This window comes from Lactobacillus sp. M0396, from assembly GCF_016101625.1.
GTDB classification, from domain to species: Bacteria; Bacillota; Bacilli; order Lactobacillales; family Lactobacillaceae; genus Lactobacillus; species Lactobacillus huangpiensis.
Window position 1 is genome coordinate 173,015 of sequence record NZ_JACFQE010000003.1, and the last position, 56,246, is coordinate 229,260.

The 56,246-nt window shown below is 35.9% G+C and carries 71 protein-coding genes (2 of these 71 running past the window's edge); 64 read left to right on the forward strand and 7 right to left on the reverse strand.

Features of this window, described 5'->3' with window-relative positions; genetic code table 11:
• The 3 genes from rpoB to H3T43_RS04910 all read left to right on the forward strand — a co-directional run.
• Positions 1–1,814 carry the end of a DNA-directed RNA polymerase subunit beta gene (rpoB, locus tag H3T43_RS04900; protein WP_034980491.1) on the forward strand. Its footprint begins 1,825 nt before the window's first position, so 1,814 of the gene's 3,639 nt are visible here — the last part of the coding sequence; the start codon falls outside the window, past its left edge; the stop codon is at positions 1,812–1,814.
• Positions 1,815–1,830: 16 nt separating this feature from the next.
• Positions 1,831–5,490: a DNA-directed RNA polymerase subunit beta' gene (gene rpoC, locus H3T43_RS04905; protein ID WP_198213042.1), complete on the forward strand. Its 3,660-nt coding sequence runs from the start codon at positions 1,831–1,833 to the stop codon at positions 5,488–5,490.
• A gap of 136 nt (positions 5,491–5,626) precedes the next feature.
• Complete coding sequence (locus H3T43_RS04910; RefSeq protein WP_198213044.1) at positions 5,627–6,139, forward strand: ECF transporter S component; 513 nt, start codon at positions 5,627–5,629, stop codon at positions 6,137–6,139.
• 71 nt (positions 6,140–6,210) lie between these two features.
• On the opposite strand, the gene H3T43_RS04915 is transcribed toward H3T43_RS04910, so the two are convergent.
• Entirely contained in the window at positions 6,211–6,900 is a 690-nt protein-coding gene (locus tag H3T43_RS04915) for an A24 family peptidase (RefSeq protein ID WP_198213046.1), read from the reverse strand.
• Between the two features lie 186 nt (positions 6,901–7,086).
• Here H3T43_RS04915 and rpsL point away from each other — a divergent pair, with 186 nt between their 5' ends.
• From rpsL to H3T43_RS05125, 42 genes are all read left to right on the forward strand, one after another.
• Positions 7,087–7,494, forward strand: a complete 408-nt coding sequence (rpsL, locus tag H3T43_RS04920; protein WP_034980479.1) for a 30S ribosomal protein S12 — start codon at positions 7,087–7,089, stop codon at positions 7,492–7,494.
• Positions 7,495–7,508: 14 nt separating this feature from the next.
• Positions 7,509–7,979 (forward strand): 30S ribosomal protein S7, encoded by a 471-nt coding sequence (rpsG, locus tag H3T43_RS04925; RefSeq protein ID WP_034980476.1) that lies wholly within the window; start codon positions 7,509–7,511, stop codon positions 7,977–7,979.
• A gap of 24 nt (positions 7,980–8,003) precedes the next feature.
• Positions 8,004–10,097, forward strand: coding sequence for an elongation factor G (fusA, locus tag H3T43_RS04930; RefSeq protein ID WP_034980473.1), 2,094 nt, complete (start codon positions 8,004–8,006; stop codon positions 10,095–10,097).
• Between the two features lie 483 nt (positions 10,098–10,580).
• Positions 10,581–10,889, forward strand: a complete 309-nt coding sequence (gene rpsJ, locus H3T43_RS04935; RefSeq protein WP_045928455.1) for a 30S ribosomal protein S10 — start codon at positions 10,581–10,583, stop codon at positions 10,887–10,889.
• A gap of 24 nt (positions 10,890–10,913) precedes the next feature.
• Complete coding sequence (rplC, locus tag H3T43_RS04940) at positions 10,914–11,543, forward strand: 50S ribosomal protein L3 (protein ID WP_034980468.1); 630 nt, start codon at positions 10,914–10,916, stop codon at positions 11,541–11,543.
• A 14-nt stretch (positions 11,544–11,557) separates the two neighbouring features.
• The gene (gene rplD / locus H3T43_RS04945) at positions 11,558–12,190 is read left to right on the forward strand and encodes a 50S ribosomal protein L4 (RefSeq protein ID WP_198213048.1); all 633 of its coding nucleotides are present in this window, start codon (positions 11,558–11,560) and stop codon (positions 12,188–12,190) included.
• Positions 12,187–12,498, forward strand: a complete 312-nt coding sequence (gene rplW / locus H3T43_RS04950; protein WP_034980462.1) for a 50S ribosomal protein L23 — start codon at positions 12,187–12,189, stop codon at positions 12,496–12,498. Before rplD ends, rplW begins: the two co-directional genes overlap by 4 nt.
• Positions 12,499–12,513: 15 nt before the next feature.
• On the forward strand, positions 12,514–13,350 hold the full coding sequence (rplB, locus tag H3T43_RS04955) for a 50S ribosomal protein L2 (protein WP_034980459.1): 837 nt from the start codon (positions 12,514–12,516) through the stop codon (positions 13,348–13,350).
• An 18-nt stretch (positions 13,351–13,368) separates the two neighbouring features.
• Positions 13,369–13,650 carry a 30S ribosomal protein S19 gene (gene rpsS / locus H3T43_RS04960; protein WP_034980456.1) on the forward strand — a complete coding sequence of 94 codons (282 nt, stop codon included), beginning with the start codon at positions 13,369–13,371 and terminating at the stop codon, positions 13,648–13,650.
• Between the two features lie 19 nt (positions 13,651–13,669).
• Positions 13,670–14,023: a 50S ribosomal protein L22 gene (gene rplV, locus H3T43_RS04965; protein WP_034980453.1), complete on the forward strand. Its 354-nt coding sequence runs from the start codon at positions 13,670–13,672 to the stop codon at positions 14,021–14,023.
• 13 nt (positions 14,024–14,036) lie between these two features.
• Entirely contained in the window at positions 14,037–14,708 is a 672-nt protein-coding gene (rpsC, locus tag H3T43_RS04970) for a 30S ribosomal protein S3 (RefSeq protein WP_034980450.1), read from the forward strand.
• Positions 14,708–15,148, forward strand: a complete 441-nt coding sequence (gene rplP, locus H3T43_RS04975) for a 50S ribosomal protein L16 (protein ID WP_034980447.1) — start codon at positions 14,708–14,710, stop codon at positions 15,146–15,148. The genes rpsC and rplP overlap by 1 nt, the downstream gene beginning before the upstream one ends.
• Positions 15,138–15,335: a 50S ribosomal protein L29 gene (gene rpmC, locus H3T43_RS04980; protein WP_034980443.1), complete on the forward strand. Its 198-nt coding sequence runs from the start codon at positions 15,138–15,140 to the stop codon at positions 15,333–15,335. The genes rplP and rpmC overlap by 11 nt, the downstream gene beginning before the upstream one ends.
• Before the next feature lie 18 nt (positions 15,336–15,353).
• Positions 15,354–15,620, forward strand: coding sequence for a 30S ribosomal protein S17 (gene rpsQ, locus H3T43_RS04985; protein WP_034980439.1), 267 nt, complete (start codon positions 15,354–15,356; stop codon positions 15,618–15,620).
• A 32-nt stretch (positions 15,621–15,652) separates the two neighbouring features.
• Positions 15,653–16,021 carry a 50S ribosomal protein L14 gene (gene rplN, locus H3T43_RS04990; protein WP_034980437.1) on the forward strand — a complete coding sequence of 123 codons (369 nt, stop codon included), beginning with the start codon at positions 15,653–15,655 and terminating at the stop codon, positions 16,019–16,021.
• Positions 16,022–16,037: 16 nt separating this feature from the next.
• Positions 16,038–16,298 carry a 50S ribosomal protein L24 gene (gene rplX / locus H3T43_RS04995; RefSeq protein WP_034980434.1) on the forward strand — a complete coding sequence of 87 codons (261 nt, stop codon included), beginning with the start codon at positions 16,038–16,040 and terminating at the stop codon, positions 16,296–16,298.
• Between the two features lie 17 nt (positions 16,299–16,315).
• Complete coding sequence (rplE, locus tag H3T43_RS05000; RefSeq protein WP_034980431.1) at positions 16,316–16,858, forward strand: 50S ribosomal protein L5; 543 nt, start codon at positions 16,316–16,318, stop codon at positions 16,856–16,858.
• 12 nt (positions 16,859–16,870) lie between these two features.
• A complete protein-coding gene (locus H3T43_RS05005) occupies positions 16,871–17,056 on the forward strand; it encodes a type Z 30S ribosomal protein S14 (protein WP_034980430.1) in 186 nt (61 codons plus the stop codon).
• Between the two features lie 22 nt (positions 17,057–17,078).
• Positions 17,079–17,477 carry a 30S ribosomal protein S8 gene (rpsH, locus tag H3T43_RS05010; RefSeq protein WP_034980428.1) on the forward strand — a complete coding sequence of 133 codons (399 nt, stop codon included), beginning with the start codon at positions 17,079–17,081 and terminating at the stop codon, positions 17,475–17,477.
• A 24-nt stretch (positions 17,478–17,501) separates the two neighbouring features.
• Complete coding sequence (gene rplF, locus H3T43_RS05015; protein ID WP_198213050.1) at positions 17,502–18,032, forward strand: 50S ribosomal protein L6; 531 nt, start codon at positions 17,502–17,504, stop codon at positions 18,030–18,032.
• Between the two features lie 24 nt (positions 18,033–18,056).
• Complete coding sequence (gene rplR / locus H3T43_RS05020) at positions 18,057–18,416, forward strand: 50S ribosomal protein L18 (RefSeq protein WP_034980422.1); 360 nt, start codon at positions 18,057–18,059, stop codon at positions 18,414–18,416.
• Between the two features lie 16 nt (positions 18,417–18,432).
• Positions 18,433–18,939: a 30S ribosomal protein S5 gene (gene rpsE, locus H3T43_RS05025; protein WP_034980420.1), complete on the forward strand. Its 507-nt coding sequence runs from the start codon at positions 18,433–18,435 to the stop codon at positions 18,937–18,939.
• A gap of 13 nt (positions 18,940–18,952) precedes the next feature.
• The gene (rpmD, locus tag H3T43_RS05030; protein ID WP_034980417.1) at positions 18,953–19,138 is read left to right on the forward strand and encodes a 50S ribosomal protein L30; all 186 of its coding nucleotides are present in this window, start codon (positions 18,953–18,955) and stop codon (positions 19,136–19,138) included.
• Positions 19,139–19,161: 23 nt separating this feature from the next.
• Positions 19,162–19,602: a 50S ribosomal protein L15 gene (gene rplO / locus H3T43_RS05035; protein WP_198213052.1), complete on the forward strand. Its 441-nt coding sequence runs from the start codon at positions 19,162–19,164 to the stop codon at positions 19,600–19,602.
• The gene (secY, locus tag H3T43_RS05040; protein ID WP_198213054.1) at positions 19,602–20,897 is read left to right on the forward strand and encodes a preprotein translocase subunit SecY; all 1,296 of its coding nucleotides are present in this window, start codon (positions 19,602–19,604) and stop codon (positions 20,895–20,897) included. The genes rplO and secY overlap by 1 nt, the downstream gene beginning before the upstream one ends.
• Positions 20,898–20,907: 10 nt before the next feature.
• Positions 20,908–21,564, forward strand: coding sequence for an adenylate kinase (locus tag H3T43_RS05045; RefSeq protein ID WP_045928448.1), 657 nt, complete (start codon positions 20,908–20,910; stop codon positions 21,562–21,564).
• A gap of 65 nt (positions 21,565–21,629) precedes the next feature.
• The gene (infA, locus tag H3T43_RS05050; RefSeq protein WP_034980408.1) at positions 21,630–21,851 is read left to right on the forward strand and encodes a translation initiation factor IF-1; all 222 of its coding nucleotides are present in this window, start codon (positions 21,630–21,632) and stop codon (positions 21,849–21,851) included.
• A gap of 14 nt (positions 21,852–21,865) precedes the next feature.
• Entirely contained in the window at positions 21,866–21,982 is a 117-nt protein-coding gene (gene rpmJ / locus H3T43_RS05055; RefSeq protein WP_006729432.1) for a 50S ribosomal protein L36, read from the forward strand.
• A gap of 20 nt (positions 21,983–22,002) precedes the next feature.
• Positions 22,003–22,353: a 30S ribosomal protein S13 gene (gene rpsM, locus H3T43_RS05060; RefSeq protein ID WP_034980405.1), complete on the forward strand. Its 351-nt coding sequence runs from the start codon at positions 22,003–22,005 to the stop codon at positions 22,351–22,353.
• 22 nt (positions 22,354–22,375) lie between these two features.
• Positions 22,376–22,759, forward strand: coding sequence for a 30S ribosomal protein S11 (gene rpsK / locus H3T43_RS05065; protein WP_034980403.1), 384 nt, complete (start codon positions 22,376–22,378; stop codon positions 22,757–22,759).
• A 45-nt stretch (positions 22,760–22,804) separates the two neighbouring features.
• Complete coding sequence (locus H3T43_RS05070; RefSeq protein WP_198213056.1) at positions 22,805–23,743, forward strand: DNA-directed RNA polymerase subunit alpha; 939 nt, start codon at positions 22,805–22,807, stop codon at positions 23,741–23,743.
• A gap of 25 nt (positions 23,744–23,768) precedes the next feature.
• Positions 23,769–24,152: a 50S ribosomal protein L17 gene (gene rplQ / locus H3T43_RS05075; RefSeq protein ID WP_034980401.1), complete on the forward strand. Its 384-nt coding sequence runs from the start codon at positions 23,769–23,771 to the stop codon at positions 24,150–24,152.
• A 317-nt stretch (positions 24,153–24,469) separates the two neighbouring features.
• The gene (locus H3T43_RS05080) at positions 24,470–25,321 is read left to right on the forward strand and encodes an energy-coupling factor ABC transporter ATP-binding protein (RefSeq protein WP_198213058.1); all 852 of its coding nucleotides are present in this window, start codon (positions 24,470–24,472) and stop codon (positions 25,319–25,321) included.
• A complete protein-coding gene (locus H3T43_RS05085; RefSeq protein WP_198213060.1) occupies positions 25,297–26,142 on the forward strand; it encodes an energy-coupling factor transporter ATPase in 846 nt (281 codons plus the stop codon). Before H3T43_RS05080 ends, H3T43_RS05085 begins: the two co-directional genes overlap by 25 nt.
• 4 nt (positions 26,143–26,146) lie before the next feature.
• A complete protein-coding gene (locus H3T43_RS05090; protein WP_198213062.1) occupies positions 26,147–26,944 on the forward strand; it encodes an energy-coupling factor transporter transmembrane component T in 798 nt (265 codons plus the stop codon).
• Positions 26,944–27,729 carry a tRNA pseudouridine(38-40) synthase TruA gene (gene truA, locus H3T43_RS05095; RefSeq protein WP_198213065.1) on the forward strand — a complete coding sequence of 262 codons (786 nt, stop codon included), beginning with the start codon at positions 26,944–26,946 and terminating at the stop codon, positions 27,727–27,729. The genes H3T43_RS05090 and truA overlap by 1 nt, the downstream gene beginning before the upstream one ends.
• A gap of 106 nt (positions 27,730–27,835) precedes the next feature.
• Positions 27,836–28,279, forward strand: coding sequence for a 50S ribosomal protein L13 (rplM, locus tag H3T43_RS05100; protein ID WP_045928442.1), 444 nt, complete (start codon positions 27,836–27,838; stop codon positions 28,277–28,279).
• An 11-nt stretch (positions 28,280–28,290) separates the two neighbouring features.
• On the forward strand, positions 28,291–28,686 hold the full coding sequence (gene rpsI / locus H3T43_RS05105; RefSeq protein ID WP_034980394.1) for a 30S ribosomal protein S9: 396 nt from the start codon (positions 28,291–28,293) through the stop codon (positions 28,684–28,686).
• A 456-nt stretch (positions 28,687–29,142) separates the two neighbouring features.
• Entirely contained in the window at positions 29,143–30,000 is an 858-nt protein-coding gene (locus H3T43_RS05110; RefSeq protein WP_198213067.1) for an ABC transporter ATP-binding protein, read from the forward strand.
• Positions 29,981–30,631, forward strand: coding sequence for an ABC-2 transporter permease (locus H3T43_RS05115; protein WP_198213069.1), 651 nt, complete (start codon positions 29,981–29,983; stop codon positions 30,629–30,631). Before H3T43_RS05110 ends, H3T43_RS05115 begins: the two co-directional genes overlap by 20 nt.
• An 18-nt stretch (positions 30,632–30,649) precedes the next feature.
• Entirely contained in the window at positions 30,650–30,814 is a 165-nt protein-coding gene (locus H3T43_RS05120; RefSeq protein ID WP_156962766.1) for a hypothetical protein, read from the forward strand.
• Between the two features lie 419 nt (positions 30,815–31,233).
• Positions 31,234–31,590 carry a DUF6176 family protein gene (locus H3T43_RS05125; protein WP_198213071.1) on the forward strand — a complete coding sequence of 119 codons (357 nt, stop codon included), beginning with the start codon at positions 31,234–31,236 and terminating at the stop codon, positions 31,588–31,590.
• Between the two features lie 77 nt (positions 31,591–31,667).
• Here the strand turns inward: H3T43_RS05125 and H3T43_RS05130 are convergent, their stop codons facing one another.
• From H3T43_RS05130 to H3T43_RS05140, 3 genes are all read right to left on the reverse strand, one after another.
• Positions 31,668–32,933 (reverse strand): ABC transporter permease, encoded by a 1,266-nt coding sequence (locus H3T43_RS05130; RefSeq protein ID WP_198213073.1) that lies wholly within the window; start codon positions 32,931–32,933, stop codon positions 31,668–31,670.
• Entirely contained in the window at positions 32,930–33,613 is a 684-nt protein-coding gene (locus H3T43_RS05135) for an ABC transporter ATP-binding protein (RefSeq protein ID WP_198213075.1), read from the reverse strand. The genes H3T43_RS05130 and H3T43_RS05135 overlap by 4 nt, the downstream gene beginning before the upstream one ends.
• 88 nt (positions 33,614–33,701) lie before the next feature.
• Positions 33,702–34,775, reverse strand: a complete 1,074-nt coding sequence (locus tag H3T43_RS05140; protein ID WP_198213077.1) for a S66 peptidase family protein — start codon at positions 34,773–34,775, stop codon at positions 33,702–33,704.
• Between the two features lie 215 nt (positions 34,776–34,990).
• Here H3T43_RS05140 and H3T43_RS05145 point away from each other — a divergent pair, with 215 nt between their 5' ends.
• From H3T43_RS05145 to H3T43_RS05175, 7 genes are all read left to right on the forward strand, one after another.
• Complete coding sequence (locus H3T43_RS05145) at positions 34,991–35,305, forward strand: PadR family transcriptional regulator (RefSeq protein ID WP_034980386.1); 315 nt, start codon at positions 34,991–34,993, stop codon at positions 35,303–35,305.
• Complete coding sequence (locus H3T43_RS05150; protein ID WP_198213079.1) at positions 35,298–35,924, forward strand: DUF1700 domain-containing protein; 627 nt, start codon at positions 35,298–35,300, stop codon at positions 35,922–35,924. The genes H3T43_RS05145 and H3T43_RS05150 overlap by 8 nt, the downstream gene beginning before the upstream one ends.
• Positions 35,925–35,944: 20 nt before the next feature.
• The gene (locus H3T43_RS05155; RefSeq protein ID WP_198213081.1) at positions 35,945–36,811 is read left to right on the forward strand and encodes a DUF4097 family beta strand repeat-containing protein; all 867 of its coding nucleotides are present in this window, start codon (positions 35,945–35,947) and stop codon (positions 36,809–36,811) included.
• 237 nt (positions 36,812–37,048) lie between these two features.
• On the forward strand, positions 37,049–37,309 hold the full coding sequence (locus H3T43_RS05160) for a SemiSWEET family transporter (protein ID WP_045928434.1): 261 nt from the start codon (positions 37,049–37,051) through the stop codon (positions 37,307–37,309).
• 27 nt (positions 37,310–37,336) lie between these two features.
• The gene (locus H3T43_RS05165) at positions 37,337–38,686 is read left to right on the forward strand and encodes a hypothetical protein (protein ID WP_198213083.1); all 1,350 of its coding nucleotides are present in this window, start codon (positions 37,337–37,339) and stop codon (positions 38,684–38,686) included.
• A gap of 525 nt (positions 38,687–39,211) precedes the next feature.
• Positions 39,212–41,815, forward strand: a complete 2,604-nt coding sequence (locus H3T43_RS05170; protein WP_198213085.1) for a cation-translocating P-type ATPase — start codon at positions 39,212–39,214, stop codon at positions 41,813–41,815.
• Between the two features lie 178 nt (positions 41,816–41,993).
• On the forward strand, positions 41,994–42,641 hold the full coding sequence (locus H3T43_RS05175; RefSeq protein ID WP_198213087.1) for a hypothetical protein: 648 nt from the start codon (positions 41,994–41,996) through the stop codon (positions 42,639–42,641).
• Positions 42,642–43,012: 371 nt separating this feature from the next.
• Here H3T43_RS05175 and H3T43_RS05180 read toward each other — a convergent pair whose 3' ends face one another.
• The 3 genes from H3T43_RS05180 to H3T43_RS05190 all read right to left on the reverse strand — a co-directional run bounded on the left by H3T43_RS05180 (position 43,013) and on the right by H3T43_RS05190 (position 45,753).
• Positions 43,013–44,047 carry a linear amide C-N hydrolase gene (locus tag H3T43_RS05180; RefSeq protein ID WP_198213089.1) on the reverse strand — a complete coding sequence of 345 codons (1,035 nt, stop codon included), beginning with the start codon at positions 44,045–44,047 and terminating at the stop codon, positions 43,013–43,015.
• A gap of 428 nt (positions 44,048–44,475) precedes the next feature.
• A complete protein-coding gene (locus tag H3T43_RS05185) occupies positions 44,476–45,060 on the reverse strand; it encodes a DJ-1 family glyoxalase III (RefSeq protein ID WP_198213091.1) in 585 nt (194 codons plus the stop codon).
• 36 nt (positions 45,061–45,096) lie between these two features.
• Positions 45,097–45,753 (reverse strand): HAD family hydrolase, encoded by a 657-nt coding sequence (locus H3T43_RS05190; protein WP_198213206.1) that lies wholly within the window; start codon positions 45,751–45,753, stop codon positions 45,097–45,099.
• Between the two features lie 262 nt (positions 45,754–46,015).
• Here H3T43_RS05190 and H3T43_RS05195 point away from each other — a divergent pair, with 262 nt between their 5' ends.
• The 12 genes from H3T43_RS05195 to H3T43_RS05250 all read left to right on the forward strand — a co-directional run.
• Positions 46,016–46,294 carry an autorepressor SdpR family transcription factor gene (locus tag H3T43_RS05195; RefSeq protein ID WP_034980372.1) on the forward strand — a complete coding sequence of 93 codons (279 nt, stop codon included), beginning with the start codon at positions 46,016–46,018 and terminating at the stop codon, positions 46,292–46,294.
• Entirely contained in the window at positions 46,281–46,916 is a 636-nt protein-coding gene (locus H3T43_RS05200; RefSeq protein WP_198213093.1) for an SdpI family protein, read from the forward strand. The genes H3T43_RS05195 and H3T43_RS05200 overlap by 14 nt, the downstream gene beginning before the upstream one ends.
• Before the next feature lie 254 nt (positions 46,917–47,170).
• Positions 47,171–47,932 (forward strand): sulfite exporter TauE/SafE family protein, encoded by a 762-nt coding sequence (locus tag H3T43_RS05205; protein WP_198213095.1) that lies wholly within the window; start codon positions 47,171–47,173, stop codon positions 47,930–47,932.
• A gap of 33 nt (positions 47,933–47,965) precedes the next feature.
• Positions 47,966–48,646, forward strand: coding sequence for a histidine phosphatase family protein (locus H3T43_RS05210; protein WP_198213097.1), 681 nt, complete (start codon positions 47,966–47,968; stop codon positions 48,644–48,646).
• 54 nt (positions 48,647–48,700) lie between these two features.
• Complete coding sequence (locus H3T43_RS05215) at positions 48,701–49,588, forward strand: cation diffusion facilitator family transporter (protein ID WP_034980365.1); 888 nt, start codon at positions 48,701–48,703, stop codon at positions 49,586–49,588.
• Positions 49,589–49,605: 17 nt separating this feature from the next.
• Positions 49,606–49,782: a hypothetical protein gene (locus tag H3T43_RS05220; RefSeq protein ID WP_198213099.1), complete on the forward strand. Its 177-nt coding sequence runs from the start codon at positions 49,606–49,608 to the stop codon at positions 49,780–49,782.
• A 1-nt stretch (position 49,783) separates the two neighbouring features.
• Entirely contained in the window at positions 49,784–50,464 is a 681-nt protein-coding gene (locus H3T43_RS05225; protein WP_198213101.1) for a 2,3-diphosphoglycerate-dependent phosphoglycerate mutase, read from the forward strand.
• An 84-nt stretch (positions 50,465–50,548) separates the two neighbouring features.
• Entirely contained in the window at positions 50,549–51,484 is a 936-nt protein-coding gene (locus H3T43_RS05230) for an AAA family ATPase (protein ID WP_034980362.1), read from the forward strand.
• 137 nt (positions 51,485–51,621) lie between these two features.
• Entirely contained in the window at positions 51,622–52,788 is a 1,167-nt protein-coding gene (locus H3T43_RS05235; protein ID WP_198213103.1) for a galactokinase, read from the forward strand.
• Between the two features lie 13 nt (positions 52,789–52,801).
• A complete protein-coding gene (gene galT, locus H3T43_RS05240; RefSeq protein ID WP_198213105.1) occupies positions 52,802–54,280 on the forward strand; it encodes a UDP-glucose--hexose-1-phosphate uridylyltransferase in 1,479 nt (492 codons plus the stop codon).
• A 171-nt stretch (positions 54,281–54,451) separates the two neighbouring features.
• Complete coding sequence (locus H3T43_RS05245) at positions 54,452–55,279, forward strand: hypothetical protein (RefSeq protein ID WP_198213107.1); 828 nt, start codon at positions 54,452–54,454, stop codon at positions 55,277–55,279.
• A gap of 596 nt (positions 55,280–55,875) precedes the next feature.
• A protein-coding gene (locus H3T43_RS05250; protein WP_198213109.1) for an ATP-binding cassette domain-containing protein crosses the window boundary here: on the forward strand, positions 55,876–56,246 show its 5' portion. 229 nt of this gene lie beyond the right edge of the window; only the first 371 of its 600 coding nucleotides appear in the window; its start codon is at positions 55,876–55,878; the stop codon falls past the right edge of the window.

Below are 56,246 nucleotides of genomic sequence, written 5' to 3' on the forward strand. Positions count from 1 at the left end.
TCAGTCCAGATAAAATTGATTACATGGACGTTATTCCTAAGCAGGTTGTTTCAGTTGCCTCTGCATGTATTCCGTTTTTGGAAAACGATGACTCTAACCGTGCTTTGATGGGAGCTAACCAGCAAAGACAAGCTGCACCTTTGATTAATCCTCATAGTTCACTTGTTGGCACTGGTATGGAATATCGTGCGGCTCATGATTCAGGAGCTGCTGTTTTGGCAAAAGCTGCTGGTACCGTTGAATACGTTGATGCCAATACAATCAGAGTTAGACGTGATGACAGCACATTAGATAAATATACACTTGAAAAATATCGTCGTTCAAATAACTCGAAATCATATAACCAGACTCCTAACGTTAACTTGGGTGATAAAGTTGTAGAAGGTGAAGTTATTGCTAATGGTCCGACAATGGATCATGGTGAGCTGGCTCTTGGTCAAAACCCTGTTATAGCATTTATGACATGGAACATGTATAACTACGAAGATGCCATCATGCTTTCTGAAAGGCTTGTTAAAGATGATGTTTATACTTCAATAAGTATTGAAGATTATGAATCAGAAGCTAGAGACACTAAGCTTGGGCCTGAAGAAATCACCCGTGAATTGCCAAATGTTGGTGAAGATGCACTTAAAGATCTTGATGGTCAAGGTATTGTTCGTGTAGGTGCCGAAGTACATGACGGAGATATTTTGGTTGGTAAAGTGACACCTAAAGGTGTTACTGAACTATCAGCAGAAGAAAGACTTCTTCATGCTATCTTTGGTGAAAAAGCCCGTGAAGTTCGTGATACATCACTGCGTGTTCCTCACGGTGGTGGCGGTATTGTCCGCGATGTCAAAGTTTATACCAGAGAAAATGGTGACGAACTATCTCCAGGTGTCAATACATTGGTTCGTGTATATATTGCACAAAAGAGAAAAATCCAAGTCGGTGATAAGATGTCTGGTCGACACGGTAACAAAGGTACTGTTGCTGCAGTTGTTCCCGAAGAGGATATGCCATACTTGCCAGATGGTACACCAGTAGACATTTGTTTGAACCCAATGGGTGTTCCTTCACGTATGAATATTGGTCAGCTTTTGGAATTGCACCTTGGTCGTGCTGCAGCTAACTTAGGTATTCATGTAGCAACACCAGTATTTGATGGTGCTAGCGAAGACGATGTTTGGGACACAGTTCATAAGGCTGGTATTGATAAAGATGGTAAAACTGTTCTTTATGATGGACGCACAGGTGAGCCATTCCATAACCGTGTTTCTGTCGGTATAATGCATTATCTGAAATTAACTCACATGGTTGATGATAAGATTCATGCACGATCAATTGGGCCTTACTCATTAGTTACTCAACAACCTCTTGGAGGTAAAGCACAATTTGGTGGTCAGCGTTTCGGTGAAATGGAAGTTTGGGCACTCGAAGCATATGGTGCAGCTTATACTCTGCAGGAAATATTGACTTACAAATCAGACGATGTTGTTGGTCGTGTAAAAGCATATGAGGCAATTGTTAAAGGAGAAAGAATTCCTAAACCTGGTGTCCCAGAATCATTCCGCGTTCTTGTTAAAGAACTGCAATCATTAGGACTGGATATACGTGTTCTTGATATGAATCATAAAGAAATTGAATTGCGTGACATGGATGATGATTCAAATGAGCATTTGAATATCGACACCCTGTCCAAGATGGCGGAAGAGCAACAACGGAAGAAGTTAGCCGAAGAAACCGCTGATTCCGAAGATGATGAAACGGAGACAGAGGAATCTAATGTACCTATAGATCAATCAGACGATGATAATAAGATTTCTCAATAAGTAGGAGGTTAAACTTTTGATCGACGTAAATAAATTTGAAAGCATGCAAATTGGTCTTGCCTCTCCGAATAAAATTCGTAGCTGGTCATACGGTGAAGTCAAAAAGCCAGAAACTATTAATTACCGTACTTTAAAACCAGAAAAAGACGGTTTGTTTGACGAACGAATTTTTGGACCGACTAAAGATTGGTCATGTGCATGTGGTAAATATAAGGGTGTGAGATACCGTGGCATTGTTTGTGATCGCTGTGGTGTTGAAGTTACCTCCTCTAAAGTTAGAAGAGAGCGAATGGGTCATATTGAATTGGCTGCCCCAGTTACTCATATTTGGTACTTTAAAGGTATTCCATCAAGAATGGGACTTATTTTGGATATTTCTCCCAGGCTTCTTGAAGAAGTTATCTATTTTGCGGCTTATATTGTAATTGATCCAGGCGATACTGACCTTGAATTTAAACAGCTTTTGACTGAAGCTGAATATCGTGAGCAAAAAGCAAAATATGGCAATCGTTTTACTGCAAAAATGGGTGCTGAGGCAATTCGTGATTTGCTCCGTAAGGTAGATTTAAATAAAGAAGTTACCGATTTAAAGAAAGAATTAGAAACTGCAACAGGTCAAAAACGGACTCGGGCAATCAGAAGACTTGATATTCTTGATGCCTTTAAAGATTCCGGTAACAAGCCAGAATGGATGGTTATTGATGCTGTTCCGGTTATACCACCAGATTTAAGACCAATGGTCCAACTAGAAGGTGGTCGGTTTGCAACCTCTGATTTAAACGACTTATACCGGCGTGTTATAAACCGTAACAACAGGTTAAAGAGATTACTTGACTTAAATGCTCCTAATATCATTGTGCAAAATGAAAAACGGATGTTGCAAGAAGCCGTTGATGCATTGATTGATAATGGTCGTCGTGGTCGTTCTGTAGTTGGACCAGGTAATCGTCCACTTAAATCTTTATCACACATGCTTAAAGGTAAGCAGGGACGTTTCCGTCAAAACTTATTAGGTAAGCGTGTTGACTATTCAGGTCGTTCAGTTATTGACGTTTCACCAAAGCTTAAGTTCTATCAATGTGGTGTTCCTCGTCCGATGGCTCTCGAATTGTTCAAACCATTTGTAATGCACGAACTGGTTAAACGTAAGATAGCTACAAATATTAAGAGCGCTAAGCGTAAAATTGATCGTGAAGATGATGATGTCTGGGATGTACTTGAAGACGTGATTAAGGAAAGAACGGTATTATTAAACCGGGCTCCTACTTTACACCGATTGAGTATCCAAGCTTTTGAACCTGTTTTAGTGCCGGGCAAATCTATTCGTCTGCACCCTCTTGCCTGTGAGGCTTACAATGCCGACTTTGATGGTGATCAGATGGCTATCCACGTGCCACTGTCTGACGAAGCTGTTGCTGAATCACGGATGCTAATGCTGGCCGCTCACCATATTTTGGCTCCTAAGGACGGCAAGCCAATTGTTACTCCATCTCAAGATATAGTTTTGGGTAATTATTGGTTAACTCAAGCTGAAAAGGGTCGTGAAGGTGAAGGAATGATTTTCAACTCACCTGATGAAGCAACCGTTGCATATAATAATGGTGACATTCATTATCACACCATTATTGGAATGTCAGCTGACTCGATGCCAGAAAAGGCATGGCCAAAAGGTTATGAACATGGTATTTTTGTCACTACTTATGGTCGAATCATCTTCAATCAGATTTTCCCAGACGATTATTTCTATGTTAATGAGCCAACTGAGGAAAATTTAAATAACCCACTTGCTTCCAAGTATTTCTTGGAACCGGGCGAAGATATTCATGAAAAAATTGATAGTGTCGCAAGTGATTTGATTTCTACACCTTTTAAGAAATCATTCCTGTCTGATTCAATTGCTACAATTTATAAATATTATAAGGTTCAAAGAACGTCTGAATATCTTGATGACTTAAAGACTTTAGGTTATACCAGTTCAACTACTTCTGGTATTACAATCGGCATGACTGATGTTCCTGAAATTCAAGATAAAGATGAAAAAGTTGCTAAAGCCCATAAACAAGTTGATGTTGTGTCTAAACAGTTTAGACGTGGTTTAATCACTGAAGATGAGAGACACGACCGGGTAATTAGCATTTGGAATGATTGTAAAGATCAGGTTCAAGATGAAATTGCCCAGATTTATGACCCACGTAATCCTATTACTATCATGGCCGATTCAGGAGCTCGTGGTAACATTTCCAACTTTACACAACTTGCCGGTATGCGTGGCTTGATGGCTACACCAAACGGTGGATTGTTCGAAATTCCAGTTACTTCTAACTTTAAGGAAGGTTTGTCAGTTCTAGAATTATTCATGTCTACTCATGGTGCTCGTAAGGGAATGACCGATACCGCCTTGAAGACTGCTCAGTCTGGCTACTTGACTCGTCGTCTAGTAGACGTTGCACAGGATGTTATTATTCGTGATGATGACTGTGGGACTGACCGTGGCATTAATGTTCATGCAATTATGGAGGGTGACGAATTAATTGAACCGCTCTATGATCGTTTACTTGGTCGCTTTACTGCCGAAACAGTGAAGGATCCAAAGACTGGTGCTACAATTGTTGGTCGCAATGTCATGATGGATGAAAACTTAGCACACCAGATTTGTGATGCTGGTGTAACTAACGTGAAGATCCGTTCGATCCTAACTTGTGATACACCACATGGAGTTTGTCGCAAGTGTTACGGTATGAACCTTGCCACTGGAGAAGAAGTCGAAGTTGGTGAAGCAGTTGGTACAGTTGCTGCTCAATCTATTGGTGAGCCTGGTACTCAGCTTACTTTACGTACTTTCCACAATGGTGGTGTTGCCGGTGCTGAAGATATTACGCAAGGTCTTCCTCGTGTGCAGGAATTGTTTGAAGCTCGTAATCCTAAGGGTCGTGCGATAATTTCTGAAGTAGATGGAGTAATTGATTCAATTCAGGAAAATCCTGCTGAACATACTCGTGAAATTACTGTTAAGGGTAAGATCGATACTAGAAGTTACAGCGTGCCTTATACTGCTTCGGTAGCTGTTGCTGAGGGTGACGAAGTTCATCGCGGTGACAAGTTGACTCTTGGATCTATTGATCCGAAAGAATTAATTCAGGTTACTGATACATTAACTACTGAAGAGTATATTTTGGTCGAAGTCCAAAAAGCATACAGGATGCAAGGTGTTGATATTTCTGATAAGCACGTTGAAGTATTAACTAGACAAATGTTGCAAAAAGTTCGTGTACTCGATCCTGGAGAAACTGATCTTTTACCTGGTGAGGTAATGGATATCAATCAGTTTAAGGAACGTAACAAGGCTGTGATTATTTCTGGTGGTATTCCTGCAACTGCACAAAGTGTAATTTTGGGTATTACTAAAGCCGCTCTTGAAACCAACAGTTTCTTGTCAGCCGCTTCCTTCCAGGAAACAACTCGTGTTCTAACTGATGCTTCTATCAGAGGAAAGAATGATCCGCTACTTGGATTAAAAGAAAATGTTATTATTGGTAAGATAATTCCAGCTGGTACTGGTCTTCCGATTTATCGTGATATGGAACCTGAGTCAGATGTAAAGAAACCTAAATCTGTTTATTCAATTGCTGATATTGAGAAAAAGATGAAGGAAGCAGACCAAGCTAAGGAATCATAATCTAATTTAATTAAAAAACTGTTCCGTTAGAAATTTCTAACGGGACAGTTTTTTTGCTTGAAATTTTATGAATTATTAGTGATATTTTTATTAGAAAATGTTATAATCAGAAAAATTATGAGGGGGGATGTAGAAGTTGAGAGAAAATGATTTTTCTTTAAAAAGACTTGTATTATTGGCATTACTAACAGCGATTAACGTCGTGGTTAGTCGAATTTTTATTATTCCTATGCCCTTGACTCATGGAAATATTAATTTATGTGATGCAATTATTTATATAGTGGCGCTTTTATACGGTCCAATGGCCGGAGGTATAGTTGGAGGTCTTTCTGGATTTTTACTTGATCTTCTTGGTGGATATGGGCAGTTCATGTTATTTTCTCTTGTTGTCCATGGTTTAGAAGGTTTTTTTGTTGGTTTAGTCTTTAAATACTGGAATTTAAAAAATCAATTAGTCAAAGGTGCTGTCGCCGGAGCTATAGGAGTATTCTTTATGGTAGGTGGCTATTTTATCACTAATACAGTTCTTTATACTTGGGCTGCAGGACTTGCCAGTCTTTTTACCAATACAATTCAAGGAGTAGTCGGAGTTGTTATAGCCATAGTACTGCTGCCTAGTTTTCAAAACCTGATGGCAAGATACAACTAATACTTACATGATAAAATTATTTTTACTAGTTTATAAAAGCTGCTATCTCATTTTCTATGGATCCCAGCTTTTTATTTGCACAAAAGTTGAATGATTAATCCAATATAAATAAAAGGAATAAAAGCAACTGGCTCCTTTTTGCTCATTTTACTGCCTAAAAAAACAATAAGCAGAGCTATTGAAGCAGTTAAAAAAGTTAAATTGGCGAATTGGGAGTTAAAGTAGAAAGATAAGATTAGGTAGACTATTAAGTCTCCACTACCACATTTTTTTCTAACTGTCTCAAAAAGAAAAAACAAAAAAATAGGTAAAAATTCTATGAGATCAGTAGTGCTAATTCTATAAAAATTATTCATTATATGTTGAAGCGAAATAATAAGTGCAGGCAGTACCAGTGTAATATCGAATTCCTGGACCTGATAATCGCTGATAGCAGCTAGTAGAAGACTAAACAAAACAATCGCCGTACAAATATCATGTATGCTGCTAAAATCAATTTTATAAAAAGCGAAACCGCCTAAAAATTCTGTTAAAAAATATTCACAGGGGATGTGAATTTTACAATAACGGCAACGACCTTTAAGTATTAAATAGGAAATTAAAGGTATTTCATCTAACAAGCACAGTTGTTGATTACAATTAGTGCATTTTGAGCGGCTGAAGATAAAGTCTTCTTTGCCGAGTCTTTCGATAATTACACATGCATGAGAAGCTAGGCATGTACCAATCAAAAAATTGCTGATTCCAAAAATCCATTTCATATGTTTACCTCGCTTAAATCAAATACGCAAAAAATATCATCTGCTTTTCAATTAGTAAAAATAATTTGCTTTTTTGCGACAAGCGAGTACAATAGTCAATGTGTATTTTGATGATTATCTGGGACTTAAAAAAGAAACTCCTGGATGTGTGAACAAAATAATGAATTTTTTTAGGAGGAAAATTTAATGCCAACCATTAACCAATTGGTAAGAAAAGGCCGTCATACTAAGACGACTAAATCAAAGTCACCAGCTTTAAGCTATGGCTACAACAGTATGAAGAAAGAATTAGTAGCTAACCCAGCGCCCCAAATGCGTGGAGTTGCAACTCGTGTCGGCACTATGACACCAAAGAAGCCAAACTCAGCTTTGCGGAAGTATGCTCGTGTTCGTCTTTCTAACCTGATTGAAGTAACTGCTTATATTCCAGGTGAAGGCCATAATTTACAGGAACACTCTGTTGTGTTAATTCGTGGTGGTCGTGTAAAGGACCTTCCTGGTGTTCGTTACCATATTATTCGTGGTGCTCTTGATACTGCTGGTGTTGAAGGCAGAAAGCAAGGACGTTCCAAATACGGTGCCAAGAAAGATTAAGGAGGAGTTAAATAATGCCTAGAAAAGGACATGTAGCTAAAAGAGATATTTTAGCGGATCCAGTATATAATTCAAAGCTTGTAACTAAGTTGATCAACCACTTAATGATCGATGGTAAAAGAGCTAAGGCTTCATCCATTCTTTATGATGCTTTTGACATTGTTAAAGAAAAGACCGGCAAAGAACCACTTGATGTTTTTGAAGAAGCTATGAATAATATTATGCCTGTTTTGGAAGTTAGAGCTCGCCGTATTGGTGGTTCAAACTATCAGATTCCAGTTGAAGTTCGTCCTGAAAGAAGAACTACTTTAGGTTTAAGATGGTTAGTTTCTTACGCTCGTTTACGTAATGAACATACTATGGATGAACGCTTGGCTAACGAAATTATTGATGCTTCAAACAATACTGGCTCAGCTGTTAAAAAGCGTGAAGATGTTCACCGTATGGCTGAAGCTAACCGTGCATTTGCACACTATCGTTTCTAATTTTTTAGGGAAAGGAAAAAATCTATGGCTAATAAGCGTGAATTTCCATTAGAAAAAACACGTAACATTGGTATTATGGCCCACATTGATGCGGGTAAGACTACCACAACAGAGCGTATTCTTTATTACACTGGTAAGATCCATAAAATTGGTGAAACCCATGAGGGTGATTCACAAATGGACTGGATGGATGAAGAAAAAGAACGTGGTATCACTATTACTTCTGCAGCTACTACTGCACAATGGAAAGATTACAGAATTAACATTATCGATACCCCTGGACACGTTGACTTCACTATCGAAGTTGAACGTTCCTTGCGTGTTCTCGATGGTGCCGTAACTGTTCTTGACGCTCAAGCTGGTGTGGAACCTCAAACTGAAAATGTTTGGCGCCAGGCTGAAACTTACGGTGTTCCTCGAATTGTTTTTGTAAACAAAATGGATAAGATTGGAGCAGACTTTGACAAATCTGTTAAGTCTTTGCACGAACGTTTAAATGCCAATGCTCTAGCTGTGCAAATGCCAATTGGTTCTGCTGAAAGCTTTGAAGGTGTTATTGACTTACTTGACATGGTAGCTGATGTTTATGATGAAGATAAGCTTGGCTCCAAATGGGATACTATTCCTGTTCCTGATGAATACAAAGAAGAAGCTGAAAAACGTCGCTCCGAATTAATTGAACAAGTAGCTGATGTTGATGATGACATCATGGAAAAATACCTTAATGGTGATGAGATTTCCGTTGATGAATTAAAAGCTGCTATTCGTAAAGCTACATTGGACTTGAAGATTTTCCCTGTATTTGCAGGCTCAGCTTTTAAGAACAAGGGTGTACAGATGATGCTTGATGGTGTTGTTGATTACTTACCATCTCCGTTAGATGTTAAGCCTTATGTTGCTCATGATCCAAAAACTGGTGAAGAAGTTGAATTAGTTGCTGGAGATGAAAAGCCATTTTCCGCTTTGGCGTTTAAGATTGCTACTGATCCATTTGTTGGTCGTTTGACTTATATTCGTGTTTACACTGGTTCACTTGAATCAGGTTCATATGTTTTGAATGCTTCTAAGAATAGTCGTGAACGTGTTGGTCGTTTGTTGCAAATGCATGCTAACTCACGAAGTGAAATTTCTGAAGTATTCTCCGGTGATATTGCTGGTGCTATCGGTTTAAAGAATACTACTACCGGTGATTCACTAACTGATCCTGATCACCCATTAATTTTGGAAAGTTTGGAAGTTCCAGATCCGGTTATTCAAGTTTCAATTGAGCCAGAATCAAAAGCTGACCGTGACAAACTTGATGTTGCTTTGCAAAAATTAACTGAAGAGGATCCAACCTTTAGAGCAGAAACAAACGCTGAAACAGGTCAAACTTTGATTTCCGGAATGGGTGAATTACACCTGCAAATCATGGTTGAACGTATGAAGCGTGAATTCCACGTTGAAGCTAAGATTGGTGAACCACAAGTTGCTTACCGTGAAACCTTCACTAAGCCTGCTAAAGCACAAGGTAAATTTGTGCGTCAATCAGGTGGTAAAGGTCAATATGGTGACGTTTGGATTGAATTTACACCAAATGAAAGAGGAAAAGGTTACGAATTTGAAGACGCCATTGTTGGTGGTGTTGTTCCTCGTGAATTTATCCCTGCTGTTGATGCTGGTTTGCAAGAATCTATGAAGAACGGCATCTTGGCAGGTTACCCACTGATTGATGTAAAAGCTAAACTTTATGACGGTAGTTACCACGAAGTCGACTCTTCTGAAGCTGCCTTCAAAGTTGCTGCATCATTGGCATTGAGAAATGCTGCTCCTAAGGCTGGTGCAGTTATCCTTGAACCTATTATGAAGGTTCAAGTTATCACACCTGAAGATTACTTAGGTGACGTAATGGGTTCAATTACTGCTCGTCGTGGTACAATGGATAACATGCAAGATCGTGCCGGCGCTAAAGTGTTGAATTCAATGGTTCCTCTGGCAGAAATGTTTGGTTATGCTACCACCTTACGTTCTTCAACTCAAGGCCGTGGTACATTTACGATGGTCTTTGATCATTACTCACCAACTCCTAAGTCTATTCAAGAGGATATCATCAAAAAACGTGGCGGTAACGCTGAATAATTTTCAATAATTAATAATATAAAAACAAGTTATTAACTATAAAAATCGAGCTATTGGTAAAGCCAGTGGCTCTTTTTTTATCAAAAATTTCACCATAAGAAAATATTGTTCTCAAAATTATGAAATTACGTAAAAAAAGTATAACAATCAAAAATTTCGTTTCTGAATAAATTATTTGAAAATTTTTCTGTTTGTAGTAGACTTCTTAAACATAAAATTTCGGATTTTATTTAAAAAAGTATAAAAATTGTATTTTTCCGTTCTAAAAGATGAAAAAAGTTCCTTTAATCCTTGATAATTAAGCTTAAAACGGTTATACTATTTTTTGTGCGTCTAGGGATTATTCTGCCCTAAAGCGCATTTTGTTGTAAAGCATTGATACAAAAGGTTGCGGCACACCAGGCTGCATTGCCACAGAGGTAGTGCCGGTAATTTTTGTGGAAGCTAGTCATCTTTTAAAGAAGACGTTGAGGAGGTAATTTAATGGCAAGTCAATCAATTCGTATCAGACTTAAGTCATACGAACATGGTATTCTCGATGAATCAGCTGCTAAAATTGTAGCTACTGCAAAGAGAACTGGAGCTGAGATTTCAGGTCCAGTTCCATTGCCAACAGAAAGGGTATTGTTCACTGTTTTACGTTCACCACACAAGAACAAAGATTCACGTGAACAATTTGAAATTCGTACGCATAAGCGGTTAATCGATATTTTAAATCCAACACCTAAAACTGTTGACTCTTTAATGAAGCTTGATTTACCAAGCGGTGTTGACATCGAAATTAAACTTTAATTTTAAAAAGAAAGAGGTGTAATCATGACCAAAGGAATCTTAGGAAGAAAAGTTGGTATGACCCAAATCTTCACTAAAGATGGTATCCTCGTGCCTGTAACTGTTGTTGAAGCAACGCCTAACGTAGTTATGCAAGTTAAGACAGTTGAGTCAGACGGCTACGAAGCAGTTCAATTAGGATATCAAGATAAGCGTGAAGTTTTGAGCAACAAACCAGAAAAAGGTCATGCTGCAAAAGCAAAGACTTCGCCTAAGCGCTTCATACGTGAAATCCGCGGAGTTGAGCTTAAGGACTACGAAGTCGGCTCAGAAGTTACTGTGGACACATTTAAGGAAGGTGACGTAGTTGACGTCACTGGTACTACAAGAGGTCATGGATACCAAGGTAACATTAAACGTTGGGGCCAATCACGTGGACCAGAAACTCACGGTTCAAGATACCATAGAATTCCTGGTTCAATGGGTTCAATCATTAACCGTGTGCCTAAAGGCAAACGTCTGCCAGGTCACATGGGAATGAAGAAAGTTACCATTGAAAACTTAGTAATTGAAAAAGTTGTAGCAGATAAGAATGTTTTGTTAATTAAAGGCAATGTTCCTGGCGCTAAGAATTCATTGCTTACTGTTAGATCTGCTGTAAAAAATAATAAATAGGAAGGAGGACTAGAATGGCTAATTTAAAAGTTATTGATCAAAAAGGCAAAGATGCTGGTGAAGTTACTTTAAATGATGAAGTATTTGGTATTAAACCAAATGAAAGCGTAGTTTTTGACGCAATTATCAGACAAAGAGCTGGCAGACGTCAAGGAACCTCGAAGGTTAAAAATAGATCTGCTGTTCGCGGTGGAGGTAAGAAGCCTTGGAAACAAAAGGGTACTGGACGTGCTCGTCAAGGGTCTATCCGTTCACCACAATGGCGCGGCGGTGGTGTTGTTTTTGGACCAACTCCACGTTCTTATGCATACTCAATGCCAAGAAAGCAACGGCGCTTGGCTATCAAGTCTGTTCTTTCCCAAAAATTGATTGATAAAGATTTGATTGTTTTAGATCAATTGACTATGTCAGCTCCTAAAACAAAAGAGTTTAAGTCAATCTTGGACGACTTAAAGGTTGAAGGCAAAGTTTTAGTTGTTTCTGAAGATAAAAATATTCAATACTCAGCTAGGAATTTGACAAAAGTTAAGGTTATCACTGCAAATGGCTTGAATGTAGAAGATGTTGTCAACTATGACAAATTAATCTTGACAAAAGAAGCTATTGAAAAGATAGAAAAGAATGTTGAGGGGGCTTCGACGAAATGAGTGCACACGATATCATTTTAAGACCTGTCATTACTGAAAAGTCAACGAACTTAATGGATGATAAGAAATACACTTTCAACGTGCTTTTAACTGCAACCAAGACTCAAGTTCGTGATGCTGTTGAAGAAATTTTTGATGTTAAGGTCAAAAAAGTTAATATCATGAATGTCCGTGGTAAGGATAAGCGTGTTGGTCGTTATTCAGGTAAAACTGCTCGGACACGTAAAGCAATCGTCACCTTAACTGAAGATTCAAATGACATCAAAATTTTCAAAGACGATAACGATAATAAAGAAGAAAATAAGTAATAGGAGGTCAGTCAATTGGCTATTAAAATTTATAAGCCAACCACAAATGGTCGCCGTAATATGACTACTTCTGACTTTGCTGAAATTACTAAGAGCAAGCCAGAGCGTACTTTACTTGAGTCACAATCACACACTGCAGGTCGTAACTCTTATGGTCATATTACTAGCAGACACCGTGGTGGTGGACATAAGCAAAAGTACCGTATTATTGATTTTAAACGCAATAAAGATAACGCTAAAGCCGTAGTTAAGGCAATCGAATACGATCCAAACAGAACTGCTAACATTGCGCTTCTTCACTATACTGATGGTATTAAGGCTTATATCTTAGCACCTAAAGGTTTAACGGTTGGTGATGTGGTAGAATCCGGTGCAAATGCAGATATTAAGCCAGGAAACGCTTTACCATTAAAGAACATTCCAACTGGTACATCAATTCACAATATTGAATTAAGACCTGGTAAAGGTGGTCAGCTTGTTAGAAGTGCTGGGGCCAGTGCTCAAGTTTTGGGTAATGATGGTAAATATACTTTAGTTAAATTACAAAGTGGTGAAGTTCGTAAGATTTTATCAGTTTGTCGTGCAACTATTGGTGTTGTTGGTAATGAACAACATTCATTAATTCAATTAGGTAAAGCTGGACGTAGTCGCTGGTTAGGCAGACGTCCACAATCTCGTGGTTCTGTAATGAACCCTAACGATCACCCACATGGTGGTGGTGAAGGTAAAGCTCCTGTAGGTCGTCCACAACCAATGACTCCATGGGGCAAGAAAGCTCGTGGTATCAAGACTAGAAATAGTAAGAGAGCCAGTGAGAAGCTAATTGTTCGTCACCGTAAAGGTAGCAAATAATAGAAGGAGGGTAATTTAATGAGCCGTAGTATTAAAAAAGGGCCTTTTGCTGATGCATCCTTATTAAAGAAAGTTGATGCACAGGCAGATACAGATAAAAAACAGGTTATTAAAACTTGGTCACGTCGTTCAACTATTTTTCCTTCTTTTGTTGGTTTGACTATAGCTGTTTACGATGGTAGAAAGCATGTTCCAGTATATATTACTGAGGATATGGTTGGTCATAAGTTAGGTGAATTTGTTCCAACGAGAACTTTCCGTGGACATAAGACATCTGATGACAAGGCTACTGCAAAATAAAGAAAGGAGAAACACTTAAATGGCAGAACAAGTTAGTTCAGCTAGGGCGGAAGCAAGAACAGTTCGTATTGCTCCAAGAAAAGCACGTTTAGTTGTTGATTTGATTCGTGGCAAAGACGTTGCTGAAGCATTGGCCATCTTGCAATTCACACCTAGAGCTGCTTCCCCAATCGTTGAAAAAGTTTTACGCTCAGCAATTGCAAATGCAGAACACAATTACGATCTTGAAAGTGCCAATCTTTATGTATCTGAAGCATACGTAAATGAAGGAGCAACTTTAAAGAGATTTAGACCACGTGCCAAAGGTATGGCTTCTCCTATTAATAAGAGAACTAGTCATGTAGTTGTAGTAGTGTCAGAAAAGAACGATTAAGGGAGGTATATTAATGGGTCAGAAAATTAACCCAAATGGTTTTCGTCTCGGCGTAATTCGTGACTGGGAATCTAAATGGTATGCTGACAGAGGATACAAAGAAACCTTAAATGAAGACCTGCGTATCAGAAAATTCATTGATAAGAAGTTGAAGAATGCCTCTGTTTCTACTGTTGAAATTGAACGTGCAGCTAATAGAATCAACGTATCAATAAATACTTCTAAACCAGGTATGGTAATTGGTAAAGGTGGTTCTGAAGTTGAAGCATTGAGAAAAGAATTAAATGCTTTGACTAAGAAGCAAGTCCACGTTAATATTGTTGAAATCAAGAAACCAGATCTTGATGCCAAATTGGTAGCTGAAAGTATCGCTAGTCAACTTGAAGCTCGTATTGCTTTTAGACGTGCTACTCGTCAAGCTACTCAAAGAACTATGCGTGCCGGTGCTAAGGGAATCAGAGTACAAACATCTGGTCGTTTAAACGGTGCTGACATGGCAAGAAGAGAATGGCACACAGAAGGTCGTGTTCCATTACAAACTTTAAGAGCTGATATTGATTATGCTTGGGTAAATGCCTACACTACATATGGTGAAATTGGTGTTCAAGTATGGATTAACCGGGGTGAAATCTTACCTTCTAAAAGTAAGAAGCCCGAAAAAGCTGCGAAGGGAGGAAACAAATAATGCCTCTAGTACCAAAAAGGGTAAAACACCGTCGTGAGTTTCGTGGTAAGATGCGTGGTGCTGCTAAGGGTGGTAAAACTATTGCCTTTGGTGAATATGGATTACAAGCCCTTGAATCTCACTGGATTACTACACAACAAATCGAAGCTGCTCGTGTTGCAATGACTCGTTACATGAAGCGTGGCGGTAAGGTTTGGATTAGAATTTTTCCTCAAAAGTCATACACTGCTAAAGGTGTTGGTGTACGTATGGGTTCTGGTAAAGGTGCACCTGCAGGCTGGGTAGCTGTAGTTAAGAGAGAAAAGATTATGTTTGAAATTGGTGGCGTTAGTGAAACAACAGCTCGTGAAGCATTAAGACTTGCTGCAACTAAGTTACCAATTAAATGTAAATTTGTGACTAAAAGTTCGGAAGTAGGTGGCAATTCTAATGAAGGCTAAAGATATCAGAGCATTAACCACTGATCAAATGTTAGATAAGGAAAAGCAATATAAAGAAGAACTCTTTAATTTGCGTTTTCAACAAGCAACGGGTCAATTAGAAAATACCGCTCGCCTAGGCAAAGTTCGTAAAAATATTGCTAGAATTAAAACAATTCTTAGCGAAAAAGCATTGGAAAAAGATTAGTGGAAGGGAGTTATTAACTTGAGCGAATCAATCGAAAGAAATCATCGTCACGTATATCAAGGCCAAGTAATTTCTGATAAGAATGACAAGACTATCACTGTAGTTGTTGATACTTATAAGAATCACCCTGTTTATAAGAAGCGTATTAGATATTCAAAGAAATACTACGCACAAGATGATAAAAATGAAGCTAAAGTTGGCGATACTGTTCGTATCATGGAAACTCGTCCATTATCTCGTACAAAGCGCTTTCGTTTAGTTAAAATTGTTAAAAAATCTGTTTAATTTTGCGGATTTAGTGAGGGGAGGATTATATAGTGATTCAAAATGAATCCCGTTTGAAGGTTGCTGATAACTCAGGTGCCAGAGAACTTTTAGTTATTAGAGTCTTGGGTGGATCAAGACGTAAGACTGGTAACATTGGTGATATTGTGGTTGCAACTGTTAAACAAGCAACACCAGGTGGCGTTGTCAAAAAAGGTGACGTTGTCAAGGCCGTCATTGTTAGAACAAAATCAGGCGCACGTCGTGAAGACGGATCATACATCAAATTTGATGAAAATGCTGGTGTAGTTATCAATGCAGATAAGAGCCCACGCGGTACTCGTATCTTTGGGCCTGTTGCACGTGAGCTACGTGAGCACGACTTTATGAAAATCGTCTCTCTTGCTCCTGAAGTCTTATAATAAGTGAGGTGCACTGATGTTTGTTAAAACTGGTGACAAAGTAAAAGTTATTACCGGAAAAGACAAAGGTAAAGAAGGTATTGTTTTATCCGTTAACGTTAAGAAAAACCGTGTAGTTGTTAAAGGCGTTAATAAGATCAAGAAACATCAAAAACCTTCTCAGACTAACGCTAATGGTGGTGTAGTTGAATCTGAAGGTTCAATTCATGCATCAAACGTTAAGGTCATTGCTAAGTCAGAAGGCAAAACTAATGACAAAAAAGAAGAAACTAAGTAGTAGAAGGGAGGACACAAATGGCAAATTATTTAGCTCAAGAATATAAAGAAAAAATTGTTCCTGCATTGCAAGAAAAGTTTGATTACAGCTCAGTTATGCAAGTACCAAAGATTGAAAAAATAGTTTTGAACATGGGTGTTGGAGATGCTGTTTCTAATGCTAAAAACTTAGACGAAGCTGTAGAAGAATTGACTTTAATCTCAGGTCAAAAACCATTGGTTACCAAAGCTAAAAAGTCAATTGCTAATTTCCGCTTGCGTGAGGGTATGTCTATCGGTGCTAAGGTAACACTTAGAGGAGATAGAATGTACGATTTCTTATATAAGTTAATCAGTGTTTCACTTCCTCGTGTTCGCGACTTCCGCGGTGTATCAAGCCGTTCATTTGATGGTCGTGGTAACTACACTTTAGGTATTAAGGAACAATTGATTTTCCCAGAGATTGACTTTGATAAGGTTAATAGAACTAGGGGTTTAGATGTTGTTATCGTTACTACTGCCAATACAGATGAAGAAGCTCGCGAGCTTCTAGGTCAATTTGGTATGCCGTTTGCAAAATAATGGAGGACATTAATGGCTAAGACATCACAAAAAATTAGAAATCATCGTCCTGCTAAATTTTCTTCACGTGAATATACACGTTGCGAGAGATGTGGTCGTCCACGCTCCGTCTATCGTAAGTTTGGCTTATGCCGTATTTGCTTGAAAGATTTAGCTCACAAAGGTCAAATCCCAGGCCTGAAAAAGGCTAGTTGGTAATACGGATTGGAGGATAGCATAAATGGTCATGACAGATCCGATCGCAGACTACTTGACTAGAATTAGAAATGCTAACATGGCAAAACATAATTCTGTTGAAGTTCCTGCATCAAACATTAAAAAATCTATTTCAGAAATTTTGAAACGCGAAGGCTTCATCCGTGATTACGAAGTTACCGATGACAATAAACAGGGTATGATTAAGATTTTCTTGAAATATGGTCCTGATGGAGAACGTGTCATTTCGGGTTTAAAGAGAATTTCTAAGCCAGGTCTTAGAAATTATGTTAGCGCTGAAAATTTACCTAAAGTACTTAATGGCTTAGGTATCGCCATCGTCTCTACTTCTGCAGGTGTGATAACTGATAAAGAAGCAAGACAAAAAGATGTTGGTGGCGAAGTTATCGCCTATGTTTGGTAATTCTGACAGAAAGGAGAGCAATCAATGAGCCGTATCGGTTTAAAAACAATTGAAGTCCCTGATAGTGTCACTGTTACTAAAAAAGGTGACAATATCACTGTTAAAGGACCTAAGGGTGAACTAACCAGATATTTTGATCCAAAAATTACATTTAAACAAGAAGATGGTAAGATTAACTTTTCTCGTTCAAGTGAAAGTGATAAAGCACTTCATGGAACTGAAAGAGCCAATTTAGCTTCAATGGTTGAAGGTGTAGTTGATGGTTACAAGAAGACATTAAAATTAATTGGTGTTGGTTATCGTGCTACAGCACAAGGTAACAAATTGACTTTGAATGTTGGTTATTCTCACCCAGTTGTAATGACTGCACCAGAAGGTGTGTCAGTAAAAACTACTTCTGCAACTGATATTGAAGTAGAAGGAATTTCTAAGCAAAATGTTGGACAATTTGCTGCTGAAATTCGCGATGTACGTCCACCAGAACCTTATAAAGGTAAGGGTATTCGTTATACTGATGAATATGTACGTCGTAAGGAAGGTAAAACTGGTAAATAGTAAATAAATTTTTGAGGTGAAATTGTGATTTCAAAACCAGATAAGAACAAATTGCGCTTAAAGCGTCATAAACGTATTCGTAGCAAAATTTCTGGTACTGCTGAGCGCCCACGCTTAAGCGTTTTCCGTTCAAACAAAAACATCTACGCTCAATTAATTGATGACGTAGCGGGTGTAACGCTAGCAAGTGCCTCAACTTTAGACGATTCTGTATCTAAAGATCAGACTAAAGTAGAACAAGCTCAAGCTGTTGGTAAAGGTATTGCCGAAGCAGCCAAAGCGAAAAACATTACTAGCGTAGTGTTTGATAGAAGTGGTTATTTATACCACGGCCGTATTTCAGCATTGGCAGACGCCGCTCGTGAAAACGGATTAGAGTTCTAGGAAAGGAGATAAATACATGGCAAACCGCAACGATTCTCGCAATAATCGCAGAAATAAAGACGACATTGAAGATCAGTTAGTAGCAATTAATCGTGTCACCAAGGTTGTCAAAGGTGGTCAACGAATGAGATTTGCTGCTCTGGTAATTGTTGGCGACAAAAAAGGTCGTGTAGGCTTTGGTACTGGTAAAGCTCAAGAAGTTCCAGAAGCAATCCGTAAGGCCGTTGAAGCTGGTAAAAAGAATATGATCAAGGTTCCTAAGGTTGGTACTACTATTCCTCATGAAGTAATCGGTCATTATGGCTCAGGCAGTATTATGATCAAACCTGCTCCAGCTGGTTCAGGTGTTGCTGCTGGTGGTGCCGTTCGTATCGTTATGGATATGGCTGGTATTGCGGATGTTACTTCTAAATCACTTGGTTCTAATACTCCTATTAATGTTGTTCGTGCGACAATAGATGGATTGAAGAAACTTAGAACAAGTGAAGATGTTGAAAAGCTTCGTCACGCTGAACTAGATTAGGGAGACTGGATAAATGACTGAATTAAAAGTTACTTTAATTAGAAGTGCTGCACACCGTCTGCCTGACCAAAGAAAAGTTGTGAAAGCTCTTGGTTTAGGTAGGATTAATAGTACAGCTACTTTACCAGACAATGCTGCAACTCGTGGGGCATTAATGAAAATCGCCCACCTGATTTCAGTTGAAGAAATTAATAAATAGTTAATTGAGGAGGTGCCAAATTAATGAAGCTTCATGAATTACATGCTGCTGAGGGGTCACGCAATACAAGAAAACGTGTTGGTCGTGGTACTTCAAGTGGTTTTGGAAAAACTTCTGGACGTGGCCAAAAGGGACAATTGTCTCGTCAAGGCGGTCATACCCGTCTAGGTTTTGAAGGTGGTCAAATGCCATTATTCAGAACCATGCCAAAACGTGGATTTAAGAACGTTAACCGCAAGGAGTATGCAATCATTAACTTAGATGACTTGAACAAGTTTAAGGAGGGCAGCGAAGTTACTGTTGCCAATCTCAAGGAAAAAGGCTTGGTAAAGAAAGAATTATCAGGCGTTAAATTGCTTGCTGAAGGTGAGTTAAAAGTTAAATTAAACGTAAAGATTAACAAAGTTTCCGCCGCTGCTAAAAAAGCAGTAGAGTCTGCTGGCGGATCTGTTGAGGTGATCTAATGTTTTCGACCTTGAAGAACGCCTTTAAGGATAAAGAAATAAGAAATAAAATTTATTTTACACTCTTTATTCTTTTGATATACCGAATTGGAGCGAATATTACTGTTCCAGGTGTCAACGCAAAAGCGATTACTCAAGTTGCACAAACTGGTTTAGTTCCAATGCTGGATACTGTTTCTGGTGGTGGACTAGATAATTATTCAATTTTCTCATTAGGTGTTTCCCCTTATATAACCGCGCAAATTGTTATTCAATTGTTGCAGATGGATATTGTACCTACATTGGTAGAGTGGGGTAAGCAAGGTGAAGTTGGACGCCGTAAGACTAATAACATAACTCGTTGGCTTGCTTTGTTTGTGGCATTAATTCAAAGTCTCGGAATTACAATTGGCTTCAATGCACTAACACAAATGGGTCTAGTTAAGTCACAGAATTGGCAGTCTTATGGTGAAATTGCAATAATTATGACGGCAGGAACGATGCTTTTGACTTGGCTTGGTGATGAGATTACTGATAAAGGTTTAGGCAACGGAGTTTCAGTAATTATTTTTGCTGGTATTATAGCTCGGTTACCCCGTGGCTTGTGGCAACTTTATAAAGATGGAGTTATCAATAATAATGCTAGTGATCGTTGGCAAGGGATTTTGTTCTTCATCGCGATTATCATTGCAATACTTATCGTAACTCAATTAGTTACATGGGTAGAACAGGCAGATCGCCGGATTCCAATACAATACACAAGACGGGCAACTATTAGTGGCTCTGAAAGTTTTTTGCCATTAAAGGTTAATGTTTCTGGCGTTATTCCAGTCATTTTTGCTAGTTCATTTATTATTACACCGGCAACAATTTTGATGGCCTTTCAGAAATCTCAGGGTGACCAACAATGGTATAAAATAATGACCAACATATTTAGTATGCAAACTACACCGGGAGTCATAATCTATACAGTTTTAATCATCTTGTTTACGTTCTTCTACGCTTTTGTTCAGGTTAATCCTGAGAAGCTGGCTAAGAATTTGCAAAAACAAGGTGCGTACATTCCGAGTGTTTGGCCCGGCAAAGATACACAAGATTACGTATCAAAGGTCTTAATTAGATTATCAACTGTAGGTTCTGTATTTTTAGGACTTGTAGCATTATTGCCACAACTTGCTACTAATTTTTGGGATTTACCAAGTTCAATTGGATTAGGCGGTACCAGTCTTTTAATCGTTATTGGTGTCGTCTTGGAACTATCTCGTCAAATTAACGGATTGTTAATGAAGAGAGAATACGTTGGATTCATCAGATAGGAACGGATAAATGATTAATATATTTCTTTTAGGTTTGCCTGGTGCTGGCAAAGGTACGGTATCAGAACAAATTGTCGACAAATACCATCTAACTCATATCTCAACTGGGGATATGTTTAGAGAAGCAATGGCTAATGAGACTAAAGTTGGTCTTGAAGCCAAAAGTTACATTGATAAAGGTAATTTGGTACCAGATGAAGTTACTGCCAAGTTAGTTGAAGAACGTTTAGGTCAGCCCGATATTAATGAAGGGTATATTTTAGATGGTTTTCCCCGGACAATTGTTCAAGCGGAACTTTTCGAAGATATTGCTAAGCGCATGAATAAGCAATTAACAAATGTAATTTCACTCGAAGTTAAAGAAGAAACTTTGATAAAACGTTTATCAGCACGTTTTATGTGTAAAAACTGTGGTGCAACATATAATAAAATTACAAAGATGCCTAAAGTTAAGGATACTTGTGATCGTTGTGGTGGGCATGAATTTTACCAACGTGAAGATGACAAACCTGAAGTAGTAAAAAATCGTTTAGAAGTAAACGAAAAGATGAACACACCGCTGAAAGACTTTTACGAGAAAAAAGGTTTGTTAGCTGTTGTAAATGGTGAACAAACGCCTGAAGAAGTTTTTAAGAACGTTGATGCGGTTTTAAGTAAAAAGCAATAATTTGTATATTTACTTTTCCGTGTTATAATTTCAAAGTATGACTGTTTAAATGCGGAGGAACGGCTTTGGCAAAAGATGATGTCATAGAAGTGAAGGGTAAGGTTGTTGATACCCTGCCTAATGCTATGTTTAAAGTTGAATTGGAAAATGGAGCTGTGATTTTAGCACATGTTTCCGGTAAGATTAGGATGCATTATATTCGAATTTTGCCTGGAGACCGTGTTACTGTTGAACTTTCTCCTTATGATTTAACTAAAGGTAGAATAACTTATCGATTTATAAAGTAATAACGGAGGGAAACATGAAGGTTAGACCATCTGTTAAACCAATGTGTGAACATTGTAAGATAATTAAAAGAAATGGTCGTGTAATGGTTATTTGCTCTGCAAATCCAAAGCACAAGCAACGTCAAGGTTAAAATAATAGGAGGTGCAATTTATGGCACGTATTGCTGGTGTTGACTTACCAAGAGATAAAAGAATAGTTGTTGCATTAACATATATTTATGGAATTGGTGAACCAACAGCACAAAAGATTTGTGCGGATGCTGGTGTTTCTGAAGACATACGTTCAAAAGATTTGACTCCAGATGACCAAGAGAAGCTTCGTGCAGAAGTTGATAAATACCGTGTTGAAGGTGACTTACGTAGAGAAGTAAGCATGAACATCAAGCGGTTAATTGATATTGGTTCTTACCGTGGTATTCGTCACCGTAGAGGACTTCCAGTTCGCGGACAAAATACCAAGAATAATGCCCGTACACGCAAGGGTAGCAAGAAAAATAAATAAAAATTTTTAAGGAGGTTTATTGATGCCTAAAACAGCACGTAAACGCCGTGTGAAGAAGCACGTTGAAAAAGGCGTTGCTCATATTCATTCTACGTTTAACAATACTTTAGTCATGATTACTGACGTTCAAGGCAATGCAATTGCTTGGTCTTCAGCTGGTGCATTAGGCTTTAAAGGTAGTCGTAAGTCTACACCATTTGCAGCACAAATGGCAGCCGAAGCAGCAGCCAAGAGTGCAATGGATCAGGGCATGAAACATGTAGAAGTTTCTGTTAAGGGTCCTGGTGCTGGCCGTGAATCTGCTATTAGATCGCTACAAGCGACTGGACTTGAAATCACCGCTATTCGCGATGTTACTCCAGTTCCTCACAATGGTTCTAGACCACCAAAACGTCGTCGTGTTTAATTTTGTTCTTATTGAAGGACATTGCGTTTTGAAAGGGGCCTAGTAATGATTGAATTTGAAAAACCAAATATTACCGTTGTGGACCAAGAAAAGTCTTATGGTAAATTTGTTATTGAACCACTTGAACGAGGCTTTGGTACTACTTTAGGTAACTCATTACGTAGAGTTTTACTGACATCTATCCCAGGTACAGGACTTGTTTACGTTCAAATAGATGATGTCTTACACGAATTCTCAACCGTTCCAGGCGTAAGAGAAGATGTCGCTAAGATAATCCTGAACCTTAAGAAACTTGAATTAAAGTCTTTTTCAGATGAACAAAAGATTATTGAAATTGACGTAGAGGGTCCGGCTACTGTAACCGCCGATGATCTTAAAGCTGACGCAGATATTCAAATTCTGAATCCTGATCAATATATTTGTACTATTGCTGACGGTGGACACTTGCACATGCAAATTGCTGTTAAAAATGGTCGCGGCTATGTTGCAGCAAGTGACAACAAGAGTGAGGATATGCCAATTGGGGTTATTCCTGTTGATTCCTTATTTTCTCCAATAAAGAAGGTCAATTACCAGGTTGAATCAGCTCGTGTTGGTAAAAGAGACGATTTTGACAAGCTCACTTTAGAGATTTGGACAGATGGTTCAATCAAGCCTAACGATGCCCTCAGTTTCGCAGCAAAAATATTAGTTGCACACTTTAAAGTGTTTGAAACTGCTGATGCAAATACTAAATTCAATGATGTAATGGTTGAAAAAGAGGACGATACAGCTGAAAAGAAGCTTGAGATGACAATTGAAGAGCTTGATCTTTCTGTTCGTTCGTACAATTGTCTTAAACGTGCCGGTATTAATACACTGCAAGAACTAACTGACAAAACAGAAGCAGATATGATGCGTGTACGTAATTTAGGACGTAAATCGTTGGAAGAAGTTAAAAATAAATTAGCTGACTTGGGACTATCATTGCGTCAAGAAGATTAATTTAAAAAATAAAGGAGGTAAACTGATGGCATACCGTAAATTGGGTCGCGACAGTGCACATAGAAAAGCAATGCTGAGAGAAATGACTACTCAATTAATCATGAAGGAACGCATTACTACTACTGAAGCTCGTGCTAAAGAAGTTCGCAAAACCGCCGAAAAGATGATTACTTTAGGCAAACGCGGAGATTTGGCTGCAAGAAGAAGAGCAGCTGCCTTTGTTCGTGATGAGGTTGCAGATATTCATGAAGAAAAAGATGCAGTTGTTGTTAAATCAGCTTTGCAAAAGCTTTTTAGCGATATTGCACCGCGTTACAAAGATAGAAATGGTGGATACACCAGAATTATGAAGCTTGCTACAGCTCGTAAGGGTGATGCAGCTCCAATGGTTATTTTAGAATTAGTTTAATTCAAATAATCAAAACTTAATAGCTATTAAGAATTATCCGTGAGAGTGAGAATAAGCGTTAAGATGATGACGAAAGTTTAGTCTAGCTTAGATAATTATATTATCCCTCCTCATGGGTGATTTTTTTTGCTTTTTTAATTCTGCTTTAGTATTAAAACCATAAGATAATGTCTTAAAAATATTTAAAGTTGACTCTGAATTAAATAAACTTGGTTGATTTAGTAGCTGATAATTTTGATGTGCAAAGGTGCCATTCAGTATTCAGAATTGTCCATATTTTTGGTACAATTGAATCAGACTTTTAGGACGGTAAGAGTATGGCAAATGATAATATTATTAAAATAAAAAATGTAAGTTTTTCGTATCCAGAGTCAGACACTCCCGCTATAGACAATATTAGTTTCAATGTGAAACGGGGTTCATGGACCTCAATTATTGGTCATAATGGTAGTGGTAAATCAACAATTATCCGCCTAATTAATGGCTTGCTGGTACCTGATGAAAGCGGAAACCCTTTAATCGAAGTAGATGGAATAAAATTAACGGACGATACAGTTTGGGAAGTTCGCAATAGAGTAGGTATTGTCTTTCAAAATCCTGATAATCAATTTGTTGGAGCAACAGTGGCTGATGATGTTGCATTTGGTTTAGAAAATCGTGGCATTCCTCATTCAGAAATGGTTAAAATAGTTCCGGAAGCAATTAAAGCCGTTGGAATGAGTGAATATGCCAACTCTGAGCCTGCAAATTTATCCGGTGGTCAGAAACAAAGAGTGGCTATTGCTGGTATATTAGCTATTAAACCCAAAATAATTGTGTTAGACGAAGCTACTTCAATGCTCGATCCTGAAGGAAGAAATCAAATATTATCAATTGTTCAAGATATGAAAGATAAGTATGACTTGACTGTAATTTCTATTACTCATGATATTGATGAAGCTAATATGGCTGATCAAGTTTTAGTAATGAATGATGGTAAATTAATTACACAAGGAAGTACTAAAACAGTTTTTAGTCAGGTTAGTCTTCTTAAAAGCATAGGCTTAGATGTGCCCTTCTTTGAGCAAATTAAAGAAAAATTGCAGCAAGATGCTATAAAATTACCTGATAAGTTAGATTCGGAAAAAGAGTTGATTAATTATTTATGTCAATTAAATTCAAAAATGTAAGCTACATTTATTCTCCCGAAACTCCTATGGCAAAAAAAGGTTTAGATAATGTTTCATTTGAGTTAAAAGATGGTTCTTTTAATGCAATAATTGGACATACTGGGAGTGGAAAATCGACTCTTATGCAGCATTTTAATGCTCTTATTAAACCTGCAACAGGAAAAATAGAAATAGCTGGCACAACTATAACACCAGAAACTACAAATAAAAATTTAAAAGATTTAAGAAGACATGTAAGTTTGGTTTTTCAGTTTCCTGAAACGCAATTGTTTGAAAATACAGTTTTAGATGACATTGCCTTTGGTCCTAAAAATTTTGGTTATGACAATAAAAAAGCTCTTGAAAGTGCTAAATATTGGCTAAAAAAAGTGGGTTTATCTGAAGAAATTGGCAAAAGGTCACCATTTGAGCTTTCTGGTGGACAAATGAGGAGAGTGGCAATAGCAGGGGTAATGGCATATGAACCAGATATCCTTTGTTTGGATGAGCCAGCAGCTGGACTTGATCCAGAAGCACGTAAACAAATGATGGCACTTTTTTCTGATTACCAAAAAGACGGACATACGGTAATTTTAGTTACCCATAATATGGATGATGTGGCTAAATATGCTGATAATGTTTTAATTATGGAACAAGGTAAACTTATTAAGCAAGACACACCTACAGAAATTTTTAAAAATCGTAAGTGGTTGCAAGAGCATCACCTTGAAGAACCCAAAGCTTCTTTGTTTGCAGCTAAATTAACTAATTATAAATTTACAAAAATGCCATTAAATATAAATAGTTTAGTAAAAGAAATAGAAGATAATTTGAAGGGGTGATTGCGTGAGTAAAATCTTAATTGGTCGTTATGTAGCTGGTGATTCGATAGTCTATAGAATGGACCCTCGAGGGAAATTACTCGCAACTATTCTCTTTATTTTATTTGTCTTTTTGGCTAATAATCTAATTTCATATCTTATAGTAACTATTTTTAGTTTAGCTGCAGTTGCTGCTACAAAGCTAAAACCTAAAATTTTTTGGGATGGAGTAAAGCCATTAATTTGGCTAATTTTGTTTACTTCTTTTTTACAACTATTTTTTACTGTTGGGGGAACTGTATACTGGCGCTGGACTATTTTTGCCTTATCAAGTTACGGCATTACTAATGCAATTTTTATATTTATTCGTTTCACTGTAATTATTTTAATATCAACAGTAATGACAGTTACAACTAAGCCACTCGAGATTGCTGATGCGATAGAATGGCTGTTAAAACCGCTTAAATTGATTCATATTCCAGTAGATAAAATAGCACTTGTAATGTCAATAGCACTTCGCTTTGTGCCCACTCTATTTGATGAAACTTTTAAGATAATGAATGCTCAGCGTTCACGCGGTGCAGATTTTAATAACGGCGGATTAATTACTAGAGCAAAGGCAATTACACCGCTTTTAGTACCGCTATTTATTAATTCTTTGGAAACAGCAATTGATTTGTCAACCGCAATGGAGTCTCGCGGATATCGCGGTGACAAGGGAAGAACAAAATTTAGAGTTTTAAAATGGTCTAATGTAGACTTTATAAATTTATTTTATTTTGTTTTATTATTAGGACTTCTATTAGTATTTAGGACACATTGATGACAACAAGATATAAAATGACGGTCTCTTATGACGGTCATCTATTTCACGGATTTCAGTACCAACCACACCAAAGAACTGTGCAAGGCACAATTGAAACTGCATTATATAAAATGACAAAAGGCAAAACTGTGATTGTCGAGGGCTCAGGCCGTACAGATGCTGGTGTTCATGCACTAGGTCAGGTAATTCATTTTGATTATCCAGGCAAAAAAATTCCACCTGAAAGAATGATTTGTGCATTGAATTCAATGATGCCACTAGATATTATATTTAAAAATTGCGCAGTAGTTGATGAAAAATTTCATGTTAGATATAGTGCAAAAGGTAAGTGGTACCGGTACTGTGTTAGTCTGGATAGATTTGTTGACCCCTTTAAACGTTTCTATACAGGACACTATCCTTATCCAGTTAATATAGAAAAAATGAAAAAAGCAGCTACTGATTTACTGGGCACTCATGATTTCACCAGTTTTGCTGCTAGTGGTGGCCAAATAAAAAACAAAGTGCGTAAGATGTATTACGTAAATATACAAAAAGATCAAAGAAATAATGAAATTATCTTTGATTTTATTTGTTCAGGATTTCTTTATAACATGGTTCGTATTTTAGTAGCTATATTATTAGAGATTGGCAGAGGTAAACGTCCTGTAAATGATATTCCCCGGGTAATATCTGCTAAGGATCGAGAACAGGTGAGAGAAACTGCACCAGCAAATGGACTATTTTTGTACCATGTTTTTTATGAAAATATACCGGAAAAGTACAGGCTTGATAGGGATTAATATTGACTTTTTAATTAAAAAGACTTATTATATTTAAGTATGTTTGTCCACGATAGGCCCCGGAATCTTATTGTTTTCAAACAACGTATAAACGGAGGAAATTAAATTGCGTACTACACAATTAGCGAAACCTAATGAAATTGAACGTAAGTGGTATGTTATTGACGCAACAGATGTATCTTTAGGTCGTCTGTCAACTGCAGTAGCAACTATTTTAAGAGGTAAGAACAAGCCTCAATATACACCAAACGTTGACACTGGTGATAATGTCATTATTATTAATGCAGCTAAACTAAAGTTAACGGGTAAAAAAGCTACTGACAAGATTTATTACCATCACTCTGATTACCGTGGTGGTATAAAAGCCACTCCAGCTGGAGACTTGCTGGCTAATAATCCAGTTAGATTAGTTGAATTGTCAGTTAAGGGTATGCTTCCTAAAAATACTCTCGGTCATCAAGAGTTTATGAAGATGCATGTTTATGCTGGTGCTGATCACAAGCATGAAGCACAAAAGCCTGAAGAATTAGACATTAACAAATTAATCTAGGAGGTTAAATAATGGCACAACAAGTTGCATATGCAGGTACCGGTCGGCGCAAGAATTCTGTTGCGCGTGTTCGTTTAGTACCAGGTAGTGGTAAAATTACCGCTAATAATAAAGATATTGATCAATACATTCCTTTTCCTAACTTAGTTAAGGATTTGAAGCAACCATTGACCTTGACTGAAACTGAAAATCAATACGACGTTAAGGTTAACGTAAATGGTGGTGGTTTCTCGGGACAAGCTGGAGCTATTCGTCTAGGAATTGCACGTGCTCTTCTTGAAGTAGACCCTGATTTTCGTGGTCCATTAAAGAAAGCAGGTTTCTTGACTCGTGATCCAAGAATGGTTGAACGTAAGAAACCAGGTCTTAAGAAAGCTCGTAAAGCTTCACAATTTAGTAAACGTTAATCAATACGATTATATCAATGTTTAAAGCACTTCATGGTTTATACCATGAAGTGTTTTTTTATAATTTTTAGCAAAATTTACACCATTACTTTTAAGGTTACGGTAGGCAATTTCACAAACAGCAATTAGTCTGACATTTGAAGTATTGGTACTAATTATGAGAGTGTCACTATGTGTAGAGTCTCTGAAAAAGCATCTAATGTTGTTCTGCTTGCCCTGTTGTCTTATTCAATAACAGGGAATATCTCTTTAATAACAAGTTTATTTATCACAACAACGAATTCATATACACTATTAATGAGTTTGGGTAAATATATTTTAGTAGCTTTACTATTCATTGAGTTAAAGAAGATAAGTGTACTAAAAAAGAAATATGCGTTACTGACTTTGATAAACTTAATTTGAAGTAGTTTAATGGTTGTATATATGATGTTGCAATCATAGTGAGGTATAAATATGGACACAAAACCAGTAATAGATGTGCTAAATTTAAGTAAACGGTACGCAGATTTTCAACTACAAATTAACAATTTAAAAATAAATGAAGGTAGTATTGTTGGTTTAATTGGTGAAAATGGGTCAGGTAAGTCAACTTTTTTGAATTTACTATTAAATCAAATAAAAAGTGAAATAGGCAATGTTAAAATTTTTGGTTTGGATTATGTTAAAGATGAATGCCAGATAAAACTTAACTTAGGTGTAATTTTGGAGCAAAATTATTTTCCAAACTCATTTTCTGTTCAACAAATTGAAAGAATGCTAGAAAAGGTTTATCCAAGTTGGGATAAAAAACTCTACCACAATTTAATTGATGAGTTTGATTTGCCTACCAATAAGCCTATTAGTAATTTTTCAAGAGGGATGCTTGTTAAATTAAGTTTTGCTGCCACACTTTCTCATCATCCTAAACTCTTAATTGCTGATGAAGCAACTAGTGGGCTTGACCCCATTGTAAGGAGAGAAATCTTATCTATGTTAAAAGAATTTGTAAATAATAATCAAATGACGGTATTATTGTCTTCACATATCTTAAGTGATTTAGAACAAGTTGCTAACTATTTTATTTTTATGGAAAATGGCAATATTTTATTAAAGGGTAGTCAAGGTGAGTTGCTTAATCATTATGCAATTAAAACAGAGATAACAGACCTTCCATTGAAGAACATCAAATATAAACTATACAAAGATAACATGGTTCAATATCTAGTTGAAGTATCACAAGAAAGTGTTGATTATATAGATTATGCTTCATTAGAGGAAATATTCCTATTTTTAGTAAAAGGAGTAAAGATAGATGAGAGGACTTCTTTATAAGGATTTTCAACTTATACTAAATAAGCTAAGTGTGAAAAGTAGATTGCTAATCATATTAGTACTACTTTTGGTGACAATTTTTGGTAGGGAGTCTGGAACGATTTTTCTCTCAATAATGGGACCGATTAGTTTAGCATCAATGCCAACTGGTCTATTGATTGCTGACCAAGAAAGTGGATGGAACAGATTCGTAGGTGTTTTTCCTATTCCCAAAAGAAATATAGTTTTGGCTAGATATATTTTTTGTATTTCTTTAATTGTATCTATTAGCATTATAACTTTAATTTTAAGCATTGCCACTGCTCTAATTTTTCAACAATTTAGCCTGCAAATTCATATATTGATATCGATAGTTGGCTTATTGATTGGTATCATGTATGTAGTACTCTTACTCCCGGCAGTTTATGCTTCAGGTACGTTTGGAAGCACAATTGTGAATATACTGGTTTTAGTCCTTATTATGGGAGGGGTTTATATTTTGCAGAAAACGACTTGGGGTCTATCGTTCATCGCTTGGATTGGTAATACTAATTCTTTCCTGCTAGTAATCACAAGCTGTATCTTAATTGCCGTAATATCAATCGTTTCACTGATAATTTCAACAAAAGTATATTCCAACACATTTAAGTAGTTAGGAGTTTGAACTATTATGACTAAAAAATTATATCATCAAATAGCCGTTGCTTTAGCAATAGTTTCAATTGTACTCGCAGTCGGGATACTAATTTGGGGAGAAAAAGGGACTGCTTTTATTGCAATTATTCCCGCCTTAATTGCAGATTTAATAGAACGTAAGGGAAAGAAAGCAAAATAAGTAAGCGTAAATCTATGATTGTTGAAAATATCCTTTTTGTTCTTAACTTTTAAATATTAGAAAGACGCTAGCTAAGTATAAAAGTGCCTTTCTAATTTATGTTCTATTGAAATAATTAACTCGGAGCACTCTACAAAAATTTAACCAAAGTAAGTTATTAAATGCTGTAAACTTTTAGTATTTATCAGCTCAATTCATATATTTTTAAAAGTGAAAGTCATACCATTCAGATGAAGTTAGTTGAAACTTATTGAAACAGCACTTTCAAAAAAGCGAGAAGACACCTGATATTAAAGTCTTTTAAAATTTAGTAAATCAGATCTTAAGAAGGTTCGTAACGCTTCACGATTTAGTAAGCGCTATTTACTTATTCTTAGTGTATTGCATTATTTATTATAATAATTATCAAAGGTAGGATTATGACAAAAATTGAATTAACACGTTTTCGTATTAAAAAAGGTAAAGAATTAAGAGCACAGGAATGGATGGATTTTTTAAATAAACATCATCAAGATACTGTGGCAACAATGGCTGGAGAAAGAATGTATATTGAGACTGTATTTAAAGAAGAAAGTTCGGATGGTTACACATACTTTTATTGGTATTCTATCCAAGGAGAAGGAGGCAGTGCTGTTGAAGATTCGGAAAGCTATATTGATCAAAAACACTTAGAGTATTGGGAAGAGTGTATAGATACTGCTTATAAGCCGGTAGATATGAAAGTGATGGAAAAACTAGTAGCACCTAAAATTAATAGCATTATAGATGCTGATTAAGTGAAAATGTTAAGTTGCTTGAATAAAAGAAGAATGAAAAACGTCAGACTAAATCTGACGTTTTTATTATTTGGTTTTTATTCATATCTTAAAGCAGTGATTGGATCTAGTTTTGCTGCTCGTTTGGCTGGTAACGTACCTGCTAAAAAGGTAATTAGACAGATAATGCCAATAATTAGTAAACTGCTTGACCAGTTGAATTGAATTAAAGTAAAGCCATCTAGACCTTTTAAGAATGATTTAGCAGCAAAATTGTTTAAGGCATTGCCTAAACCCATTGCTAGTAGTAATCCCAATGAAGAGCCAAGCAAACCAATTAAGATTGCTTCACAGCTGAAAATGGAAAATACTTTACCCTTGCTGAGTCCTAATGCCTTCATAAGACCAATTTCTTTTGTACGATCTCTCACTGACATGTACAGAGTATTGATTACTCCAAAGCTGGCAGCTATCAATGCGATAGCTCCAAAAACAATTAAAACCCCAGTGACTGCGTTGAATGTTAGGAAAAGCTCATTGACTGCTTCCTTAAGAGTCATACCCGAATATCCTTTTTTAGTTAGATTATCCTCAATTTTTTTAATACTGCTAGCACTCTTGTTAATAGGGGTAGCCATAACACTGGTATACTTATCTTTTAATGCTTGCGGAAGTCCTTTTTGGTTGGCTGAAACTATTTTTTGTCCTAAGCCATTACTGTAAATGGCAAAACCTTTTGATACTATACTGTCATTTCTTATTCCAACAACCGTAGCAGATATTTTTGCTCTTTTCTTAGTGACGGGTGATTTTGTGACTAAAGTTACTTTTTTACCGAGAGCATCTTGAGCATTTTTGAAGCCGTAGGATTTAACCATTGGTTTAGTGATTAGAATCTGTGATTTTTTTCCACTAGTAGCAACTTGGTGACCAACTTTTAAGTCGTAGTTGATCCCTTGGGTTATTTGCGCAGTTATAAGATATTTAGTTTTATTAGGGCCTTGAACATAGTCAACATCACAGTCTTTTAACGCTTTAAAATCTTTCAAGCCTTTAACTGATTTGATTTTTTTAATGTCTCTTTTGTCCATCATACCGTCGGCACTTTGACTACTCTTCTTGGTGTTATATTTTTGAGGCTCATTAGCATCTTGACTTGAGCTCCCAAGTGATATGCCCATTTGCTCAGTTTTACCTACATTACCGACCTGCTTTTTCAAATAATCATTAACACCATTATTAATACCCATAGTAAAGGCAATAGTTAAGGAGCCAATGAAAACGGCTATAATGGTTAGGAATGTTCTCCCTTTATTGTGCCATAAGTTTGTAGCCGCAGAATTTAGAATATCATGGAATCTCATTGCTGTGTTCCTCCCACTATTTGACCATCTTTAATCTGAACTTGACGCGCACACTTTTTTGCTAAATCAGGATCGTGAGTAACAATTATTAAGGTAATATTTTTTTCTTGATGTAGTTTAAATAAAATATTTTCAATACTTTCGCTAGTAGCTGAATCCAAGTTTCCTGTCGGCTCATCTGCAAAAATAATTTCTGGGTTGTTCACTAAGGCCCGTGCAATACAAACACGCTGCTTTTGACCCCCTGACAAGTCACTTGCTTTATTTTTAACTTTACTTTCTAAGCCAACTGCTTTGATGGCTGCCAATGCCTTTGATCTGCGTTCTTTTCCTGTAATTCCACCTATTTTTAAAGGAAGCATTACATTTTCTAACACGCTATCCTGAGCATTTAAGAAAAATTGTTGAAAAACAAAGCCAAAGGTCTGATTGCGCAATTTATTTAATGTTTTGTTTTTAATTTTACTTGTGGGCTCATTATTTAGCCATACGCTACCAGTAGTAGGGTGGTCGAGGAGTGCCAAGATGTGCATTAAAGTAGACTTGCCTGAACCACTTTTGCCGATGATAGCAACAGAATCACCTTTGTCAATTTGTAAATTAATTCCTCGTAAGGCTTCAAATTTGGTTGCTCCTTTGCCATAGGTGCGGGTTACCTCACGGGTTTCAAGTAAACTCATAGATTCTCCTTCTTTCTTGTATTACTGTAATACATATATAATACACCATGATTAAAAAAAGGCAAATATTTTTTAAAAATTTTTCAAACTAGGCAAACCAGGATTCCATAATTTTTATCTCTGGTTTTTCAAAGTTAATTTGTGTGAGTGCGCCATAAGGTAGAGCGGTCCTTGGATAAGCGTGGCCAATATTTACATTATATAAAATTGGTGTATTGAACTTAGCAGTTTCTTCCAACAAGATTTGTTTATATTCTGCAAAATACTTTTTATCTTGAGGTTTGCCTACTAAAATTGCGCGAACATTTCCTAAAATACCAACTTCTTCTAATTTAGCTAATTCTTGACGATAAAGTTCAGGAGCTGGTCTTTCTTCACATGTTTCTATAAAAAGTATTTTATCTTTGGCTTCTTCCGGTGTGAGTATAAGCTGATACTGGTTAATAACTGATGGTTCGTCTGGATATCGATTTGTTGTTAAGTCATCATAAAGGCTATCGATGCAGCCACCCCATAGTCTACCTCGAACTTTTCCATGGCCACGTAAAACTTCATAACCGGTGTCTTTGTGGCTTATTCTTTCTTTACCCACTTGTTTAATTGAGAAATCAGTTCTTTCTTCATACCAGTTTTCACTTGCAGGAATCAGAGTAACAGGTGGATTTTTAAAGTAATGTATTAAAGTCTTTTTTGTATAAGGTAAAAGTTCATTAGCCAGTTCTGCAAAATCAGTTAAAAAACTCGGTCCATAGAATGTTTGCAAGCCCATTTTGTAAAACATTAGATGATTATTCGTAGTATCAGAGAAGCCACTTAATAACTTGGGATGATCACAGACAGTTTTTTTAAATTCCTGATCTGCCATTAAATAGGGCAAAGTTCTGTAAGTGTCATCTCCGCCAATAGCAGCAAAAATACCTTTAATTTCTGGATCTAGAAATGCTGCTTTTAAATCGGCGGCACGTTCAGCTGGATGACTTTTAACATAAGTACTACCTGAAAGGGCATGTGGCATAAATACAGGATTTATGCCAAGTTGTTTCATGTGCTTAATTCCTTGTTTTAGTTCATGGGAAGCAAAACTTTCACCTAGAGTACCAGCTGATAAACTAACGATTGCTACTTTTTCACCTACGTGTAATTGCTTGGGTTTTATTAGCATAGATTGCTCATCTTCTTTCTTAATGAACTTCAATTTTATTAATAATACAATAAAAATTTACTCTTAAAAACCTTTTTAACGAGATCAAAAAGGTTAAATAAGAGTATGACAATCCGAATAAATATAATTTAAATAGAAAATTGGAATAATGGCTTGAAAGCATCTCAATTAAGCTCTACAATATTATATAAAATATAATACTAGAGGAAATAATTATGGCAATAGTAATTCCCAACCGTCTACTAGATGGCATCATTTTGTCTTTTATCAAAAAAAATAATATCTATAGCCGTGTTATAACTGAGCAAGCTAAAGCAACCTTTGGTGTTTCCGAGTCTGTTACTTATCCTGTTCTAAGAAGATTGAAGAACGACAAATTTTTATCAACTTATTCTAAGTCTTTTCAAGGGAGAACTAAGAATTATTATCAAATTACTTCTTCAGGCAAAACAGAATTAAGATTAATAAAGGAAGAATGGCAAAATTTTAGCACTAAAATAAACCAAGTTTTGGAGGACGCAAATGAATAAAATAATTGATAATTACATTTTGCGATTAAAAGATAATCTTACTAATCTGTCTGATTCAGATATTCAAGATGTTGTGCAATTTTACCAGGAATTTTTACTTGATGGCAATTTCCACAGTGAAGCTGACATGATTACGGAGTTAGGGACACCCAAACAGTTAGCTCGAAAAATCATGGCCGACTATTCTGTTTCAATACCCGAAAAAGAAGAAGAGTTGCACGAAGCCTCTTCAAAGTCTAATTTAAAGACTATTTGGGTCATTTTATTAGGAGTTCTAGCAGCACCTGTCGGCATCCCTTTAGCTATTGCGGCAGTGGTAGTTATGGTAGCAGCATTGCTTGCCTTGACGGCCATATTTATTGCTTTGGCTATCGTTATTACGTCTCTATTTGTTTCTGGTATTTTTATTTTTGTTAGATCGTTTGGACTTCTTTTTGGTGGTTATTGGGCCTCTGGCTTTTTCTATATTGGAGGAGGCTTAGTTTTAACATGTATCAGCTTAATGCTGTTACCAATAATTATGAAGTTTATCCGTTTCTTAACTGCAGAATGTACTGCTTTTTTTCAACATATTGGCAGGAGAATTTTGAAGCATCGTTACTATAAAACAAATGCTTAACTGGTAAAGGAGGATTAATTATGAAAAACTTTTATCGAATATGTGGATTGGCTTTAATTGCTGGTCTGGTTATGATGCTTGTCGGTTGGTCCAATAATGGTGTTAAACCAATAATCGCTAATCGTAACTACTTTACTCTGAAAGCTATTGATAATACTAAGCTCACACGTACATATATTTCAAACCGCAAATTTAATAAAGTTTTTGTTCAAACTGACTCCTCTGATATTTATCTGCATTCAGGTAAAAATTACCAAGTTAGAGTTACAGGTGTTAATCCAGACGCTGTACAAGTCAAAATAGCCAATAACTGTTTGGATATTTACGAGCCCAAACCTCTTGCAATAAATTGGGGTAAAATTGGCTCCAAAATTGACGTAACGGTTCCTCAAAATGTTCACTATACCGAATTTGATAGCAACAGTGATCACGGAAATATCAGGCTAAAAGACCTGAAAGCTAAGGCATATTTTATAAGTTGTGCCGACGGTTATCTGGATATTGATAATATTCATGCCAAAAGTACAAGTTTATCAACTGGAGCAGGTAAAAGATTGACAGTTAATAACTCTGATCTGGGTGATTCAGGTGTCAAAATGAAAGGAGGCTGGTGCGAACTTTTAAATTGTCGTACATCAATGACTCTAGATACTTCTAACACTAATATTACAATTTCCAATTCGCAGTTAATCAATAGAAATTCTTTTACTTTACAAAGGAGCAATTTAGCAATTAAAAATGCCCCTAACCTGAGTTATCAATTGACTGCAGATGGTAAAGCAATTAAGTACAAAGGTTCAAAGCCTTATGAAAACTTTATCAAAAATAATTCCAAGAAAAATTTTCTTCTGGCAGATTCAACAGAAGGAAATATTACTATTAAATAAAATTTATACCCATTGTCTGTTATAAGCAAATTGAGTCCTAAACGCCAAATAGTTTTCAGGGCTATTTTTATATCTATATATTTCATATAGGAAATGATATAAGTTACACAAAGATTTACAAAACGGGCGGATTGTTCTTTTTTTAATAATTAAATATAAAAATATGTCTCCTCTATGTACATGTATACTGGAGAGAGCGATTACATGATGCTAAGATGATTAATAGGAGATGAAATTATGAAATTAGAAAAAGCTATGACAATTCTTGGATGGATTGCTTCTATAACGGCCATCATAATGTATGTGTCTTATATACCGCAAATTATTAACAATTTACATGGCGTTAAGGGTAGTCCTATTCAGCCATTAGCAACGGCAATTAATACATTTTTATGGGTAATTTATGCCTTGTTTAAAAAAGATCGTGATATTCCTTTAGCTGCTTGTAACGCTGCAGGGGTTGTTTTTGGATTAATCACATTTTTCACTGCACTATAATTTTGTTAAAGTTTGAGAGGTAAGAAAATGGTAAAAATTAAGATTACTAATACACAAGAAAAGATTAAAATTCCTGTTCCAGTTAAGTTTTCGGCCCCTGATGATATAACAGGGAATTATTGGGTTGTTAAAAACAATTCTGGAAAGACTTGTGTAGCACAGAGGTTACATAATGATCCAGATCATAATTTTGTTGCTATAGTCAATTTCTCTGGCTCTGAAGAAGAATTATCTTTTGATCACGAAATTGAGGAGGACAAAGTTAAAGGTATCAAAAAGATACCTACAGCTAAAGAAAATGATGCTTATGTACATTTAAATACTGGTAAGTTTGATTTTGAACTTTGTCGTGGTACTGCTCAAGGTGAAGGTTCATCTAAATGGGGCTTACGACATTTCATGGCCGTGGATGAAAAACGGGATTTGTTGCCATCAGGAAATAATGCCATGGGTGGCTTTTATGGTCCCTTCTTCACTCCTGATAATGGTTTGATCAATCCGGCTGAACATATAATTGTAGATATCGAACCAGTTGAAGATGGTCCTGTTATGAAAGAGTATCGTTTATCAGGCAGAATACCAGACGGTTTAAAACCAGAATTACACGGAAAGCGTTTTGCTTTGGACTGGTCTTTTTATTACGATGTTCCTTTCTTTTCGCGTGTTTACCATGTAGATCATTTTCAAACCACAGTTAATCAACGATCAATTGTCGACAAAATCACTGTAGGTGATGAATTTGAAAGTGGAATTGGACAATTAGTATTTGATCGCTTTGCCACGTATGATGGTGTATGGTATCGAGAAGGAGATCCTTATTCTGGTCAACTGGCAAATAAAGTACAAGAGTTAGTTCATGATGGTCAAAAACGGAGTGATCGTTTTGAAGATTTTAGAAAACAACTTACAAGCAATATGGCCAATGCACATTGGGATTTGTATTGGCGCTTATTCTCTGTTTGGGAAAATGCATTATCTCAAGATGAGATAGAGACTAATTTACATGATGTTCGTCAGAAGGCATTTGTATTGGCTGAGTTGAATGATCGTCCATGGTTATTTAGTGCTGATCCTGTTAATGTTAGTGAAGTTAGCGATCAGACTGTCTTTGCTGGACCCGCAACTAAGAGTGCTGAAATTAATACTCAAACCGGTCAGGCCATGGTTTGGCAAACTGAACATGCGTCAAATGCTTTCCAAATTGTTCAGAGACCACAATCAGGCTGGCAAAATTGGGGAACTAATGCAGAAAATGAGTGTCCCTCACTACCAGTGGGTAGTTTGATTCATACTGCGTATGGACCTTACGAAAATAATTGGCGTGAGATTGCAGATAGTTTGGAAGCCTTAGCTGATGTGAGAACAGAAGCAGAGTAAGACAGGTTTAAAACATATGAACCAAAAAAGCCAAGAATCCTGCTATTTTAAGCTAGATTTCTTGGCTTTTTATATAATTTAAATGTGTACTAAACATATTTAAATTATATTTGGCAGAAGCATAAATTTTAAATAACAAATAGCAAAAAAAGAAAAAATAAGAAATTTATTTTGAATATATAATATTAAAGTTGCAAGCATAAAAATAGCTAAAAAATGTAATATCCTGTAAACTAATAATAAGCTTTTATGGGAAAGAGGATGTTTAGTTTAGAAATAAAATTTTTAAACTAAAGACAATTTTTAAAAAAACGTTGTTAATTAACAACTAATTTTTAATAATCATGTAAGCAGAAAACTTCGGATAAATATCAGAGGCTTTCTGCTTTTTTTAAAATAAACTAATTATTGTCTTTAATGCATAAATCAAGTTTAGCTTGTTATAAATGGCTCAATTACGATAAATATGGCTTTTCTATTCAAACAGCTTAATTATAAATTTAATCGAATAATGGAGGAGATAGCATGTCCCAAAAATCAGAACTACTATTCAAAATAACCCCCAAGTCCGGTTTAACTGATGCTGAGGTAGAACGAAAGCGCAGTAAATTTGGTCCTAATGAGTTGCTCGAAAAGAAAGCAATTCCACTGTATAGAAAAATATGGCACCATTTAAAAGATATTTCGTCCTTAGTTCTTTTATTGGCGATAGTATTAGCGACATATTTGGCTTTATTCCAAAATGGTGGGTGGACTAAAACAATTGTAATCAGCTTGATTTTAGTTATTAATGTGGTAATTGGCTTGTATCAGGAAGCTTCAGCCGAAAAATCGCTGGCAGCTTTGAAGGCAATGAGTTTACCCATAGCTAAAGGTAGACGTGATGGTCGAGATATTACAATAGTTGTTTCTGAATTAGTGCCAGGTGATTTGATCTATTTAAATACTGGTGATCAAGTTCCAGCAGATGGTGTTATTTTAGACGAGACTAATTTAGCAGTTGATGAAGCAATTTTAACTGGTGAAAGTTTGCCCGTTTCCAAAAAAAATTATCGTCTCAAAAGCAATTTAACTGACGATGAACGCGTCTTTTCTGGTACTGCAGTTGTCAGTGGTAGAGCACTTGTTCAAGTTAGTGCTATTGGAATGGCAACGGAGATTGGTAAAATTGCTAACCTTTTGAATAAAACTGAAAAGAGGGAAACACCTTTACAGGGCAAGTTAGATAAATTATCCAAGTGGATGACTGTTTTTGCCGGCTTGGGTGGACTTGTAATTTTCACATTGAGTTTAGGAATGCAGAATAAGACTTTAGCAGACAGCTTGATGATTGGTCTTTCTTTAGCAGTTGCAGCTGTTCCCGAAACCTTACCGATTATTGTGACAATCAGTTTATCTCGTGGTGTCAAAAAAATGGCTGAGCGCAATGCTATTATTAGACACATTGGTGCTGTGGAGACTATCGGTAACGTGGATGTTATTGCTACTGACAAAACTGGCACTTTAACTCAAAATAAAATGACCATTACTAAATATTGGACACCTGAAGCGGGTATTAAGAAAGCGGCTGATTTACCTAAAGGCGGACAAAATTTATTGAAAATGCTAGGTTTAGCTAACAATGCCAAAATTATGGAAAAAGATGGCTCGGAAGAAGTTGTTGGCGATGCTACCGAAGTTGCGATTGTAAACTGGTTACACCAACAGGGCAGCTCGCGGCAAGAGCTGGAAAATGAAGCACCTCGTATAGCAGAAGATCCCTTTGATTCTAATAAAAAAATGATGACGACGGTTCATCGCTTAACTGATGGACGTCAATTAGTAATCGTTAAAGGTGCTTGGGACAGGCTGCACTTAGATAAAAAAGAACCAGTTAAATCTGGTCAAAAAGCTCATGATGATTTTGCTAAAAATGCGTTAAGAGTATTAGCAGTTGGGTATAAGGTAATAGCTTCTAATGCGGATCCAACTGATTGGGCTGTAAATAATTCCAATTTAAAACTTGCTGGTATGATTGGATTAATTGATCCTCCTCGACCTGAGGTATCCAGAGCTGTTACTAAAGCAAAACAGGCTGGCATCAAGACTGTAATGATTACTGGTGATCATCTTGTAACGGCCAAAGCAATAGCTGAAGAAATAGGTATTCTAGATTCTGATCAAAAAGCAATTACAGGGTCAGAATTACAAAAAATGACAGATTCTGAATTGAAAGATTGTATTCAAGATATAAGAGTTTTTGCTCGCGTTTCTCCCAGCGACAAAATTAGAATAGTTCAAGCATGGCAAGATCTTGGTAAAACAGTTGCAATGACAGGTGATGGTGTTAATGATGCACCAGCTCTTAAAGCAGCGGATGTTGGAATTGCTATGGGCAAAACGGGTACAGAAGTGGCAAAAGAAGCTGCTGACATGATTTTGACGGATGATAATTTTGCCACGATTATTAAAGCTGTGGCAGAAGGCAGAACTGTTTATCAAAATATTATTAAGGCTGTTGAATTCTTAATTGGTGTCAATTTCGCGCAAATTTTCCTAATGGTTATTAGTACAATTATAGGTTGGGGTGCACCACTTTTAGCAGAACAATTGTTAATTATTAATGTACTTGCAGATGGAATACCTGGATTCTTTATCAGCAAAGAACCTGGTGAACCAAGCATAATGGATCAAAATCCAATAGATAATGATGAAAGCATTCTTGGCCGTGGATTAATGCAAAGAATGATTATTCGCGCGATTACTTTCACGATTTTAACTTTGAGCATGTATGCTTATGGTAGATTTATTCTTTCAACTAATAACCCACAAGCTGGAATGACCATGGTCTTTTTAGTATTAGCACTGGGATCAATGATTGATATATATGCTATTAAGGATTCTCAACCAATCACACTGCAAACTTTTAAAACCAATAAAATGCTTAATTGGGGACTACTACTAAGCATGATACTGGTTTTATCGCTGACACTCCTACCTCATTTGCGACAGTTTTTACACTTGGCTTTGTTACCAGTTCAAGGCTGGCTTGTCGTTTTGGTTGGTAGTTTAATTCCTATTTTTGTTCTGGAAGTTAATAAACGTTTAACTAACAACATTCAAATGGAAGCAGAAAAGAATGGTTGCTAAAGAATTGATTTCAAAATAAGCCTTGAAAGTTGTCTAACTTTCAAGGCTTATTTTTTGTCATTATTGATAAAAATTTTTCTTTTTATAGTTAAATAATCAATTGTTATTGACATATAATTGTAATAAAGTTACAATTTTGTTACAAATTATTATTATAGTTTATTTTTGAGGTTAAAAAATGAAACACAAGTATTTTAGAACAATTTTATGTTCTGCAGCCATCCTTTTTTCTTTTACACCATTAACCACTTTAACCGTGACCAAAGCAGAAAGTACTGATACTGCTAAGCCAGCAGCAGTTAGTCCTGCAACCGACCCGGGTATGACCGTTACGCCTGCTAAACGGTTTTCTAAAGAAGGTTACGTATTTAAATTAGCTAGGAATGCTACTGTTTATCACGAAGTTAATGATTTCGTTAGTCATACTTCTAAGCCGTTTGGCAAAAGTTGGGTTAAGAAAATGGCAGATAAAAATATAAAATTTAAGATTACTGAATTTGGTACCGGTAGGGTTGAATTGGTCGCTCACATAGTTGATCAAAGTGGCAAAAATCAAGGCTGGGTTACCTTCTTTAATGGCGATCTTTATAACATAAATGCTAAGAGAAAAGCTTTACAGCCACTGATCAAAGCTGAATTAAAAGTCATGGATTCACAGTTTGAAGGCAAAAAGCCATCACTAATTCAAACTAAAAATGAGGCTAAAAAGCTACACGGTCAAAACAAAGAAATTGCCAATAAATCAATAAAGGAAATAAAAGCCTGGTTTGCTTATAAAGGTGATTTATCGTTTACACAATATCCGTCACTATTAGTTGGTAAATAGTTTATTTTACTTTTTATACCTAATATATATTCATGAATAAAAGGACTTTGTTTTAATAAAGAATATTTTTAATTACCTACTTAAGAAATTGAGCGTTGGTTTTTGAATTTATATATTTAACCGGAAATGTGTCTATGCCGAAATGCTTTGATATTAGTAATAACTATGTTTACAACCTAAACCAATTTCAGCTAAATTTTTAGGAAAAATATTTCTTTTCAGTTCTTCTCGAGAAAAGAGATTGGCAATATAAGAAAAGTAAATGACTTAAGTAAGAAAGAAAAACTGAACCGTCTGAAACTTGAAAAATAAGAAAACCGCCTCAATTACTATATTGATGCGGTTTTTGTTTCTATCTTTCAAGTTTAACTTTAAACTAAAGTTTTTTGTCTTTTGGTTTCCAAAACTTTAAAGTCATGTTGAATAGGCTGGGTAATTTTAGTCGTTGTAGCAGGATCCAGAACAAATTTTGTCATTGTTGGGCAATCCTCTGGTTGAATATATAAACTTCTGCTTGAAACATCATATCCTGCCCAGTAACCTGAATAATCACATTTGTCCTCACCTTCGTGAAGATGCTCTAATCCCCGTGGAATCATGACCGATTTGAATACATTATATAGTTGAGGAATTCCCTGATCTGAATGGAATGGTGCTAAAAATTTAGAAATAAATGTTCCACGAACAAAACGTGATGGAGCAGTATAGTCACCAGGTAATCCTAATAATCCAGAACCACTTTCAATTTGTTTAATGTCTAGCTGATCACTGATTTGGTGATGACCCAAATTGTGATTGGTTAAATGTAAGTAATTACGCAAATTGTCAAGGTGCCAAGGATATTCTGGACTGTTGGTCATAACGCCAATACCATCATATATTTTAAAGGCCCCATTATTAACCGGCTCCAAAATAACGCTTTTGCCACTTGGATCACAGAAAGTGTAATGCATTGGAATTGGAGTAGGGATGCCAGTGTCTGCATTTTCCCAATCAGGATAATTGGTTTTTTCTTGGCCAAGATGCTTAAAAGCTTCTTTTATTTCAGCGATACTGCCAAAATTACTTAAAACATATGCAACAACTTCTTCGCCAATTATAGGTTTTAATCCTCGCTTTTTAAGACTTTCTACTGTATCCCAAGAAGCCTCTTCTAAGAATTGTGCATCACCAACTATACCTGCACTATTTATACCATCATTAAAAAAAAGTGAATCATTGACGTTGATACCCATAAACGGATATTTGGTCGTCCAGCTTTGGTGCAAACCCTTTAATTCATAGCTTGCAGGAAAAGTAGTCATTTTGCTATCCGCACTAGGTTTGAAGGGGTCAAATGTAAAGTCCATAGTCCGTCCCCAAAATACGTCACCACTATCAGATTTAATTGCAATAGTTGTACACATGCTTAATACCTCCCATTATTTGTTTTCCCCTTTTAAGGGTAATTTAATTTTATCATATTTTTAAAATACCTCTTAAAAAAATATTTTTGTAAATAAGAAGTACTAGTTCATAGGTGTTTAGCAGTAAAAAAATAAATTAATGCCAATTTCCTGCTACAAAAAATTGTTATCTTAATGTTAATTACTGTCACTTAATAAATATTCGAAAGAATAAATTGACTAAGACTAATGTTAAATTTACTTATTTAATTGTTATAGTCAATTTTTTAACTCAAATTTTGCGGGACAAGCTACCGCAACTCATTTTTGATAGGTGGTTCAGGAATTATTTTACTTTTGATGTTATCTAAAGTTATGAATAAGTTAAAAATCTATCGTAATAAAAAAAGTGAAGTTTAAAACTTCACCTTTTCGTGTCAGAGAAAAATTTACAAACTATCTTGAATATTGTCGGCTAGATAATTGTATAACATGCCCGCCTTTAGATCCTTAGTGTCAATTCCCAGCGCTTCTGCAATTGCATATGCAAACGCCCAAGCAGTTGCCGGACCGCGACTAGTAATGACTTTATGTTCATCATCAGTTACAGTAATATTTTCCTTGAAGTGACCACTTGGTGCATCCTTTTTGGTTTGTTTTTCAAACCCGGGATAACATGTATAATCAGCGTCAGCTATAACGCCATAACGGGCGAGAGCAATAGGGGCAGCACACATTGCGGCATCCCACTTGCCAGCGTTATACCGTTTTATCATTAGATCTGCCAGTTTTTCATTATCACGTAAATTTTCTGCTCCGGTTGTACCACCTGGAAGAGCTACTAAGTCATAATCCAATAGACTGTCAGTAACAGTTTTATCACAAGTAAGTTTGATATTGTGTGCACCATTTACCGTTGTACTAGTAAGCCCAACCATATCAGCTTGAATACCTAAGCGCCGTAATACATCAATAACGCTTAAACCTTCAACTTCTTCACAACCATCGGCAAAAATCACAGCTACTTTTTTCATTTGTTTTACCTCACAATTCTTTTACTTTATTATAAACTAGCTTAATTCTAGGTAAAATAATAAATCAGTTAATTTATTTAAATGTAAAGTTGGACGTGGACTAATTGGCATTTTTGCTTTCTTGGGCGCTAGCCAAAGAGAATCCAGGTTAGCATTTTCGGCACCCTGAATTTCATCGACTAAGTTTGTCCCAATTACAAGACAAGTGGCTGGCCTCAGATTCTGCTGCTGCAATATTGTTGTCAAAACCTTCTTATTTGGCAATTTACTTGCAAAATCGTCTTTAAAATAAACTGCGGAAAAATAATTTATTAGTTCTGTATTTTGCATGCGGGATGAAGCCACATCTTTTTTCTCTTTTGTCAGCAAAACCAAGTTAACTTTGTTTTTCACCTCATCTAAAAAGGGCACTATATCTTTATTTAACTGATCTTGTTTTTGCAACTGGTTATAAAAAGTGCCTTTCGCAGAAATCCAGTCATTTATAAAGAATTCCTGCAAAGTTAATTTAATGCGCTCATCAAATCCTAGTAATTTAATCTTTTCTTGTAATGAATTATATTGTATGCGCTCAGCTGGACCATATTCTCTGCCAGTTAATTTCAAAGTTTGCCTAAGTGCATTTTGTTCTGCAACTTTTTCGTTTAATAAGCTTCCTTCAAGAATAAAAATTAAAGTTTCATATTTTGCCAAGTGTACTTTTCCTTTCATTAACTAACCCTCTGCATTATAACGATTAGCTAACCCAAATTAAAGACAAATATTCATGAACACGTTTTTACTCATAATTTTCTGAGTTCTCACAAAGCCACCTATGTTGTTTTATTATTTTTACTATAGTTCAAGAAATTGTAATTAATATGTTAAAAATTATTGTGTTTTACGAAAATTGTGATACTATTTAGACAAATATCTAATTAGATATTTATCTAAATAGGAAGGAAAAGAAACTAATGTGAGTTTTGAGTCTAGTTTTAAGGCCTTGTCAGATCCAGTGCGCCGCAAAATATTGCAGCTTTTAAAAAATGGACCGATGTCGGCAGGGGATATTGCTAATCATTTTAATATGACTAAAGCTACTATTTCATACCATCTTAATATGCTGAAAAAGGCTGATTTAATTGAAGAGGAACACGAAAAAAACTTTATTTATTATTCGCTAAATACTTCTATTATAGAAGAAATTATGGGGTGGCTTGTTGATCTGAAAGGAGATCATGATGAAAAAGAATAGTATTCGTCAAACAGAATTAATCTCGCTTCTGCTAATCTTATTTCCAATTTTGACCGGAGCATTTTTATATAATCGTTTGCCGCAAAAAATGGCCACACACTTTGGGATGACTGATATGCCAAATGCTTTTAGCAATAAATTATGGGTCATTATTGGTCTGCCTTTTTTGGGAATTATCCTTCAAGTAATGGTATTTTTGATCTTACGCAATCAAAAAGAAACCAAAAATCTTGATTTTAAGATAGTTAATATTACGCTTTGGCTTGTTCCTGTTATTACTAATATCGTAAATCTGTCACTTTATGCCTATGCACTGGGTCATAAAGTAAAAGGCTCCTTTGTGCTTAGTGCTTTTTTGGGACTGTTCTTTATTATTTTTGGTAATTATCTGCCTAAAGTTAGTCCCAATCATGTCGTTGGCATTAAATTACCATGGACTTTGAATAATACGGAAAATTGGCGTAAAACACACAGATTTGCCGGATGGATCTTTTTTATCAGCGGCATTGTTCTGCTTCTAACTTCTTATTGGGAAATGTATTGGACAGTTATATCCGTCACCATTATAGTTATTTTACTTCCAACTTGTTACTCATATCTGTTGAGTAAGAAAGGATATTAAGTAACTTAAGAAACTGAGAGATGAATTTAAAACAAAATATTTATTTTAGAGAAGAATTGGCTTTATTATCGACTAAAGTTAATTCTTTTTTTTGTGCAAAAACTATAATGTTTCAGTAATTATTATTTAGAGACTAATTTGTTAAATCAAACTTCATTATTAAATAGACAATTGGTCAGAATTAAAATACCTGCTTAAATTATTTTTCAGGAGCATTATAATAGAAATTAACTTTTAAAAGGGAGTTAATTTGAATGGCATCTATTTTTTCACTGATTTTTATATTAATAGGGGGCGTAGCCAGCGGTTTGTTGTCGTCAGTGGCTTCAATGGCTTCTCTTGCTTCATATCCGGTATTACTAGCAGTTGGTATTCCACCGGTTTATGCCAATGTCACAAATGATGCCGCCTTGATTTGGACTAGTATTGGTTCGACTATTTCTTCAACAAAGGAGCTTAAGGGACATTGGCACCAAGTGGCCTTTTACTCTATATTTACTATTGTAGGTTCTTTAATTGGATGTCGTTTATTGTTAGCTTTTCCATCTAGTGTTTTTGAAAAAGTGGTACCAATTTTTATTGCTGGCTCGGGTGTTATGGTAATTATTTCAGGTAAGCATCATAGTTTAGAACCGCATAAAAGACCACTTTGGCAGGAAATTTTTTATATTGCTGCATTATTAGGGATGGGTGTTTACACCGGTTATTTTGGAGCCGCTGGTGGTGTAATTGTGCTAGTTTTATTAACTTATATTACTGATGAAAAGTTTATAGTTGTCAATGCAATTAAAAACGTCATCTGTGGACTAGCGAATCTTGTTGCTCTAATAGTTTTTATTTTTACTTCTCGAATATACTGGATGCAGGCAATTCCTCTTGCTATTGGGATGTTTATTGGCGGTTATTTAGGAATGGATATTTTGCGTAAAGTTCCTGCTAAATATGTGCGTATCTTTATTGCAGCACTAGCATTTATTCAGGCTGGGTATTTCTTTTATAAGGCATATATGTTATAGTTTAAAGCACGTTAAATGAAAGGAGAATGCAAATTGGCAACAGAAATTTATATTGTCCGTCATGGCGAAACAATGTTTAACCAGCTAAACAAAGTTCAGGGATGGTGTGATTCTCCGCTGACAGTCAAGGGCATTAATGACCTAAAGGTAACTGCAAATGCCTTGAGCCAAGTTCATTTTGACAACATGTATTCTTCTGATTTGAAGCGCGCGATTGATACGGTTCATTTAATGAAGGACGCTAACCAGGTTTCAGAAATTGGCAAGATTAAAAAATTGCCTGAGTTTCGGGAAGTGTTTTTTGGTTCTTTCGAAGGTGATGATATAGAGGAAACCTGGAATGAAGTTGCACTGGCAGCAGGAGTTGGACCGCAAACAGATGTAACCAAAATTATCAATCAGGTTGGAATTTATGAATTTCGTGAGGCTACAAAAAAGGCCGATCCGCGTCATTTGGCAGAGAATAAAAAAGAGCTGGATGAACGGATGGTAAGGGCGATTGACGTTCTCCATGAGCTGACTAAAAATGAAAAAAGAGTTTTAATAGTTTCTCATGGCGATTTTATCAAAACCTTAGCCATTAAGTATTGGAACCAGAGTGATGGTCTCCATGATATTATTTTTCCTAATAACGGTAGTGTCACTCGGGGAATTCTTCGTGATAACGGTAACTTTGAAATTGTAGATTATAATGTAAATGCTGAAGATATGTAAAGTCCTGCTTAAAAGTAGGGCTTTTTTTATCTTTATTGCTTGAAAGGAAAAAATATGAAAGATCATACTACAAAAAAATTTGCCTATGTAACTGCACTTAATGTTGTTATTACAGTTGCAGAATTTATTGGTGGTTTCGTATCAGGTTCTTTATCTTTATTATCTGATGCGGTACACAATCTTAGCGATGTCGGTGCAATAATTATTTCGTTTGTGGCACATATCATTAGCAACAGACGCAGTAATAAGCGAAAAACTTTTGGCTATGACAGGGCTGAAACTTTGGCTGCCTTTACCAACGGTATAATTCTAATTTTAATTAGTATTGTTTTATTTGTGGAAGCTATTGAAAGATTTTGGAAACCAACAAAAATCAGTGGCGGCATAATGCTAGTTGTTGCAATTATTGGTTTGATTTCAAATGTAGTTTCAATGTTGGTAATGCATCAAGGTGGACAGCAAAATCTAAATGTGCGATCCACTTTTATGCATATGCTAAGTGATGCTCTTTCCAGCGTAGCAGTTGTAATTGGTGCAATTTTTATTTATTATTGGAACATTAGCTGGATTGATCCGGTGATGACTTTATTAGTGTCGGTCTTCGTTTTTCACGAAGCTTGTGAAATAACAGAAAAGGCGGCAAATGTGCTAATGGAATCTAATCCTGACATCGATCTGGATGAAGTTAATAAGATAGTTTTATCTTTTCCTGAAATAAAAAATATTCATCATGTACATGTGTGGCGTTATAGCGATCGTTATGTCATGCTTGATGCACACGTCAATGTTGATGCTGATTTAACAGCTGGTAAATTTGAATTTTTAACGCAACAAATTAGTGCAAAATTACAAAAATTAGGAATTAACCATATTAATTTTCAAGCAGAATGTGAACGAGGAAAAAATGATAAAATGATTGTAAATGATCGTAATCAAGAGTAATCAGGAGAAAATTAAGGTTGAAAGTTAGTATTTTTACTGCCGTTATTGTTTTAATAGTAGGCTTATATGATATTGCTTATGCTTATAATAGACGCTATCGTAATCATAATCACGGAGTAACTCCTTTTATGATATTGGGAATCATTTTTACAATTAGCGGCTTAGCTTTAATAATTATGCAATGGGTGAGATAAAATGGTCAAATTAGTGCTTTTAAGACACGGTGAAAGTACCGCTAATAAAGCCAATGTCTACACGGGTTGGAATGATGTTGCCCTAACTGATAAGGGTCGAAAGCAGGCTGAAAAAGCTGGCAATTTGATTAAGAGTATTACCGATTTTCACCCTACTCATATTCACACATCGGTATTAATGAGGGCAATTATTACAGCTAATATAGTTGCAGATATTTGTAATTTTTTATATTTGCCCATTACTAAAACTTGGCGTTTGAATGAAAGGCACTATGGCAATTTACGGGGCATTAATAAAGACGAATCGCGTAAAATTTTTGGTAAAGAACAAGTGCTGGAGTGGCGGCGTGGATTCTATGCGATTCCACCTGAAGGTAAAAAAGTAACATCCAGACGTTATGCTGATTTTGATCCGCACTTTTTGCCGCAAAGTGAAAGTCTTTACCAAACACAAAAGCGAGTTATGCCTTATTACTATGACAATGTAGCTAGCAGATTAAAAAAAGGGGAAGATCAATTAATCGTTGCTCATGGTTCCAGTTTACGAGCATTAATTAAAGAATTAGAAAGTATTGATGATCAAGAAATTATTAATCTTGAAGTTCCAAATGCACAGCCAATAGTTTATATATTTGATCAGCAAATGAATATTGTTGACAAAAAGATTTTACGTTGCTTTTAGTTCTTAGTAAGGTTTTCTACAAATGTATGTTAAAATCTATTACGATATCATTTAAAATTTACATTCTTAGTTTGGAGTAGAGGCATGCGTAAAATATTTTTATTACGAGGCGCACCCGGCTCCGGTAAATCTTCATTTATTTCTCGTCATCACTTACAGCCATATGCAATTAGTCGTGATCAAATTAGATTGTTGCTGGCGAATTTAACCTATTATTATGAAGAAGATACCGATTGCTTACATCAAGTAATTCCGCGTTATGCAAATGAGCAAACGGAAAAAGTGGTGGATTACCTCGTTGAAGAAAAAATGAAACGTGGCGAAACGGTTATTGTAGATAGTACGCATATCTTTGCGGAGAATATTGAGCATTATCAACCATGGGTCGAACGTTATCGCTATGAATTGTTTGTTGTCGATTTAATGTACCATAAGAGTTTGCGTAGTTTATTAAATCGCAATGAAGTTCGCAGACAATATGATTGGGTAAAGCCTAATGTAATTAGGGAAATGTTTTTATCTTATCAAGATAATCTGGATGTGCCGGAATGGGCTCACGTTATTAATCCCAATCAATTAGGAAGAGCACTTTCACAAAAAGAAAGCAATTTGGATCATTTTGCTCATGTGATTGCAATTCCTGACCATGTGACTGAAGAAAATTTTCCTCATGTACATATTTCGAATTTCTATTTTTCATTTAATGATTTATTTACTGAAAAGTATGGCACCTACCGCAATGTAGTTACAATTGGGAAAACCAAAGAAGAGGTTGTTAACGACTTTCGGTTGCCATTTTTTGTTTTTAAATTTCATCACAAACATTTTTTAATTTCGGCTTTTCCGATTCGAAATGAAATGCTTGATCCGATTAAAAAAGTTAAAAGTGTGTGGTCATATTCTACGGGACTGGCTAATCCGGCTGATTTTTTAGAGCCATTTCCGCAAAGTCACCCGGAACATGTACATCAATTTAATTTATGCAAGTTGCATCCAGATAGACTATTACATATTTGGTAATAACTATAAAAAGAGTTTCATTCTTATGAAACTCTTTTAGTTTTCTTATGCTTTTTATTGCCATTGCTGATAATAAAAAAAGAAGTATAATATGATTATTGACTTTTGATAGCGCTTTTAAAAAGGAACAGATAAAAATGAAAATCAACGAAATTAGGACAGAATTTGCTAATATTTATCATGAAAATCCAACTAGGTGTTACTTTTCTCCTGGGAGAATAAATTTAATTGGTGAGCATACTGACTATAATGGTGGCCATGTTTTCCCTTGCGCAATTTCTTTAGGAATCTATGGTGCAGCTAGTCCCCGAACTGATGAAAAGTTTTGTTTTTATTCTGCTAATTTTGAAAAAATGGGAGTAGTTGAAATTGATTTACATCAGATAAAATTTGTAAAGGAAGATTCTTGGACAAACTATGCTAAAGGAATGCTTCACTTTATGCTTGAAAATGGTGCAAGAATTGATCATGGTCTTAACATTTATATTAATGGCAATATTCCTGATGGAGCAGGTTTATCCTCTTCTGCTGCATTAGAAATGTTAATTGGCATTTTATTGCAGGATCAATTCCACCTGTCTTTTACTAAATTGGAAATTGTTAAAATGGGAGTTAAGACCGAAAATGAATTTATTGGTGTTAACTCGGGCATTATGGATCAATATGCTGTGGCAATGAGTAAAAAGGATCATGCCATTTTGCTTGATACTGAAAAGGTGGAGTCTGAGCTGGTACCCCTTGACTTGAAAGATAATGTTATCGTTATTATGAACACTAACAAGAAGCGAACCTTAGCGGACTCAAAATACAATGAGCGCAGAGCAGAATGTGAAAAGGGATTGCAATTTTTGCAACAAAAGCTTTCAATCCAGTCTTTAGGCGAATTAAATAATCTGATGTTTGATGAAAACAGCTATTTGTTGCCTAGTGAAAATTTGCTTAAACGCTGTCGACATGCTGTTTGGGAAAATGAGCGCACATTAAATGCTAAAAAGGCACTCGTAAATGGAAATCTAATCGAATTTGGCCAGTTAATGAATGCCTCACATATTTCTTTAGAATACGATTATGAAGTTACTGGTAAAGAACTCGATACTTTAGTTCATACAGCTTGGAAGCAACATGGTGTCTTAGGTGCGAGAATGACTGGTGCCGGTTTTGGCGGTTGCGCCATTGCATTAGTTGCAAAAAACAAGGTTGCTGCTTTTAAAAAGAATGTTGCAGATACCTATCAAAAACAAATAGGCTATTTGCCCTCTTTTTATATTGCAGAAACAGCTGATGGCACAAAAGTACTAAAATGATCGGAAAGTTAAGATGAGTGAAAATAATTTAGTTGAGAAATTTATTACACTAATAATCGCACAAAGCGAATTCACAGAATTAGATCGGATATACTTACGCAATAGAATATTGGCTCTTGTTGGCGATGATGCAATAAAAGTTAAAACTAACAAAAAAGATCTTTTAGACCTTAAAGACGAATTGGTTAAAGTTGCTCAAATAACAGGTAAATGCGCTAAAGCTAATTCAGCGGAAGACATTTTAGGTGCACAGCTGTTAAATTTCATTGTGCCTAGACCTAGTATAGTGAACCAGAAATTTTGGAGTACTTATAAAGAATCACCCCAAAAAGCGATAGCTAATTTTTATCAATTGAGTAAAAACAGCGATTATATCAAGACTCGAGCTATTGCAAAAAACATTTATTTTGTCGCTGAAAGCGAGTATGGCGATCTTGAAATTACAATTAATCTTTCCAAGCCGGAGAAGGATCCAAAGGATATTGCAGCTGCTAAAAATAATCCGGCTGTCTCTTATCCGCAATGTCAATTGTGCATGGAAAATGAAGGTTATTTGGGTCAAGTAAATTATCCCGCTCGCACAAATCACCGTATCATTCGTTTTGAGTTGGGAAATGAAACTTGGGGTTTTCAATATTCACCATACGCCTATTTTAATGAACACTGTATTTTCTTGTCACCAAAACATGAAAAGATGGTAATCAATGAACAAACTTTTGCTAATTTACTGGAAATAGTCAGCAAATTTCCTGGTTACTTTGTTGGTAGCAATGCGGATTTGCCGATTGTAGGTGGTTCAATCTTGTCTCACGAACATTACCAGGGTGGAAAGCATCTCTTTCCTATGGAAAAAGCACCAGTGGTAAAAACACTTAATTTTAGTGGATTTAATGATGTAGAAGCAGGTATTGTTAAGTGGCCCATGTCAGTTATCCGGCTAAGAAGTCAAAATCAAAAAAGTTTGGTAAAACTAGCAGATAAAATTTTTACAATTTGGCAAAGTTATAGTGATGAAAAAGTTGCTGTTAGAGCGTTTACTGCTAATATGCCTCATCATACAATTACTCCAATTGCTCGCTTACATGGTCATATTTATGAACTTGATTTAGTTCTCAGAGATAATCAGACATCGGCTAAGTATCCTGATGGTATTTTCCATCCTCACTCTGATGTGCAGCATATTAAAAAAGAAAATATCGGTTTAATTGAAGTAATGGGATTAGCAATTTTTCCACCGCGATTGAAACCTGAATTACTTGAGGTAAAAAAGTTTTTGCTTGATCAGCCTAACAATATTGCACAAATGCATCTTGACTGGGCTAAGAAAATTAAAAGAAAGTATGAAATAACCAGTGAAAATGCAGATCAGATTTTGCAAAAGGAATTGGGTCTCATTTTTACTCGTGTCTTAGAAGATGCAGGAGTTTTCAAGCAAACCGCTGATGGCAAAGCAGCCTTTATGCGTTTTGTTAAGGAGGTCGGGCTAAATTAAGTTTTGGATTTTGTTTAAAAGTTCCATATGAGCGAAAAGCAAAAATAAGACATTTCCAATAAAAAATAAGTTAATTTTTTGTAACTTTCTTTTTTAGCACACCATTTATTTGATAATTGATGTTATACCTTATATAGTATTCAAAGATATATTAATATGAGGATGGTGCCAATGCTAAGCCGAACCAAAAAATTTATTCTGATTATTTTAATTATTTATCTTCTCTTAACTACCTGGCAAATTGTCTTGGCTTTTAAAGATGGGGCTGGATTAATACCATTAAACGGCAAAGCGGTTGACATTTCTGTTATGCTTTTCTTTTCCATTCAGCCGAATGGCTGGAATGAAAATATCATAAATTTAGTTATGATGCTAGCATTCGTTCCCACTTTTGGAGCTGGTCTCCTAATCTATTGTAAAAATAATAATATGTTCGGTGCTGTTCAACAAAGAATTGGCTATCATGATTTTATAAAAGGTGGAATTATTAATTCCTTTATTGTTGGATTTCTATTTTCTTTGATGACTAATCTCTACCAGTTAGCATTGATTAGAGTATTTTATTATCCATTTTTCTTTAAAATTAAACCCAGAAAATTATATATTGGTGCCAGACCAGGATATTTTTCTACTAACCAACTGATCGATTTATTTTCGTATGTTATATTAGCTGCTGTTGGTTGGGGTATTTTTGCTGTTTTTATTTTCAGCATTGGACTTTTTGTATCAAAAAATAGTATTTATCTAATCTTAGGTCCGTGCGTGGGTTTAGGTTTGACTTTATTGTCAGTCTTAATGTCAATGGGCAATAAATTTTTGCTCTTTGTCTCGTATTCGTGGTTTCCATTTGCTGTACTTGCACCGGGTCAGTTTGCGTTAGCCTCGCGTTTGCCACCGATTAATTCATATTTACTTTTTATGACGGTGGCACTGATTTATCTTTTATTTGCTGCTTGCCTGATTCAACTTTGGCGGAAGAAAAAAAGAAGGCTGGGCTGATTATGCGTTTAAAGCGAATACAACGCAAGCTTGTTTTAACCGGTTTTCTCATATTTTTTATAGGATTAACAGGTAGCATTATCCTGATAAAAACAGGTTTGCCAGAAACTATGGAATTGCCAAATGAATACCTCAATTTTCATTTGGTATCTTTATATTTGCAACCAGCGATCTTCTTGTTACTTTATAAAAAGATACTTACTTTTCGCAACATTAATGTGTTTATAACGGTGAGAAGAAAGAGAAGGTGGATGATATTTCATTTAATAGTACTGGCTGCAATTTATTGCTTATTATTTGTATTAGGATTATTTGTACCTTATTTTTTAACTAGTTACCCTTTATTTAAATTTGGCAACCCTATTTTGGGCACAGAACTCATAATACTGCATGTATTTGTTTTTTTACTTCTACTTTGGTTGCTAGTCGGAGGCTACAACTGGCATAGGCCATACTTATTATTGTTTATAGTCATAATTATAGATTTAATTTACCATTACTATATAGAGAAAAACATTTTGATTAGTTATAGTCCTTTGTATGACGAATTATATAGGGCTATTCATGAAATTTATGGTGGCTTTTAAGGAGAAATAATGTTAGAGCTTAAGCAAATAAAAAAATCTTTCGGTCAGAAGCTGGTTTTAAAAAACGTATCTTTGCTAGCTAAGCCAGGAGAGCTGATTCATATCTCTGGTATTAATGGTTCTGGAAAGTCCACTATTTTTAAAATTATTACCGGTTTATTAGAGGCAGACAGTGGTGAAATTAGGCTGGATAAAAATGATATTGTTGGGGCACTAATTGAAAATCCTGATTTTTTAGAATATGAATCGGCAATGACCAATCTTCATTTTCTGGCTAATCTTAATAAACGGTTTAATGAAAAAGAAGTCAGAGGATTACTAAGATATTTTATGCTTGATCCAGATGATCCAGAACCTATTGCTAAGTACTCTGTTGGCAT

What these genes read in the sequence shown, in the direction of transcription:
- H3T43_RS04915 (WP_198213046.1), bottom strand. Translation starts at nt 6,900, where the DNA reads ATGAAATGGATTTTTGGAATCAGCAATTTTTTGATTGGTACATGCCTA.
- rpsL (WP_034980479.1), top strand. Translation starts at nt 7,087, where the DNA reads ATGCCAACCATTAACCAATTGGTAAGAAAAGGCCGTCATACTAAGACG.
- rpsG (WP_034980476.1), top strand. Translation starts at nt 7,509, where the DNA reads ATGCCTAGAAAAGGACATGTAGCTAAAAGAGATATTTTAGCGGATCCA.
- fusA (WP_034980473.1), top strand. Translation starts at nt 8,004, where the DNA reads ATGGCTAATAAGCGTGAATTTCCATTAGAAAAAACACGTAACATTGGT.
- rpsJ (WP_045928455.1), top strand. Translation starts at nt 10,581, where the DNA reads ATGGCAAGTCAATCAATTCGTATCAGACTTAAGTCATACGAACATGGT.
- rplC (WP_034980468.1), top strand. Translation starts at nt 10,914, where the DNA reads ATGACCAAAGGAATCTTAGGAAGAAAAGTTGGTATGACCCAAATCTTC.
- rplD (WP_198213048.1), top strand. Translation starts at nt 11,558, where the DNA reads ATGGCTAATTTAAAAGTTATTGATCAAAAAGGCAAAGATGCTGGTGAA.
- rplW (WP_034980462.1), top strand. Translation starts at nt 12,187, where the DNA reads ATGAGTGCACACGATATCATTTTAAGACCTGTCATTACTGAAAAGTCA.
- rpsS (WP_034980456.1), top strand. Translation starts at nt 13,369, where the DNA reads ATGAGCCGTAGTATTAAAAAAGGGCCTTTTGCTGATGCATCCTTATTA.
- rplV (WP_034980453.1), top strand. Translation starts at nt 13,670, where the DNA reads ATGGCAGAACAAGTTAGTTCAGCTAGGGCGGAAGCAAGAACAGTTCGT.
- rpsC (WP_034980450.1), top strand. Translation starts at nt 14,037, where the DNA reads ATGGGTCAGAAAATTAACCCAAATGGTTTTCGTCTCGGCGTAATTCGT.
- rplP (WP_034980447.1), top strand. Translation starts at nt 14,708, where the DNA reads ATGCCTCTAGTACCAAAAAGGGTAAAACACCGTCGTGAGTTTCGTGGT.
- rpmC (WP_034980443.1), top strand. Translation starts at nt 15,138, where the DNA reads ATGAAGGCTAAAGATATCAGAGCATTAACCACTGATCAAATGTTAGAT.
- rplX (WP_034980434.1), top strand. Translation starts at nt 16,038, where the DNA reads ATGTTTGTTAAAACTGGTGACAAAGTAAAAGTTATTACCGGAAAAGAC.
- rplE (WP_034980431.1), top strand. Translation starts at nt 16,316, where the DNA reads ATGGCAAATTATTTAGCTCAAGAATATAAAGAAAAAATTGTTCCTGCA.
- H3T43_RS05005 (WP_034980430.1), top strand. Translation starts at nt 16,871, where the DNA reads ATGGCTAAGACATCACAAAAAATTAGAAATCATCGTCCTGCTAAATTT.
- rpsH (WP_034980428.1), top strand. Translation starts at nt 17,079, where the DNA reads ATGGTCATGACAGATCCGATCGCAGACTACTTGACTAGAATTAGAAAT.
- rplF (WP_198213050.1), top strand. Translation starts at nt 17,502, where the DNA reads ATGAGCCGTATCGGTTTAAAAACAATTGAAGTCCCTGATAGTGTCACT.
- rpsE (WP_034980420.1), top strand. Translation starts at nt 18,433, where the DNA reads ATGGCAAACCGCAACGATTCTCGCAATAATCGCAGAAATAAAGACGAC.
- rpmD (WP_034980417.1), top strand. Translation starts at nt 18,953, where the DNA reads ATGACTGAATTAAAAGTTACTTTAATTAGAAGTGCTGCACACCGTCTG.
- rplO (WP_198213052.1), top strand. Translation starts at nt 19,162, where the DNA reads ATGAAGCTTCATGAATTACATGCTGCTGAGGGGTCACGCAATACAAGA.
- secY (WP_198213054.1), top strand. Translation starts at nt 19,602, where the DNA reads ATGTTTTCGACCTTGAAGAACGCCTTTAAGGATAAAGAAATAAGAAAT.
- H3T43_RS05045 (WP_045928448.1), top strand. Translation starts at nt 20,908, where the DNA reads ATGATTAATATATTTCTTTTAGGTTTGCCTGGTGCTGGCAAAGGTACG.
- rpmJ (WP_006729432.1), top strand. Translation starts at nt 21,866, where the DNA reads ATGAAGGTTAGACCATCTGTTAAACCAATGTGTGAACATTGTAAGATA.
- rpsM (WP_034980405.1), top strand. Translation starts at nt 22,003, where the DNA reads ATGGCACGTATTGCTGGTGTTGACTTACCAAGAGATAAAAGAATAGTT.
- rpsK (WP_034980403.1), top strand. Translation starts at nt 22,376, where the DNA reads ATGCCTAAAACAGCACGTAAACGCCGTGTGAAGAAGCACGTTGAAAAA.
- H3T43_RS05070 (WP_198213056.1), top strand. Translation starts at nt 22,805, where the DNA reads ATGATTGAATTTGAAAAACCAAATATTACCGTTGTGGACCAAGAAAAG.
- rplQ (WP_034980401.1), top strand. Translation starts at nt 23,769, where the DNA reads ATGGCATACCGTAAATTGGGTCGCGACAGTGCACATAGAAAAGCAATG.
- H3T43_RS05080 (WP_198213058.1), top strand. Translation starts at nt 24,470, where the DNA reads ATGGCAAATGATAATATTATTAAAATAAAAAATGTAAGTTTTTCGTAT.
- H3T43_RS05085 (WP_198213060.1), top strand. Translation starts at nt 25,297, where the DNA reads ATGTCAATTAAATTCAAAAATGTAAGCTACATTTATTCTCCCGAAACT.
- truA (WP_198213065.1), top strand. Translation starts at nt 26,944, where the DNA reads ATGACAACAAGATATAAAATGACGGTCTCTTATGACGGTCATCTATTT.
- rpsI (WP_034980394.1), top strand. Translation starts at nt 28,291, where the DNA reads ATGGCACAACAAGTTGCATATGCAGGTACCGGTCGGCGCAAGAATTCT.
- H3T43_RS05110 (WP_198213067.1), top strand. Translation starts at nt 29,143, where the DNA reads ATGGACACAAAACCAGTAATAGATGTGCTAAATTTAAGTAAACGGTAC.
- H3T43_RS05115 (WP_198213069.1), top strand. Translation starts at nt 29,981, where the DNA reads ATGAGAGGACTTCTTTATAAGGATTTTCAACTTATACTAAATAAGCTA.
- H3T43_RS05120 (WP_156962766.1), top strand. Translation starts at nt 30,650, where the DNA reads ATGACTAAAAAATTATATCATCAAATAGCCGTTGCTTTAGCAATAGTT.
- H3T43_RS05125 (WP_198213071.1), top strand. Translation starts at nt 31,234, where the DNA reads ATGACAAAAATTGAATTAACACGTTTTCGTATTAAAAAAGGTAAAGAA.
- H3T43_RS05130 (WP_198213073.1), bottom strand. Translation starts at nt 32,933, where the DNA reads ATGAGATTCCATGATATTCTAAATTCTGCGGCTACAAACTTATGGCAC.
- H3T43_RS05135 (WP_198213075.1), bottom strand. Translation starts at nt 33,613, where the DNA reads ATGAGTTTACTTGAAACCCGTGAGGTAACCCGCACCTATGGCAAAGGA.
- H3T43_RS05140 (WP_198213077.1), bottom strand. Translation starts at nt 34,775, where the DNA reads ATGCTAATAAAACCCAAGCAATTACACGTAGGTGAAAAAGTAGCAATC.
- H3T43_RS05145 (WP_034980386.1), top strand. Translation starts at nt 34,991, where the DNA reads ATGGCAATAGTAATTCCCAACCGTCTACTAGATGGCATCATTTTGTCT.
- H3T43_RS05150 (WP_198213079.1), top strand. Translation starts at nt 35,298, where the DNA reads ATGAATAAAATAATTGATAATTACATTTTGCGATTAAAAGATAATCTT.
- H3T43_RS05155 (WP_198213081.1), top strand. Translation starts at nt 35,945, where the DNA reads ATGAAAAACTTTTATCGAATATGTGGATTGGCTTTAATTGCTGGTCTG.
- H3T43_RS05160 (WP_045928434.1), top strand. Translation starts at nt 37,049, where the DNA reads ATGAAATTAGAAAAAGCTATGACAATTCTTGGATGGATTGCTTCTATA.
- H3T43_RS05165 (WP_198213083.1), top strand. Translation starts at nt 37,337, where the DNA reads ATGGTAAAAATTAAGATTACTAATACACAAGAAAAGATTAAAATTCCT.
- H3T43_RS05170 (WP_198213085.1), top strand. Translation starts at nt 39,212, where the DNA reads ATGTCCCAAAAATCAGAACTACTATTCAAAATAACCCCCAAGTCCGGT.
- H3T43_RS05175 (WP_198213087.1), top strand. Translation starts at nt 41,994, where the DNA reads ATGAAACACAAGTATTTTAGAACAATTTTATGTTCTGCAGCCATCCTT.
- H3T43_RS05180 (WP_198213089.1), bottom strand. Translation starts at nt 44,047, where the DNA reads ATGTGTACAACTATTGCAATTAAATCTGATAGTGGTGACGTATTTTGG.
- H3T43_RS05185 (WP_198213091.1), bottom strand. Translation starts at nt 45,060, where the DNA reads ATGAAAAAAGTAGCTGTGATTTTTGCCGATGGTTGTGAAGAAGTTGAA.
- H3T43_RS05200 (WP_198213093.1), top strand. Translation starts at nt 46,281, where the DNA reads ATGAAAAAGAATAGTATTCGTCAAACAGAATTAATCTCGCTTCTGCTA.
- H3T43_RS05205 (WP_198213095.1), top strand. Translation starts at nt 47,171, where the DNA reads ATGGCATCTATTTTTTCACTGATTTTTATATTAATAGGGGGCGTAGCC.
- H3T43_RS05215 (WP_034980365.1), top strand. Translation starts at nt 48,701, where the DNA reads ATGAAAGATCATACTACAAAAAAATTTGCCTATGTAACTGCACTTAAT.
- H3T43_RS05225 (WP_198213101.1), top strand. Translation starts at nt 49,784, where the DNA reads ATGGTCAAATTAGTGCTTTTAAGACACGGTGAAAGTACCGCTAATAAA.
- H3T43_RS05230 (WP_034980362.1), top strand. Translation starts at nt 50,549, where the DNA reads ATGCGTAAAATATTTTTATTACGAGGCGCACCCGGCTCCGGTAAATCT.
- H3T43_RS05235 (WP_198213103.1), top strand. Translation starts at nt 51,622, where the DNA reads ATGAAAATCAACGAAATTAGGACAGAATTTGCTAATATTTATCATGAA.
- galT (WP_198213105.1), top strand. Translation starts at nt 52,802, where the DNA reads ATGAGTGAAAATAATTTAGTTGAGAAATTTATTACACTAATAATCGCA.
- H3T43_RS05245 (WP_198213107.1), top strand. Translation starts at nt 54,452, where the DNA reads ATGCTAAGCCGAACCAAAAAATTTATTCTGATTATTTTAATTATTTAT.